Annotated in this window: 43 protein-coding genes, 1 pseudogene and 1 riboswitch; of the genes and pseudogenes, 21 read left to right on the top strand and 23 right to left on the bottom strand. The window is 63.1% G+C overall.

All coding sequences use genetic code 11. The features are described 5' to 3' along the window. The 3 genes from groEL to NKJ04_RS31050 form a co-directional block, all read right to left on the bottom strand. A partial coding sequence (gene groEL, locus NKJ04_RS31060) for a chaperonin GroEL (RefSeq protein ID WP_352679501.1) occupies nt 1-859 on the bottom strand: 859 nt, incomplete at its 3' end. 62 nt (nt 860-921) lie between these two features. After that, nucleotides 922-1218 carry a co-chaperone GroES gene (groES, locus tag NKJ04_RS31055; RefSeq protein WP_006203049.1) on the bottom strand — a complete coding sequence of 99 codons (297 nt, stop codon included), beginning with the start codon at nt 1216-1218 and terminating at the stop codon, nt 922-924. A 233-nt stretch (nt 1219-1451) separates the two neighbouring features. Beyond that, nucleotides 1452-2246, bottom strand: coding sequence for a class I SAM-dependent methyltransferase (locus tag NKJ04_RS31050; protein ID WP_128304812.1), 795 nt, complete (start codon nt 2244-2246; stop codon nt 1452-1454). 72 nt (nt 2247-2318) lie between these two features. On the opposite strand from NKJ04_RS31050, the gene NKJ04_RS31045 reads away from it, so the two are divergent. Further along, nucleotides 2319-3170, top strand: a complete 852-nt coding sequence (locus NKJ04_RS31045; RefSeq protein WP_128304811.1) for an ATP-grasp domain-containing protein — start codon at nt 2319-2321, stop codon at nt 3168-3170. A gap of 67 nt (nt 3171-3237) precedes the next feature. Here the strand turns inward: NKJ04_RS31045 and NKJ04_RS31040 are convergent, their stop codons facing one another. Then, on the bottom strand, nt 3238-3864 hold the full coding sequence (locus tag NKJ04_RS31040; RefSeq protein ID WP_352679497.1) for a TetR/AcrR family transcriptional regulator: 627 nt from the start codon (nt 3862-3864) through the stop codon (nt 3238-3240). A 123-nt stretch (nt 3865-3987) separates the two neighbouring features. Between NKJ04_RS31040 and NKJ04_RS31035 the strand changes: the two genes are divergently transcribed. Genes NKJ04_RS31035 through NKJ04_RS31025 form a run of 3 tightly spaced genes read left to right on the top strand, consistent with a single transcriptional unit; the run spans nt 3988 to nt 7605 of the window. Next, nucleotides 3988-5175: an MFS transporter gene (locus NKJ04_RS31035; protein ID WP_352679494.1), complete on the top strand. Its 1188-nt coding sequence runs from the start codon at nt 3988-3990 to the stop codon at nt 5173-5175. 13 nt (nt 5176-5188) lie between these two features. Continuing rightward, nucleotides 5189-6466, top strand: coding sequence for a D-arabinono-1,4-lactone oxidase (locus tag NKJ04_RS31030; RefSeq protein ID WP_352679491.1), 1278 nt, complete (start codon nt 5189-5191; stop codon nt 6464-6466). Next, entirely contained in the window at nt 6466-7605 is a 1140-nt protein-coding gene (locus NKJ04_RS31025; RefSeq protein WP_352679488.1) for a DSD1 family PLP-dependent enzyme, read from the top strand. Before NKJ04_RS31030 ends, NKJ04_RS31025 begins: the two co-directional genes overlap by 1 nt. 4 nt (nt 7606-7609) lie before the next feature. On the opposite strand, the gene NKJ04_RS31020 is transcribed toward NKJ04_RS31025, so the two are convergent. Next, nucleotides 7610-8443, bottom strand: a complete 834-nt coding sequence (locus tag NKJ04_RS31020) for an AraC family transcriptional regulator (RefSeq protein WP_352679485.1) — start codon at nt 8441-8443, stop codon at nt 7610-7612. Nucleotides 8444-8737: 294 nt separating this feature from the next. Further along, a riboswitch (cobalamin riboswitch) is annotated at nt 8738-8944 on the top strand. Nucleotides 8945-9106: 162 nt separating this feature from the next. On the opposite strand from NKJ04_RS31020, the gene NKJ04_RS31015 reads away from it, so the two are divergent. The 3 genes and pseudogenes from NKJ04_RS31015 to NKJ04_RS31005 all read left to right on the top strand — a co-directional run bounded on the left by NKJ04_RS31015 (nt 9107) and on the right by NKJ04_RS31005 (nt 12010). After that, a complete protein-coding gene (locus tag NKJ04_RS31015) occupies nt 9107-9895 on the top strand; it encodes an ABC transporter ATP-binding protein (protein ID WP_352679482.1) in 789 nt (262 codons plus the stop codon). A 46-nt stretch (nt 9896-9941) separates the two neighbouring features. Then, the gene (locus tag NKJ04_RS31010; RefSeq protein ID WP_352679480.1) at nt 9942-10889 is read left to right on the top strand and encodes an ABC transporter substrate-binding protein; all 948 of its coding nucleotides are present in this window, start codon (nt 9942-9944) and stop codon (nt 10887-10889) included. A gap of 135 nt (nt 10890-11024) precedes the next feature. Then, nucleotides 11025-12010: pseudogene (locus NKJ04_RS31005) on the top strand (FecCD family ABC transporter permease). Between the two features lie 24 nt (nt 12011-12034). On the opposite strand, the gene NKJ04_RS31000 reads toward NKJ04_RS31005, so the two are convergent. The 4 genes from NKJ04_RS31000 to NKJ04_RS30985 form a co-directional block, all read right to left on the bottom strand. Further along, a complete protein-coding gene (locus NKJ04_RS31000; RefSeq protein ID WP_502897996.1) occupies nt 12035-12883 on the bottom strand; it encodes a metal ABC transporter permease in 849 nt (282 codons plus the stop codon). Then, entirely contained in the window at nt 12883-13743 is an 861-nt protein-coding gene (locus tag NKJ04_RS30995; protein WP_352679474.1) for a metal ABC transporter permease, read from the bottom strand. Before NKJ04_RS30995 ends, NKJ04_RS31000 begins: the two co-directional genes overlap by 1 nt. A 28-nt stretch (nt 13744-13771) precedes the next feature. After that, complete coding sequence (locus NKJ04_RS30990; RefSeq protein ID WP_352679507.1) at nt 13772-14599, bottom strand: manganese/iron ABC transporter ATP-binding protein; 828 nt, start codon at nt 14597-14599, stop codon at nt 13772-13774. 77 nt (nt 14600-14676) lie between these two features. Then, nucleotides 14677-15591 carry a metal ABC transporter substrate-binding protein gene (locus tag NKJ04_RS30985; RefSeq protein ID WP_502897995.1) on the bottom strand — a complete coding sequence of 305 codons (915 nt, stop codon included), beginning with the start codon at nt 15589-15591 and terminating at the stop codon, nt 14677-14679. Nucleotides 15592-15768: 177 nt separating this feature from the next. Between NKJ04_RS30985 and NKJ04_RS30980 the strand changes: the two genes are divergently transcribed. Continuing rightward, nucleotides 15769-16197 carry a Fur family transcriptional regulator gene (locus NKJ04_RS30980; protein WP_023813521.1) on the top strand — a complete coding sequence of 143 codons (429 nt, stop codon included), beginning with the start codon at nt 15769-15771 and terminating at the stop codon, nt 16195-16197. Between the two features lie 64 nt (nt 16198-16261). Here NKJ04_RS30980 and NKJ04_RS30975 read toward each other — a convergent pair whose 3' ends face one another. The 6 genes from NKJ04_RS30975 to NKJ04_RS30950 are packed head-to-tail and all read right to left on the bottom strand — an operon-like array spanning nt 16262 to nt 22071. Continuing rightward, on the bottom strand, nt 16262-17197 hold the full coding sequence (locus NKJ04_RS30975; protein ID WP_352679470.1) for a phosphatidate cytidylyltransferase: 936 nt from the start codon (nt 17195-17197) through the stop codon (nt 16262-16264). Beyond that, nucleotides 17197-17859 (bottom strand): lysophospholipid acyltransferase family protein, encoded by a 663-nt coding sequence (locus NKJ04_RS30970; protein WP_031213680.1) that lies wholly within the window; start codon nt 17857-17859, stop codon nt 17197-17199. The genes NKJ04_RS30975 and NKJ04_RS30970 overlap by 1 nt, the downstream gene beginning before the upstream one ends. Next, the gene (locus tag NKJ04_RS30965) at nt 17856-18299 is read right to left on the bottom strand and encodes a hypothetical protein (protein ID WP_023813523.1); all 444 of its coding nucleotides are present in this window, start codon (nt 18297-18299) and stop codon (nt 17856-17858) included. The genes NKJ04_RS30970 and NKJ04_RS30965 overlap by 4 nt, the downstream gene beginning before the upstream one ends. Further along, nucleotides 18296-19621: a phosphatase PAP2/dual specificity phosphatase family protein gene (locus NKJ04_RS30960; protein WP_352679466.1), complete on the bottom strand. Its 1326-nt coding sequence runs from the start codon at nt 19619-19621 to the stop codon at nt 18296-18298. Before NKJ04_RS30960 ends, NKJ04_RS30965 begins: the two co-directional genes overlap by 4 nt. 5 nt (nt 19622-19626) lie before the next feature. Beyond that, nucleotides 19627-21411: a bifunctional alpha/beta hydrolase/class I SAM-dependent methyltransferase gene (locus tag NKJ04_RS30955; RefSeq protein WP_502897994.1), complete on the bottom strand. Its 1785-nt coding sequence runs from the start codon at nt 21409-21411 to the stop codon at nt 19627-19629. A gap of 51 nt (nt 21412-21462) precedes the next feature. Next, a complete protein-coding gene (locus NKJ04_RS30950; RefSeq protein ID WP_352629679.1) occupies nt 21463-22071 on the bottom strand; it encodes a CDP-alcohol phosphatidyltransferase family protein in 609 nt (202 codons plus the stop codon). 213 nt (nt 22072-22284) lie between these two features. Between NKJ04_RS30950 and NKJ04_RS30945 the strand changes: the two genes are divergently transcribed. The 3 genes from NKJ04_RS30945 to NKJ04_RS30935 all read left to right on the top strand — a co-directional run bounded on the left by NKJ04_RS30945 (nt 22285) and on the right by NKJ04_RS30935 (nt 25776). Beyond that, nucleotides 22285-22764, top strand: coding sequence for a MarR family winged helix-turn-helix transcriptional regulator (locus NKJ04_RS30945; protein WP_023813527.1), 480 nt, complete (start codon nt 22285-22287; stop codon nt 22762-22764). Next, the gene (locus NKJ04_RS30940; RefSeq protein WP_352553895.1) at nt 22761-23942 is read left to right on the top strand and encodes an HlyD family secretion protein; all 1182 of its coding nucleotides are present in this window, start codon (nt 22761-22763) and stop codon (nt 23940-23942) included. Before NKJ04_RS30945 ends, NKJ04_RS30940 begins: the two co-directional genes overlap by 4 nt. A gap of 301 nt (nt 23943-24243) precedes the next feature. Further along, nucleotides 24244-25776: a DHA2 family efflux MFS transporter permease subunit gene (locus tag NKJ04_RS30935; RefSeq protein ID WP_352679459.1), complete on the top strand. Its 1533-nt coding sequence runs from the start codon at nt 24244-24246 to the stop codon at nt 25774-25776. Nucleotides 25777-25785: 9 nt separating this feature from the next. Here NKJ04_RS30935 and NKJ04_RS30930 read toward each other — a convergent pair whose 3' ends face one another. Continuing rightward, nucleotides 25786-26295 (bottom strand): CAP domain-containing protein, encoded by a 510-nt coding sequence (locus tag NKJ04_RS30930; protein ID WP_023813529.1) that lies wholly within the window; start codon nt 26293-26295, stop codon nt 25786-25788. A gap of 59 nt (nt 26296-26354) precedes the next feature. Then, entirely contained in the window at nt 26355-26711 is a 357-nt protein-coding gene (locus NKJ04_RS30925) for a winged helix-turn-helix transcriptional regulator (RefSeq protein ID WP_352442472.1), read from the bottom strand. Nucleotides 26712-26817: 106 nt separating this feature from the next. Between NKJ04_RS30925 and NKJ04_RS30920 the strand changes: the two genes are divergently transcribed. Next, complete coding sequence (locus NKJ04_RS30920; protein WP_352442471.1) at nt 26818-27534, top strand: glutathione S-transferase family protein; 717 nt, start codon at nt 26818-26820, stop codon at nt 27532-27534. A gap of 134 nt (nt 27535-27668) precedes the next feature. Here NKJ04_RS30920 and NKJ04_RS30915 read toward each other — a convergent pair whose 3' ends face one another. After that, nucleotides 27669-28892, bottom strand: a complete 1224-nt coding sequence (locus tag NKJ04_RS30915) for a TadE/TadG family type IV pilus assembly protein (RefSeq protein ID WP_352679455.1) — start codon at nt 28890-28892, stop codon at nt 27669-27671. A gap of 300 nt (nt 28893-29192) precedes the next feature. Here NKJ04_RS30915 and NKJ04_RS30910 point away from each other — a divergent pair, with 300 nt between their 5' ends. Next, nucleotides 29193-30017: a DUF2189 domain-containing protein gene (locus NKJ04_RS30910; RefSeq protein WP_352679453.1), complete on the top strand. Its 825-nt coding sequence runs from the start codon at nt 29193-29195 to the stop codon at nt 30015-30017. Between the two features lie 48 nt (nt 30018-30065). Here the strand turns inward: NKJ04_RS30910 and NKJ04_RS30905 are convergent, their stop codons facing one another. Then, nucleotides 30066-30815, bottom strand: a complete 750-nt coding sequence (locus NKJ04_RS30905) for a CTP synthase C-terminal region-related (seleno)protein (RefSeq protein ID WP_352679450.1) — start codon at nt 30813-30815, stop codon at nt 30066-30068. A gap of 81 nt (nt 30816-30896) precedes the next feature. On the opposite strand from NKJ04_RS30905, the gene NKJ04_RS30900 reads away from it, so the two are divergent. Next, nucleotides 30897-31766 carry a LysR family transcriptional regulator gene (locus NKJ04_RS30900; protein WP_164892996.1) on the top strand — a complete coding sequence of 290 codons (870 nt, stop codon included), beginning with the start codon at nt 30897-30899 and terminating at the stop codon, nt 31764-31766. Nucleotides 31767-31805: 39 nt separating this feature from the next. Here the strand turns inward: NKJ04_RS30900 and NKJ04_RS30895 are convergent, their stop codons facing one another. Next, nucleotides 31806-32438: a LysE family translocator gene (locus NKJ04_RS30895; protein WP_023813536.1), complete on the bottom strand. Its 633-nt coding sequence runs from the start codon at nt 32436-32438 to the stop codon at nt 31806-31808. Between the two features lie 131 nt (nt 32439-32569). Then, nucleotides 32570-34555 (bottom strand): TadE/TadG family type IV pilus assembly protein, encoded by a 1986-nt coding sequence (locus tag NKJ04_RS30890; RefSeq protein WP_023813537.1) that lies wholly within the window; start codon nt 34553-34555, stop codon nt 32570-32572. Nucleotides 34556-34785: 230 nt separating this feature from the next. Between NKJ04_RS30890 and NKJ04_RS30885 the strand changes: the two genes are divergently transcribed. Further along, the gene (locus NKJ04_RS30885) at nt 34786-35646 is read left to right on the top strand and encodes a TIGR01459 family HAD-type hydrolase (RefSeq protein WP_352679447.1); all 861 of its coding nucleotides are present in this window, start codon (nt 34786-34788) and stop codon (nt 35644-35646) included. A gap of 6 nt (nt 35647-35652) precedes the next feature. After that, nucleotides 35653-36633 carry a bifunctional riboflavin kinase/FAD synthetase gene (locus tag NKJ04_RS30880; protein WP_023813539.1) on the top strand — a complete coding sequence of 327 codons (981 nt, stop codon included), beginning with the start codon at nt 35653-35655 and terminating at the stop codon, nt 36631-36633. 18 nt (nt 36634-36651) lie between these two features. On the opposite strand, the gene NKJ04_RS30875 is transcribed toward NKJ04_RS30880, so the two are convergent. Then, a complete protein-coding gene (locus NKJ04_RS30875; protein ID WP_023813540.1) occupies nt 36652-37206 on the bottom strand; it encodes an HdeD family acid-resistance protein in 555 nt (184 codons plus the stop codon). 194 nt (nt 37207-37400) lie between these two features. On the opposite strand from NKJ04_RS30875, the gene NKJ04_RS30870 reads away from it, so the two are divergent. From NKJ04_RS30870 to NKJ04_RS30860, 3 genes are all read left to right on the top strand, one after another. Further along, entirely contained in the window at nt 37401-38207 is an 807-nt protein-coding gene (locus NKJ04_RS30870; protein WP_023813541.1) for a MipA/OmpV family protein, read from the top strand. Nucleotides 38208-38497: 290 nt separating this feature from the next. Beyond that, a complete protein-coding gene (gene ileS / locus NKJ04_RS30865; protein WP_023813542.1) occupies nt 38498-41491 on the top strand; it encodes an isoleucine--tRNA ligase in 2994 nt (997 codons plus the stop codon). A 206-nt stretch (nt 41492-41697) separates the two neighbouring features. Beyond that, on the top strand, nt 41698-42378 hold the full coding sequence (locus NKJ04_RS30860) for a hypothetical protein (RefSeq protein ID WP_023813543.1): 681 nt from the start codon (nt 41698-41700) through the stop codon (nt 42376-42378). A gap of 40 nt (nt 42379-42418) precedes the next feature. Here NKJ04_RS30860 and NKJ04_RS30855 read toward each other — a convergent pair whose 3' ends face one another. Further along, nucleotides 42419-42868: a nucleoside deaminase gene (locus tag NKJ04_RS30855; RefSeq protein ID WP_023813544.1), complete on the bottom strand. Its 450-nt coding sequence runs from the start codon at nt 42866-42868 to the stop codon at nt 42419-42421. A 182-nt stretch (nt 42869-43050) separates the two neighbouring features. Here NKJ04_RS30855 and NKJ04_RS30850 point away from each other — a divergent pair, with 182 nt between their 5' ends. Further along, a complete protein-coding gene (locus NKJ04_RS30850; RefSeq protein ID WP_352679443.1) occupies nt 43051-45201 on the top strand; it encodes a pseudouridine synthase in 2151 nt (716 codons plus the stop codon). After that, nucleotides 45198-45752, top strand: a complete 555-nt coding sequence (gene rsmD, locus NKJ04_RS30845) for a 16S rRNA (guanine(966)-N(2))-methyltransferase RsmD (RefSeq protein WP_352679441.1) — start codon at nt 45198-45200, stop codon at nt 45750-45752. Before NKJ04_RS30850 ends, rsmD begins: the two co-directional genes overlap by 4 nt. The last annotated feature ends 128 nt before the right edge of the window (nt 45753-45880 follow it).

Here is a 45880-nt window from a genome sequence, read left to right as displayed (position 1 = left end):
CCTTGCGGCGATCACCGAAGCCCGGCGCCTTGACGGCGGCGATCTTCAGGCCGCCACGCAGCTTGTTGACGACCAGCGTGGCCAGAGCCTCGCCTTCGACGTCTTCCGAGATGATGAGCAGCGGCTTCGAGGTCTGCACGACGGCTTCGAGAACCGGCAGCATGGCCTGGAGGTTGGACAGCTTCTTCTCGTGCAGGAGGATGTAGACGTCCTCGAGCTCGGCAATCATTTTGTCGGCGTTGGTGACGAAGTAGGGCGAGAGGTAGCCGCGGTCGAACTGCATGCCTTCGACGACTTCGAGTTCGGTCTCGGCGGTCTTGGCTTCCTCAACCGTGATGACGCCTTCGTTGCCGACCTTCTGCATCGCTTCCGCGATCATCTTGCCGACCGACTCGTCGCCATTGGCCGAGATCGTGCCGACCTGGGCAACTTCCTCGGAGGTCTTGATCTTCTTGGCAGCCTTGCCGAGCGCCGCGACGACTTCGACGACGGCCAGATCGATGCCGCGCTTCAGGTCCATCGGGTTCATGCCGGCGGCTACCGCCTTGTGGCCTTCCTGGACGATCGACTGCGCCAGAACGGTCGCGGTCGTGGTGCCGTCGCCGGCGATGTCGTTGGTCTTCGAAGCAACTTCGCGGACCATCTGCGCGCCCATGTTCTCGAACTTGTCTTCAAGCTCGATTTCCTTGGCGACGGTGACGCCGTCCTTGGTGATGCGCGGGGCGCCGAACGACTTGTCGATGACGACGTTGCGGCCCTTGGGGCCGAGCGTGACCTTCACCGCGTCGGCGAGGATGTTGACGCCGCGCAGCATGCGCTCGCGGGCATCACGGGAGAATTTTACGTCTTTGGCAGCCATTTTTAGCTCCTGGCAGGGGCTTTGATCGAGCCCGGGAATTCAGTTGACGGAAAGGCCTGATATCAGCCGATGATGCCCATGATGTCGGATTCCTTCATGATCAGAAGGTCTTCGCCATTGAGCTTGACTTCGGTGCCCGACCACTTGCCGAACAGGATGCGGTCGCCGGCCTTGACGTCCAGCGGGACCAGCTTGCCAGCTTCGTCACGAGCGCCGGAGCCGACAGCGATGATCTCGCCTTCCTGCGGCTTTTCCTTTGCCGTGTCGGGGATGATGATCCCGCCAGCGGTCTTGGATTCGGATTCGACCCGGCGAACGACCACGCGGTCATGAAGCGGGCGGAACTTCGACTTTGCCATTTTTTCTTCCTCGATGAGAACGGTGAGAAACAGTTCCTCCATCCGGCGGCGCCGGACATATGAGTTAGCACTCACCAATGGAGAGTGCTAACGTGGCGCTGAAATAGGCTGACGGCTTTTGAGAGTCAAGGTGCGCGAAGGCCGCGATGCGAGCGAAATTTTTCTCATGCTGCCGCACGATTTAACAAAGCCTGGGTTGCGCCTGCCCCGGCTCGAGTGCCGTCCTGCTATCTTCAGTGTCTTGGCGCCCGCAGCACCAACAGCGGGCATCGCTCGGCGAGCCCATAGCTCCCGGTCAAAGCGATGCGAACATCACCAAAGAACGCTTCCGCCTCGCTCGCCAATGCAGTCGCCGGCGCGAAGGTGTAGATGGCCGGCGAGTTCCGATAGACATCGATGGTGCCGATGGTGGGCAGGTCCCAGCCCGTGCGAGCCGAAAGCTCTTTGCGGTCAGGAAACAGTGCATCGAACCTTTCCGCGATCATCCTGACCGGAATGGCATGGTCGGGCGCATCGCCCGTCGCGGTCATTGCGACGCGCCATTTGAGTTCGTGGAAGGTCGAGACACCGCCCGACAGTGCAAGCGCCCGCACCGCCGCCGGATCGTCCGGTGTTTCGGGACCGGCAAAGAGACGCAGTCCCGCTCGGCCGCCGGTGCGCAGTACGCCGGCGATCGCCGCAAACAGCGCCCGGCGCGCGGTTGAAAGGCCGAGCGCCGACAGGCAGCCATCGCCGATCACCGCATCTATGCTTGCGTCCGACACCGGCAAGTCGAGCCAGTCGCCGTTGATTGCCTTTCGCAACGCGGTGTCGCCTGGCCAGATACCGGCGATCATGTCGGAGGATTCGTCGACGGCCATCATCGTCGTCCCGAGCCCGGCGAGTTCCGGCGTCACGCCGAGCAGAATGACGTGCGCCTTCGAAAGGTCGAGCTCACGCTCATAGGCCTCAACCGCTTCCGCTGGCGGCCGCAACGGTGGCCCGAGCAACTGCCAGTGCCCTCGAATGGCATTCCAATGGTCGGTCATCCACACCCCCAAGCCGGCATTGTATTTGCAGGCATAATGGAGGACGCTAATGAAGCCAAGCTCGGGGGGCGCATGACACGCATCGCGGTTATTACGCATGAGTTCGACAGGTTCGAACGCCGGCGTGGCCTGCTGTTTCGCCGCCGGAGCTCCTATATGCTTTTCGGTTTGCTGGAGGAACTGAAGCGACGCGGTCATTCCGTCCGCATAATCCCCGGAACGTCGGCAAAGCCGGAGGCCGACATCGCGGTGCTGCACGTCGATGCGACTGTGACGCCCCCCGAATATGTCGAATACGCACGCGCTTTTCCCTTCTGCCTGAACATCGGAGCCGCCGACATCTCCAAGCGACGCGTCAGTGGCGCGGTGATCGGCAAGGAGGACGACTGGCAAGGACCGGTCATCGTCAAGAGCAATCTCAACAATCTCGGGATGCGGGAGCAAGCGCTCAACCGGCGATCGCTGCGAGCCGGGAAGCCGAAGCCGTTTCCCGGCGTCGAGCTCATCGAGGGTTATCGCGTCTATGCATCCCTTTCGGATGTTGCGCCGGAGGTCTTCGACCGCAGCGATCTCGTCGTCGAAAAATTCATTCCCGAGCCGGAGGCGGACGGCTTTGGAGCCCGCTTCTGGATATTCTGCGGCGAGCGCGAGCGCTGCACCCGCCATGTCTCGCCGCAGAGCCTCGTCAAGGGAGACGACACGATCCGCCGTGAGCCGGTTCCGGTTCCCGACGAGCTTCGCACGTTGCGGCGCCGGCTTGGCTTTGACTACGGAAAGTTCGATTTCGTCATGCATGAGGGCAGGGCGGTGCTGCTTGATGCCAACAAGACGCCCGGTGGCGCCCGCAATCTTTCTGCGTTTCTCGCTGCCGGCAATGCCAATCTTGCCGAAGGCTTCGAAGCCCTAGTCCGCCAGGTCGCATAGCGGGCGTTCTGATGCTTGCGATGCCCGACACCTCTCATTCGCGGCAGCTTGCTGACGATCGCCACGGCTACAAAAACAGCCGCAGCTGGGTGTGAATGATAGACCGGTAATCCTCGATGGTCTGGCGGCTTTCCGGTTCGCCCTCGGCGAGCGCCAGGCGCACCACGCCGCCGGCGAGCTGGAAGATCAGCAGAACCATGCGTTCGAACTGCTCGCGCCTCTCGGGCTCGAGCAAGGCGATGACGTGGTCGCAGAACATTTTGGCTTGGTACCGGGTTTCCGCGATGTCGAGGTTCTTGAGCGCCTTGTCGGCCTGGATGGCGTTCTGCAGATCCTGGATGGCCGGATCGCCGGCGACACGGTTGAGATAATCATCGAGCAGCCGGTCAGCGGCCACGATCACATCCTTCGCCTCGTGGATTTCGGCGATGATCGTCGTCAGCCGTGCCCGGCTGACCTCTGAAAACCGTTCATAGAGCATCGCCAGGATCGCCGATTTGTTGGGAAAATAGTGGTAGACGGTGGCGATCGGCCCGCCCGCCAGCATGCCGACCTCCTTCATGGTGACGGCGTCGATACCCTTTTCCCCGATCAGCCGCATGGTCGTCGACAGGATCGCGTCGATGCGCTCGCGGCTGCGTTCCTGCTTTGGCCTGCGCCTCGGCTCGGTCGCCATTCTATTCAATTCCGTCATGCACCGATCTTTCGCACGATTTTCAAATTCCGGTTGACAAGAAATATGATCAAGTATCAGTTTCTGAAATACTGACAGGTTGTCAGCTTTTTTGCCGCACGGCAAGGACGTTGGGAGGCGCCTTTGGCTTCGACAGATACCGGCCATGCAGGCAGCGGCGACTGGCTGGTCGGCAATCCGACCGGCCGGCAGCTGGCGTCTGCCCTGTGGATCGGTTCGGTCGGCCTGCTCATTCTAGGCCTGCAGCCGGTGCTGCTTGGCGCCCTTTACACCGAGGGTCATGTCAGCGGCGATGAACTGGCGCTGGTCGCCACCGCCGAGATGATCGCCATTGCCATCGGTTCGGCTGTCGTGGCGATGCTGCTCTCGGCGCACAACATGCGCTGGAAAAGTGCCGTCCTTCTGCTGCTGCTGGCGCTGGCCAATGTGTGGACGGCCTATGCCGCAACCGCCAACACGCTGATCGCGGCCCGCGCCCTGGCCGGGCTCGCCGAAGGCGGTCTGGTCGCGGTCGCCACCGAACTGATCGCCCGTTCGCGGCGCGCCGAGCGCATCGGCGGCTATTTCGTCACCATGCAGACGCTGGCGCAATGCGCGCTTGCCCTGCTGCTGGCGCTTTATGTCATTCCGGCCGCCGGGTCGGCGGGCGGCTTCATCGTTCTTGCCGTCGTCTGCGTCGTGTCGCTGGCGGTCGCCTTCACCGTACCCGGTGACTATGCCGACCTGCCCAAGGAAGAGAATTTGGCCAATGTGCTGACTGTTCCCTCGATGACCGCGCTGTTGTCGGTCTTCTGCTACTTCATGTTCTTCGGCGCGGTCTGGGCTTTTCTGGAGCCGCTAGGCGCGCAATACGGCATCGATGGCCGCACCGTCGGCCTGATCGTCTCGGCCAGCCTCGCCGTGCAGGTCCTGGGGGCGATGACGGCGACGGCGTTCGAGGCGCGCATCGATTATCGCCTTGCCATCGCGGCGATCGGCGTCGTCGCGCTTGTCAGTTCCCTGGTTCTTGCCAGTAGCCCCGGCCTGACGACGTTCTGGGTCGCTGCCCTGGCCATGGGCTTTATCCTGCTGTTCATCGTGCCCTACCAGATCCGTCTGGCGATTACCGCCGACGAGACACGCACCGCCGTGCTGCTGGTGCCGGCAGCCCAGCTTTTCGGCCTGGCGATCGGGCCGATCGCGGCGTCGCTGCTCATCGATGGCAAGGATTTCCGGCCGGTGCCGGAATTCGCCGCCGCCAGCGCGGTGGCCAGCGTGGCGCTGCTCGGTTTGTTCGTCCTTGTGTCGCGTCGCCGTCGTGCGGTTGCCTGAGCGGGGAGGTGGCATGTCAAACATTTGGAGCAACTGGTCGGGCTTTGTAAGCGCCGAGCCCAAGCTGATCGCCAGCCCCGGCGATGCCGGTGAGCTCGGTGATCTCGTCCGGACCGCGCCTGGCCCGGTGCGCGTCGCCGGCGCCGGTCATTCCTTCACGCCGCTGGTGAAATCGCAGGGCACGATCCTGTCCCTGGAGAGGCTGGAAGGGCTGGTCTCGCACGATGCGCAAAAACATCAGGCGCGGGTGCGGGCAGGAACCCGGCTCGGCGCGCTGATGGGCATCCTGCAAGGTATTGGCCAGGGCCTGCCCAACATGGGCGATATCGACCGCCAGGCGATCGGCGGCGCGCTGGGCACCGCCACGCACGGCTCGGGACCGACGCTCGGCGCCTATCACACGCAGCTGGAGACGGTGCAGATCGTCGACGGGCTTGGCAAGGTCCGCGACTTCAAGCAGGCAGGGGATCAGGACATGATCCATGCCATCGGTGTCGCGCTCGGCGCTTTCGGCGTGCTCACCGAAGTGACGCTGAACAACATCGCGACCTACCGGTTGCGCCGCCGCAAATGGGTGCTGCCGATCACCGAGATGCTGCGCGATTTCGAGGCAATGATGGCCGCGCATCGCTCGGCCGAATTCTACTACATTCCGTTTTCCGGCTATGCGCAGTTCATCGCCAGCGATTTCAGCGACGCCGCACTCACCGCACGGCCGCCGGAAGAGGACGAGTCGGGTTTGAGGACACTGCGCAGGCTGCGCACCTCACTTGCCTGGCTGCCATCGCTGCGTGGCCGTCTGATCCGTTCGGCGGCCGCCAGATTTCCCGCCGAGGACTATGTGCAGGACTGGCTCAACGTCTATGCCAGCGACCGGCAGACCAAGTTCAACGAGATGGAATATCATTTGCCGTTCGAGGAGGGGCCGAAGGCGCTGGCCGAGATCATCGAGCTGACCGAGAAGCGCTTTCCCGAGGTCTATTTCCCGATGGAGGTGCGCTCGGTCGCGCCGGACCAGTTCTGGCTTTCGCCATTCTACAACAGGCTGACCTGCTCCATCGCCATCCACCATGATGCAGCGAACGATCCTCTGCCGTTCATGCGGGCGGCAGAGCCGATCTTCCGCAGATATGGCGGCAGGCCGCATTGGGGCAAGATGCACAGCCTGAAAGCGGCGGATCTGAAAAAGCTCTATGCGCGCTGGGACGACGCCATGGCGGTGCGCCGCGACATCGATCCGCAAAACCGCTTCGTCTCGCCCTACATGGCCGGCCTGTTCGGCATCGAATGATGAGCACCTATTTTTCCACCCTCTCGGATGCGCTGAAGACCGCCGGCATCTTCCAGCCCTGCCTGTTGCTCGATCGCGACCGGCTGGACAGCAACATTGCCCTGGTGAAAGACAGGCTCGACCCCGGCCTTGCTGTGCGGTTGGTCGACAAATCGCTCGCCTGCCTGCCGCTGCTTGCGCATATCGGCAAGGCGCTCGGCACCAATCATGTCATGACCTTCCATCCGCCGATCAGCGAGGCGGTGCTGAAGGCGTTTCCGGATGCCGATCTGCTGTATGGCAAGCCGATGCCTGTCGATGCGGCAAGGGCTGCGCTGGTGAAGGGTAATGTTGACTGGTCGCGTGTCTGCTGGCTGATCGACAGCGAGGAGAGACTGGCGGAATATGGCGCCCTCGCTGGCGAACTCGGCATCGGCCTGCGCATCGCTTTCGAGATCGATGTCGGGCTGCATCGCGGCGGGTTCGCCAATCCTGAGGCCTTGTCGAAGGCGTTGAGCGCGTTGCCGGCCCGGCTGCATTGCGAAGGCGTCATGGCCTACGAGGCGCATGCGCCGCTCATTCCCGGCCTTTTCGGCGGACCGGCAAAGGCATTGGCCAAGGCGTCGGCGCAGGCCTCGGCGTTCGTCGCCTGTCTCGGCGCCGACCAGCGCCGTATCCTGAACATCGGCGGCAGCAAGACCGCACTGCTTCATCATGGCGGCATGGCCAACGAGGTTTCGATGGGCTCGGCCTTTGTGCTGCCCAGTGATTTCGATACGCCAGGCCTCGACGGCTTCCAGCCGGCGGCCTTCATCGCCACGCCGATCCTGAAAATGGTCGAGCCGATGCTGCCTGGCCCGCCGGCCGTCACCCGCCTGCTGCAGGCGCTCGGCCGCTTCCCGCGCAAGGGCTGCTATCTCTATGGCGGCAAGTGGATGGCCGAGCCGGTCTTCCCCGAAGGCATGAAGGCGAACGGGCTGCTCGGCCTGTCCTCCAACCAGCAATTCATGGGCTTGCCCGCCGACGCGACCGCAAAGCCCGGCGACTACGCCTTCCTGCGCCCGACGCAGAGCGAAGCCGTGCTGCAGCAGTTCGGGTCGATCGCTGTGTTTTCCGGCGGCGGGATAGTCGATCGCTGGCCGGCGCTGCCGATGGCCTGACCGACTACGCCCTCACCGGTATCCAGATCTCCAGCCCGCCATTGCCGCTGCGTGGATCGAACTCAGGGCCGTAGCGTTCGAATTCCGGCGCATCCGATATCTCGTGGCCGGAAGCCGGCAGCCATTTGTTCCAGATCGTGTTGACCGTCCGGCGAATGGTCGAGATGTGTTCGCGGTGGGCAAAGACCGCATATTTCTGCGCCGGCACCCGCACCCGGCTGAATTCCTTGGGCAGGTCGGAAAAATCAGACACTTCGACGCCGGCGATGTAGTCGAAATTGCCGGCATCGTCGCCGTTGACGCAGACGCCATAGGCGACATCGCCGGCCTCGCCCGGAATGTTGCCGATATAGGGGCCGAAGCGCTGCCATTGCATCGGGATGGCGGCGCTGGTTTCGCAGCTGTAGCGTTCGCCGAGGCCGGCGATCAGGAACGGCCGGCTGGTCTCGAAACGCGGTGGTTCGAGATTGGTGAGGAAGGACTGGTCCATCAGGATCGGCTCCACGAGGTCGAGCTTGTCGAGTGTGCCTTGCGCGCGCACCAGTTCCGGCGTGGTGCCGAACTGATCGCGGAAGGCACGGGTGAACGCCTCATGCGAGTTGTAGCCGGCGTCGAGCGCGACGGAGAGAATGTCGGGCGCCCCGCCGGCCAGCTTGCGCGCCGCCTCGGTGAGCCGGCGTGAGCGCATGTAGCCCATCACCGAGCGGCCCGTGGCAGCGCCGAAAGCCCGCGTCACATGAAAACGCGACACGCCGCTGCTTTGCGCGACATCGTCAAGCGAGATCGCCTCCGGCAGATGACTTTCGACGAACCACAGCGCTTTCTCGGTCGGGTTCATTTTGCTCCTCGCATTGGCCAGATCATCCTGCCGTTTCCTGGCGCGGCCAGTTTGATCGAAATTGCGCATCCCGCGCAATCGAACCGATCCCGTCACAGTCGCACACCGATATGGCACAGCGGTCGAGCGCCCCTTGCCGCCGACGAGCCAAATTCGGCAGGCTTCGCTTGACAGCGCCAGGCGGCATCCTCTAAAGCGTAATGTTATTACATATCGAAAGCGTGAAATGCATGTTTTCCCTAGCCGGCCCACCACTCCGTCCGAGAAATCCATTGCGAAGCGATTGGGGGAAATCTACGCTGAAGCGGTGATGGTCCCCGAGTCGAAAGGCGAGGGGTGAAAAGGGAACACGGTGAGATCCCCAGGGGTCGAGGCCGTGGCTGCCCCCGCAACTGTAAGCGGCGAGCAAAATCCGTGAATGCCACTGGCCGGCAAGGCTGGGAAGGCAGGATGGCGCAACGACCCGCGAGCCAGGAGACCTGCCATCACTGAGTTGACCGGACGGGGTGTGCCGGGAGGAAACGCGAATCCCGGTCTTGTCGGCCGCTTCGCCAGCTTCCTTCCGTCGCCAGTTTTGGAAAGTGACGGAAAGTTGGACGGCTCTATCGATCATCGCATCATCGTGTGCACGCTTTGCCATCCCGGCAATCTGGCGGGCAGCCGATGACCGTAGCGCTTCTCGAAGCACATGACCTCTGCGCCATGGCGAATGGCCGGGATCTGGTCCAGGCGGTCAGCTTCTCGGTGGCCGCTGGCGATCGCCTTGCCATCATCGGTCCCAACGGCGCGGGCAAGACGACGCTGCTGCGCATGCTGTCGGGCATGCTGCGGCCGAGTTCCGGCGAGGTGAACCTCGGCGGGCGCCGGCTGGACGGGATTTCCGCCGCCGAGCGGGCGCTGCATATCGCCGTTGTCGGCCAGACCGACCAGCCCGATCCGCGGCTGGCGGTGATCGACTATGTCGAGCTGGGCCGGGTCCCGCACGCTCGGCTACGGCGCAGGAGCGAGGAGCGTGACATTGTCGTCGATGCGCTGCGCCGGACCGGCCTGCTGCCGCTGCTTGGCCGCACCATCGGCTCGCTGTCGGGCGGCGAGCGCCAGCGCGCCCAACTGGCCCGCGCCATCGCCCAGCAGCCAAAGATCCTGTTTCTCGACGAGCCGACCAACCATCTCGACCCGCGCGCCCGCGGCGAACTGCTCGACCTCGTCGCAGGCTTCGAGATGACGGTGATCGCGGTGCTGCACGATCTGGCGCTGGTGGCACCGTTCGCCACCAGGGTGGCGGTGATGAACCATGCCCGTCTGCAAGCGCTCGCCGCACCGCGCGAAGCGCTGACCCAAAAGCTGATTCGCGAGATTTTCGGCATCGATGTGCTGCGTCTGCGCCATCCGACCGAAGACCGCGAACTGACGGTGTTCGAGATGCCGAACCGTGCCGCGCCGCCATTCTGATTGAAGCCGTCACATATCGATCAATCCCGTCCACAGGAGAAAACCCTTGAAACGCCTCGCTTTTTCGCTTGCCTTCTCGCTGCTGGCCTCGACAGCCCTGGCCTTCCCGGTGACCGTCGACAGCTGCGGCAAGCCGCTGACCTTCGACGCGCCGCCGAAGCGTGCCGTCATTCAGGATCTCAACATGGCCGAGATGGCCTTCGCGCTGAAACTGCAGCCGGCGATCGTCGGCCTGACCGGCATCTCCGGATGGTACAAGGTCGGTCCCGAATTCAAGGCCGAGCAGGGCTCGATCCCGGAACTGGCGCCGAAATACCCCACGCTCGAAAACCTCGTCGCGGTCGAGCCGGATTTCTTCTTCGCCGGCTGGTATTATGGCATGAAGCCGGGCGGCGAGGTGACACCCGATACGCTTGCCCCGCACGGCATCAAGACGCTGGTGCTGACGGAAAGCTGCGTCCATCTCGACAAGAGCCGCCCCGCCGCCTCGATGGACCTGCTCTATGGCGACGTCGAAAAGCTGGGCAAGATCTTCGGCAAGGAGGCCGAAGCTGAGAAGCTTGTCTCCGGCTGGAAGACGCGGCTCGCCGACATCACCGCCAAGGTCGGCGACGCCAAGGGAACGCGGGTCTTCCTCTATGATTCCGGCGAGGACAAGCCGTTCACCGCAGGCAAATTCGCCATCCCCAGCGCCATGATATCAGCCGCCGGCGGCGACAACATCATAGCCGACATGGACACCAGTTGGGGCAATACGGACTGGGAAACGGTGGCGTCGCGCAATCCGCAATTCCTCATCCTGCTCGATTACCAGGATGGCGGTGGCTACAGGAAACTGCTCGATTTCCTGAAGGCGCATCCGGCCATGAAGGAGACGGACGCGGTCAAGAACGAGCGCTTCGTCGCCCTGCGCTATGCCGAACTGACGCCGGGACCGGCCAACATCGAAGCCATCGACAAGATCGCCAAGGCCATGCATCCGGAAGCGTTTTGATGCCTGTCGCCCAAAAGTGCGCAGCGGTTTTGGGGCAACGACATGCATGAACAAAAGATCCTGGAAGTGCGTCGCACGCGTCCTGACAGACGCGACGCATTTCCAGGCTTGCGCCATCCGGCATTTGCACTGGCCATGCTGGTGGGAGCGGCGGCGATCGCCGCTCTCGCTCTGCTGTCGATCGCCTATGGTTCGACACTGATCCCGTTGACCGATGTTGTTGCCGCGCTTGGCCGTGCAATCGGCTTCAGCGGGCACGACGTGGCAGGACCGGTCGGCAAGATCGTCGTCGACCTGCGGCTGCCGCGCACGATCCTGGCCATCTGCGTCGGCGCCGGCCTCGGCGTCGTCGGTGCGCTGCTGCAGACGGTGACCCGCAACGACCTCGCCGATCCGTTCCTGTTCGGCCTGTCGTCGGGCGCCGCCGCGGGTGCGGTTTCCGTTATCACCGTCTTCGGCGACAGTTTCGGCATCTGGACATTGCCGGTCGCGGCCTTCACCGGCGGCATATTGGCTGCCGGCGTCGTGCTGCTGCTGGTTGCGCGGGTGAGGGGGCAAGGCCCGGAGCGGCTGATCCTTGCCGGCCTTGCCGTGTCCTTCATGTTCACCGCCTTGACCAACTATCTTGTCTTTGCCGGCGATCAGCGCGCCGCCCACTCCGTGCTGTTCTGGACCATGGGGGCCTTGGCCTGGCGCGCTGGGATAATATCTGGCTGGGCGCGCTGGGAGCAGGCACCATTCTGGCTTACGCGCTGTGGAACCATCGCAGGCTCGATGCCTTCCTGGCCGGCGAAAACGCCGCCGAAAGCCTGGGCGTGCCGGTGGCGCGGATGCGAAGGATGACCTTTCTCGTCGCCGCCTTCTCGACGGCGATCCTGGTCTCGGTCGCCGGCGTCATCGGCTTCGTCGGGCTGATGATCCCGCATCTGTCGCGGCCGCTGGCGGGCCCCTTGCACCTGCGCCTGGTTGCCAGCTGCGCCGTCTTCGGCGCGGTGCTGTTGCTGGCCAGCGACCTCCTGGCCCGAACGCTGCTGCCGCCGCAGGAACTGCCGATCGGCATCATCACCAGCTCGGTCGGCGCGTTCTTCGTCGTCACCATGCTGATCCGCAACCGGCTTTGAGTGCGGCTTGGGTCAGGGCCGCGATTACTCTCCCGAAATGCCCAGCTGCACCCGTTGCTTTGGGCGCTTCGACTGGAACAGGGCAAGCAAAAAAACGCCGGCCTGAACGACGATGATCGTCGGGCCCGTGGCTGCGTCGATGTGATAGCTGAGGATCGTTCCCACGACGCTCGACCCGATGGCGGCGGCTGCTGCAATGGCGAGCATGCGCTCAAAGCTCTTCGTCAAAAGAAAGCCGATCGCTCCCGGCGCGATCAGCATGGCGATGACAAGGATGATCCCGACAGCCTTCAGCGAGGCCACGATGGTCAACGCGAGCAGCGTCAGCAGCCCGAAATGCAGCAGGTTGACGGGCAGGCCGATCGCGCGCGCATGGGCCGGATCGAAACAATAAAGCAGCAGATCCTTGCGTTTTGCCAGAACGATGAGGATCGCCGGCACGACGATGACCGCCGCCTCGATCACGTCGCGCCACTGGACGCCGAGCATGTTGCCGAACAGGATATGATTGAGATGCTGGTCGGTCTCGACTTTGACGAACAGCACCAGGCCAAACGCGAACATGCCTGAGAAGACGATGCCCATGACTGCGTCCTCCTTGATCCGGCTGTGCTGCTTGAGGTAGCCCGTCGCCAGCGCGCAGCCAAGTCCTGCCACGAAGGCGCCGAAGGCAAGCGGGATCCCGGCGATATAGGCGAGCACGATACCCGGAAGCACGGCATGCGAAACGGCGTCGCCCATCAGCGACCAGCCCTTCAGGACGAGATAGCAGGACAACACCGCGCAAATGGCGCCGACCAGAACGGCGACGGCGAGACCGCGACGCATGAATTCGTGGCTGAGCGGTTCGGCGATCCAGGACCAGATCGTCATCATGACGCGACCTGCGATGCGGCACGTGCCGCCCGGCGTGCGGCGAGCCGCCCATGTTTGGGTGCGAAGACGAAGGCAATCAGAAAGACCACGGTCTGCAGCACCACGATCAGTCCGCCAGTCGCGCCATCGAGAAAGAAGCTGAGATAGGCGCCAACCGCGCTCGTCGCCGCGCCGATCGCCATCGCGAGCAGGATCATGACGCCGAACCGATCGGTAAGCAGATAGGCGGTGGCGCCAGGCGTTACCACCATCGCGATCACGAGGATCGCGCCGACGGTCTGGAGCGCGGCGACGATGCAGGCGCTGAGCAGCACGAAGAACAGGACCCGCAACCGCCACGGATTCAGGCCGACGCCGCGCGCATGGTTCTCATCGAAGAACACCAGCATCATATCCTTCCATCGAAGCCCCAATACAGCCAGCGAAACCGCTGCGATGAGGATGACCTGGGTTACATCCTCGTCGGAGATTGCGAGGATGTTGCCGAGTACGATGGACTGGATGTTTACGGAGGTCAGACTGATCGACGCAATCAGCAGCCCGCCAGCGAACAGCGTTGTAAAGACAAGGCCGATCACGGCGTCCTCGCGAAGTTGCGTCACGCGCCGCACCAAGGTGATGCCGAGTGCGGCGATGAGGCCGGAGGCGAATGCGCCGGCGGCATAGGGAAGGGCCAGCATGTAGGCGGCCGCAACGCCGGGCACCACCGAGTGGGCAAGCGCGTCGCCCATCAGGGCCCAGCCCTTTAGTATGAGATAACAGGACAGGAACGCGCAGACCATGCCGACCAGGGCGCTGACCCAGATGGCCTTGGCCATGTAGTTGTAGGTGAAGGGTTCCAGCAGGATGTCGATCACGGGGCTGGCGATCCGCTGTCGGGCTTCATCATCTTCTCTTGATCCCGCTCGCCGTAAGCACCAGAGGACGCTCGTCATCGGTCAGCACGGTCAGGTGGCGAGCGTCGGGGTCGTCATGAAGATCGGCGCCGCCGAGGCGCAGATGCCTCAGCACGCCGCCAAAAGCTTTCGCAAGATTGGCTTGCGTAAACGTTGTCTCTGTTGGTCCGAAGGCCAGCACCGTCTTGTTGAAGATGACGACATGGTCGCAGAAATTGACGATGCTGCCGAGATTGTGCGTCGACACCAACATCAGCTTGCCGTCGTCGCGCATCGACCGAAGGAGATCGATGATCGCTGCTTCGGTCTGCACGTCGACGCCGGTGAACGGCTCGTCGAGCAGGATGATTTCGCCGCCCTGCGCCAGAGCGCGCGCCAGGAACACACGCTTCTTCTGGCCGCCGCTCAGTTCGCCGATCTGGCGCTTGCGAAAATCGGTCATGCCGACCCGTTCCAGTGCCGCGTCGACCGCCATGCGATCGGCTCTGCCTGGGATACGCAGAAAATTCATGTGGCCGTAGCGGCCCATCATGACGACATCTTCCACCAGCACCGGAAAGTTCCAGTCGACATCCTCGCTCTGCGGCACATACGCGACTAGGCCGCGCTTCAGCGCTGCGTGGACGGGCAATCCGGCGATAAGCACTGTTCCTGTCGACGGCGTCAGGAAGCCCATCAGCGCCTTGAACAGCGTCGATTTGCCGGAGCCGTTGACGCCGACCAGCGCGCAGATGGTGGAGGCGCCGAGCCTGAAAGAGGCGGAGTGTACGGCCGTGACCCCGCTTGAATAGCTGACGGTGACGTCGTCCACGTCGATGGAGGCAACGACCCGGCCGCTACCGGTCGATGTTCGATCATGGCTGCTGTCCGGAGCGAGCGCGGTGCGAACCCCGGTCACCCGCCGAACCCCTGGACGATCGTCTCGACGGTGGTTTCGAGAAGCTTCAGATAGGTCGGAACCAGGCCGTCTTCCTCGCTCAGCGAATCGACGTAGAGAACGCCTCCATAGGTGGCTCCGGTTTCGCGCGCGACTTGCTTGGCCGCCTTGTCGGAAATGGTGCTTTCGCTGAACACCACCGGAATCTTGTTCTCGCGCACCAGGTCGATCAGCTTGCGCGCCTGTTGCGGGGTGCCTTGCTGGTCGGCGTTGATCGGCCACAGATAGGCTTCGCGCAGGTCGAAGTCGCGTGCCAGGTAGCTGAAAGCGCCTTCGCTTGTAACCAGCCAGCGTTGGTCCGTGGGGATCGCCGACAGGCGCTTGCGCATGGGCTCGTCGATTGCCTTGATCTTTTCCGAATAGGCGGCGGCATTGGCGGCATAGACCGGGGCGTTTGCCGGATCCGCCTTGGACAGCGCCTTGCGGATGTTCTCGACATAGATGAGGGCGTTCTTCGGCGACATCCACGCATGCGGATTGGGCTTGCCTTCGTAAGGTCCCTCCTTGATCCCCATCGGCTCTATGCCCTCCGTGACGACGGCACTCGGCACGTTCTTCACGTTGTCGAAGAATTTCTCGAACCAGCGTTCGAGGTTCATGCCGTTCCAGAGCACGAGGTCGGCCGATTGCGCCCTCACCACGTCGAGCGGCGTCGGCTGATAATCGTGGATTTCAGCGCCGGGCTTGGTCACCGACTCTACGATTGCCGCGTTCCCGGCCACGTTTTGCGCGATATCCTGGATGATCGTGAACGTCGTCACGACGCGCAGAACCTTCCCTGCCGAAGGCTGAGTCTCCTGTGCCATGACCGGAACGAGGCTCGCCATCGTCGCAAAACCGATGGCCACAAGGCCGCCAAGCGCCCGCAGCATCGTCCTGCGGGTTGGGGAAGCAGAAACAGTCATCGGATGCCTTTCGACTGGAGTTGATCGTCGCCCATGCGCTGCTCACGTCATGCTAATGCAAGTGATTTGCATCTGATATTGCAGTTGCAACTGATTTGCAAGTAGCTAATTGCAGTCGCGTGGCAACGCGGCTAAGTATGACGGATGAAAGCGGACAACGACCTTTTCGAGCGATTCCGGAGCAATTTGAAAGCCGCCGGTGTCCGGATGACTGAACAACGCAAGGTGATCTTGCGGCTGCTGGCGGATGCGCATGACCATCCGGACGCGAACGAATTGTATTCTCGTGCCCACCAGATCGACGGCAGCATTTCCTTGTCGACCGTCTACCGGACGTTGCGGCTCCTGGAGGAGAAAGGCGCCATCCAGCGTCATGCCTTCGACGAGGGCCGCGCCCGGTTCGAAAACGCGGACCGTGAACATCACGACCATCTCATCGACCTCGACACCGGTCAGGTGATCGAGTTCCGTTCCGACAAAATCGAGAAACTGCAGGCCGAGATAGCGTCGGAGCTTGGCTTCGAGATCGTCCGCCACAAGCTGGAACTGTATGTCAGGAAACGCGCTAAATAGCGTGGTTTCTGGTCGTCACCATGCTCATCCGCAACCGCTTTGGGCGCGGCAACAGATCGCCGGATCACACGGTCCAGAAATAGCGCACGATGTGGAAGAACACCGGGGCGGCGAAGACCAGGCTGTCGGTGCGGTCCATCATGCCGCCATGGCCTTCGATGAGATGGCCCCAGTCCTTGACGCCCTGATCGCGCTTGATGGCCGAGGCGACCAGCCCGCCGAGAAATCCCATCGAGCAGGCGACGAAGGCCACGGCTGCTGCCTGCAGCGGCGAGAAGGGTGTCACGAACGATAGCAGCGCGCCGAGCAGGCTCGCCGACACCAGTCCGCCGATCAGGCCTTCCCAGGTTTTCGACGGCGAGACGTTCGGCGAGAAACGGTGTTTTCCAAACAGCTTGCCGAAGATGTATTGCAGCACGTCGCTGCCTTGCACGACGATGATGAGAAAGGCGATCAGCAGCAGGGTGCGGCCTTCGAAGCCCGGCACGTCGAGTGTCAGCAGGGCAGGGACGTGGCTGACGCAATAGACCGAGATCATCACCGCCCATTGTTGCGCGGCGATCCGCTCGAGGAAGCGTTCCGTGTCGCCATGCAGCGCCGTGATGGCCGGCATCAGCAGGAAGCAATAGACCGGAATGAAGATGACGAAGAGCCCGTACCAGGCGGTCCACACCAGCCAGTACTGAAACGGGATGATGATGCCGAACATGCCGAGCAGCACCCAATGGTCGCTGCGGCGCGTATGCGTCAGCGTCACGAATTCGCGCAGCGCGGCGAAGGAGATCAGCGCGAACAGGATGGTCATCCCGTAACGGCCGAAGAAAAATGCGACCGTCATCAGCGCCACCATCACCCACCAGGCGTTGATGCGCTGGGTCAGATTGACCAGCGTCGAGCTAAGCGGCTTTGGCGCCCGCGCGCAAAGTATGGCGGCAACGATGCTGGCGGTGGTCAAAACCGCCAGCAGGCCAATGATCAGGATGGAGATCTCGTGGCGCATCAATCGTCTCGCTCGGGACGCGGGTTGAGCGCCAGAAGCGTGGCGTGGGCGCGTTCGAGGAAGGCGCGGCGTTCTTCGCCCGGACCGATCGCCACCGGCGGGCCGAAGACGACGCGGCACAGCAGCGGCACCGGCAGGAATTGGCCTTTGGGCAGCACGCGCGACATGTTCTCGATCCAGCACGGGATCAGCTCGACCTCAGGCCGCGCCGTCGACAGATTGTAGAGCCCGGAGCGGAATGCCAGCAGCGGCTCTTCGGTCATGTTGCGTGTGCCTTCGGGAAACAGGATCAGCGAGTGCCCCTGGTCGAGAACCGACAGCATGATCTCGATCGGATTTTCCTCAGGTCTCGTCCACTGCCGGTTGATCAGCACCGACGACAGCATGTCCTGCGCGATGAAGCGGCGCAGCCGCGACTTCCCCCAATATTCGCCTGCGGCAACAGCATGGGTGATCGCGCGCTCCCTTTCGCTGAGGCAGGCCGACAAAAGGATGAAGTCGCCATGGCTGGTGTGGTTGGCGAAATAGATGCGCTGGCGGTCGGAGGGCAGGCTGCCGTTCCAGATCGGCCGCACCCCGGTTACCATCCGGGCCAGCGCCGACAGGCCGACGGAGGTTACCGTCTGCAGCAAGGTGAAGGTCTTGAGCGAAAGCCTGTTCATCGCGGCGCCCAAAACCCTGCCGCCAGAAGTGCTGCGGCAAACAGAGCCAGGGCGGCACGCTGCTTGAGCAGCAGACGACGCGTGCCGGCCATGCGGTCATCAAGCGAACGTGTCGCGGACGGGGCCGTTTTCAGGCGCATGCGCGCCAGCATGTCGTCCACTGCGGCACCGCCGGAAGCTTCGTCATCATGGCTGGCCATGATCCGGAACAGCAGCGCGTCAAACGCCAGCAGTGTCGACAGCATCAGCACCGCCACCGCGCTCGCGGCGGTGATCGACAAAGCAACGGCCGCGGGCAAGTTTTCGAAAGCGCCGCGCGTCGAGGCAGCCAGCGGCGCAAGGATATTCGCGGCCACCACGATTGCGGCCGGCCACCCTGCCTGCCGCATCAGCATGCCGGCGAAGCGGTCGGTGCGGTCCTGATAGGCATTGCCGGTCATGACGCTACCGGATCCGTGGCTTCGGCAAGATGGACCGGCCGGCCGGCTCCCATCAGCATCTCGCGGGCAAGCGCCGGCGTCCTGGCTCTGTCGGTCGCCACAAGCCATTCGGCGACGACGCCGGCGCTGCGCTGGAAGCCGAGCGCGCAGCACACCAGCACGGTGCCATCCCGGCGCGCGCTTTCCAGCGCGCCGGCTGCCTGTTGCTGTACCGACACGGGCGGCGGCAACAGGTCGATCATCGGAAAGCTGATCCAGCGGCAATCGGGTGCCGCCGGTCTTTCAAGTTCGGCGGCAAGGTCGATGACCGTGCCGAAGCCGTTGGCCTCGCGTGTAGTGGGAAAGCGCCCGAGAAAGACGCCATCGGCAATCGCCACCTGGGGAGCAAGTTTGCGCGTCCAGGCCCATATGTTTGCCCTGGCGCCGAGACGGTAAGGCAAGAGCAGGACACGGCTTGCAAGCGTGATGCTGCCATCGGCGGATTTCTGGAACACTTTTTCGCCTGCCCCTGCATAGGCGAGGGCGACGATGGCCAGCGCCAAAGCCGGCCAAAGCAGGAAGAGGGCGACAGCGCAAACGAATGCACCGAGCGCGGCGCCCGCCAGCGCGAGCACGGCGCCCAGCGCATAGAACCGCGCCAGCCGCCGCGCTTGCACATCGCTGGTTAGCCGGAAGCCTGAAAACGGCAACGCGCCGCTGCGCGGAAACAGCCACAACGCAAAGAATCCGAGCAGCGCGCCGGTCGGGATGTCGATGAAATGATGCTGCCAGGTCGTCAGCACCGAGGCGCCGATCAGGAAGCACCAGCCGTGCCAGAGCGCCAGGAGAAAACCGCCGAGCCGACGGCGCCAATGATCCCAGATGATCACCAGAAGGGCGATGTGCAGCGAGGGCGCCTGGTTGAACGGCTTGTCGAAACCGCCGAGCACGGCAAACAGGAAGCCGGGCAGGCCGGTCGTCGCCGGCCGCACGAATGTCGCGGTCAGCGGGAACAGGATGAAGCAGGCAACGGCGACGACTTGCGCGGTGAGATAACGCCCGGCCAGGCGGTCGACCCCTTGCCTGTTGTCGTTGAGCAGCAGCGACAGGCCGTAGAACAGGTTGATCGACCAGTAGGGCACGATGGTCCAGGCGACGAACGGGATGCTGTGTTCCCAGGAGAACACGATGCTGCCGACATCGTCGCGCCGCGACGCCAGCCAGTTGGCGAAGCCGTAGCTGAGATAGAAGAACGGTGCCAGCAAGGCCAGCCACAGGGCTGCCCTGACGACCACCCGTCCATAAGGCTCGGCGCGCGCGGTGGATGCAGGCGATGAGACCATGCTGTTCAGCGGCGCCGCGCGACCGAGACGGTGAAGATGCCCCATTGGTCGATGCGCTGGTCGAGCTTTTCGAAACCGGCGGCTTCGACGAGCTGGTCCATCTCGCCTTGCGTGCGACGCCGCATGACCCAGGCCTCGCCGCCGCGATGCGAGGTCAGGCTGCGTGCGATCATCTCGAGCTGCGGGTGCCAGGGCTGGTTGGTGTAGAGCAAAAGGCTTCCCGGCTGCATGGCGCGGGCGAGCCCACCGAGCGAGCGGGCGATCATCGCATTGTCCGAGAACAGCTCGTAAAGGCCGGAAACGATGGCGAGGTCGGGCGCTGGATCGGCGCCGGCGAGCATGTCGGCATCGAAAGCGTCCGCACGCTGGAACGAGACATCAGCCGGCAATTGCCGCTCAGCGATCAGCTTGCGGCCAAGCTGGACGTTGAGGTCGGAATAATCCTGCAGGCGAACGCTCGCTGGCTGGTCGGGGCTCTTCGCGATGGCATCGAGAACATAGCGGCCATGGCCGGCGGCGATGTCGAGAATGTGCGCCGGCCGACCAGCGGCCTTGAGCGTCGCCAGGCAAGAGCCGATGAGCTCTTCGAGATGCAGCTTGCGCTGGCGGATGCCGCGCCAGCCGATGGCTTCCAGGAAAATGCGGTCGACGACGCGGCCAAGAGGTGTAAGACCCCGCGCGTCGTTCTCGTAGACGTAATCCAGCGTCGAGCCGGAATCGAAGCCGGTGGCGATGCCGGTCTTCATGCCCTGCGAGACCCAGGCGCCCATGCGGATGGAGGCACGGCTGAATGCCCAATAGAGACCTTTGGGCGACAACAGATCGAGCGGCGAGGCAAGCCTGTCGGCCTCGTCGCGGGTGTAGCCCGCAATATCCGCCTGCTTCAGGTCGACCGGCGCGTCCGGTGCCGCGAACTGCCTGGCCAGGAACGGCCGGATCAGCTCGAGGGCCTGCGCCCGGTCGCGTTCGCCCAGCGTGTCGTGAAAGAAGCCCGGCAGCACATGGCGTTCCTTGGCGCGGCTGCCGAGATTGACGAAGAACTCGTGCTGCGGGCCGTGGCGCACCACCCAGTCGCTGCCCGAGAGCAGAAGCTGGGTCGGCACGCTGATGGCGCGGGCGTCAGCGACGATGCGTGCGGCATGCTGGTAGAGTTCGACCAGGATGTTGGAAGCGATCGGCCGCGCGATCAGCGGATCGCTCTCGAAGGAGGCGATGCGCACAGGATCATGGGTCAGGAATTTCGCCTTGACGTAGGAATTGACGAAAAAGCGGCCCTTGATCTTCTGCCAGAGCGCGATGCCCTCCTTGGCGAAGGGTACGTAGAGTTTCACCGAGAAGGCCGGTGAAGCCAGCACCATGGCGCGCAGCTTCGGCGCATAGTCATGCACCCAGGCGGCGGCGAGCACGGCGCCGAAGGACTGCGCGATCAGCGCGATATCCCCAGTGGCGACGCCATCCCTGGCTGCAATCTCGCGCATGAAGCAGTCGATGTCGCGCACCAGCGCCGAGAAGTACGGGGCATAGCCGCGCTCGCCGGATGAGCGGCCATTGCCGCGGGCGTCCCAGGCATAGAAGGCGTGGTCCGGCATCCGCAATTCATCGACGAGATGGGCCATGCGGCCGCCATGCTCGTGGCCGCGATGGAAGAGCACCACCGCGCCTTTGGCATCGGCCGAAGCCGCAGGCCAGAATCGGTAGAAGATCTCCGCCCCGTCATGGCTGCGGAAGACCCGCTCCTGCGCTTGCCGCGCAAGGCTTTGCGTGGCCGCGGCGGCGATCGGTTCGTGCATCATGGTCTTTTCCCTCTGGCGGCCCAATGGCGGCATGGCGAGCCTCGATGCTCAGCTGGCGCTGCCAATAAGGCCAGCGCGTATCCGGTTTATGGCGGTCAGCAGCGAAAGCGTTGCCATGGCCGGAAACACAAATGGCGCGATGGATGCCGGCCACAGCCCGGCGGCGCACAGCACGGCGACCACACCCAGTGCCAGCGCCCTGTCGCTCTTGCCGAACGGCCCGGCATAGTTGCGTCCGACCTTGGCGGCGATGCCGAGCACGCCGGCGAACTCGGTCAGCACGGCCGATATCGCGAAGGCGATGACGCCCCATGCGCCAAACTCCGGAAAGACGGCAAAAGGAAGAATCAGCGCGAGGTCTGAAACGACGTCGCACAACTCGTTCAGATACATGCCGAGCGTCGACGCCTGCCCATGTTCCCGCGCCAGCATGCCATCCACGGCATTCAGCGCCATGCGCACGAACATCACCGCGGGGATCAGCAACAGCAGCCAGCGCCATTCGTGCCAGATCGCAATGGCCGCGCCGGCGGTTATCGACATCACGGCCGCCAGGATGGTTATGCTGTTTGCGGTGACCCCGATTGCCGCCAGCCGATTGACCAGCGGCCGCAGCCGTCCCTGGAAAGCCGGCTTGAGAGCGTAGAGCGTCGGCATTTTCGTGATCCCCCGATCCTGACCAACGGCTGTACATCAATATGTCACACCCGACCAGCATGACGTGGCGGAGCGGCGAAGCCGGCTGGCATGGCGACAGGCGATCACCAATCGGTAACCATGCCTGCATCGCATGACTGTCGTGCATATCTGCCGGCTTCTTATGCAACGCGGCATCTTGAATAGTGAGCACGCTTATTATATATCCCGCTCATGGTTTCCGATGGCATCGACAGATTGGGCTTCTTGATCCACGACGTGCAGCGCCTGATGCGCAAGCGCTTCGAGGCGAGGGCCAGTGGCTTGGGGCTTTCTTCGGCGCAATGGCGGCTTCTGGTCCGCGTTGCCAAGGAAGACGGCGTCGCGCAGGCACGGCTGGCCGAACTTCTCGAAATCGAGCCGATCAGCGTTTCGCGCCTGGTCGACCGCATGGAGGAGGGAGGCTGGATCGAGCGTCGTGCCGACGCCGCCGATCGTCGCGTCCGCATGATCTTCCTGACGCCCAAGGCAAGCGATGCCTACGCCGTGATCAAGAGCATTGCCGGAGAAGTCTATGAGGAATCGCTGGTCGGCGTGAAGCCGGAAGCCCGTCGCGTCCTCGTCGAAGGGCTCGAGGCGATGGTCCGCAACCTGACCGACGACGAGACGCCGTCCATTGAAAAAGTGAAGAATACAGAAGGCGCAGCAGCATGAACGCGGTGGCCAAGATAGACAAGAACACGACCGAACTGGAGATGGAAGCGCAGGCGCAGCCGGCCGCGGCCCCGTTGGCGGTTGCTCCCCCAGTGCAGCCGGCCTCGGCGCCGGTGAAGAAAAATCGCCGGCTGGGCCGCCTTCTGCTGATGGTTGCGCTGCCCGCGGCACTCGCTGTCGGCGGCGGCTACGTCTGGGTCACCGGCGGCCGCTACCAAGAGACCGAGAACGCCAACCTGCAGCAGGCCAAGGTGTCGATCGCTTCCGACACGGCAGGCCGCATCGTCAAGGTCGACATCTTCGATAACCAGCTGGTCAAGCAGGGTGACGAGCTCTTTGCCATCGACCCCGAGCCATACCGGATCGCGCTGGCGCAGGCCGACGCGGCGGTGGCGGGCGCGCGTCTCAATGTCGAGCAGCTGCGCGCGGCCTATGGCCAGTCGATGGCTCAGCAGAAGTCCGATGCCAGCCAGGTCGTCTTCGCCCAGTCGCAGTTCGACCGCGCCGCCGATCTTGCCCAGAAGGGCATCAACGCCAAATCGTCGCTGGACGAGGCCAAGAACGATCTCGACAAGGCCAAGCAGCAGCTGGCCGTTGCCGAGCAAGGCATCATCAGCGCCAAGGCAGCCCTTGGCGGCAATCCCGATATCGAGACCGACAAGCACCCGACCGTGATGGCCGCGCTCGCCGCGCGCGACAAGGCGGCCTACGACCTGGCGCAGACCACGGTCAAGGCGCCGGCGGACGGCATCGTCAGCCAGGCCTCGTCGTTCAAGGTCGGCCAGTATGTCGGTTCCGGCACGCCGCTGTTTTCACTGGTCGAGACCGGCGACACCTGGATCGATGCCAATTTCAAGGAAACGCAGCTCACCCACATGAAGCCCGGCCAGAAGGCCGAGATCGTGGTCGACACCTATCCAGGGCGCACCTTCGAGGCGACGGTCAAGGCGATCGGCGCCGGCACGGGAGCCGAGTTCTCACTGCTGCCAGCCCAGAATGCCACCGGCAACTGGGTCAAGGTCACGCAGCGCATCCCGGTTCGTCTCGAATTGACCGATGCGGACGCCAAGATGGCGTTGCGCACCGGCATGAGCGCCACCGTTACCGTCGACACCGGCGTGGCGCGTGGCCTGCCTTCGATCTTCGGTCACGCCACGGCTGGCGAGGCCGCGCAGTAACGTCAGAATGCCGCAGGACCAGCGGCGGAGGTGAATAGCAGGATTGGTCTGATGGGAGGAGCTGGAGGATCAGCGTTTGGGCGCGCCGCGTAGCGGCCTGGCCGAAATCTGAAATCTCCGACGCGGACCCGTCGGTCCTCATGTTTCCGGGCGGCAGGCATCCGCTCATCAGAGACTTTCAGTCGATGTAACCCCCACATCGACAATCGCGTCCCACGGCGACGAGGGTCTCTCAACGGAAGGCGTTGCCGCCCGGAAACCCCTTGTACACGTTTTTGTTACCTGCTGGAAGTTTCATGCCATGAGCACGCCCGAACCCTTCAAAGAAGTGCCGCATCGCGGCCTGATCACGGTCGCGCTCATGCTGGCGACGATCATGCAGGCGCTCGACACGACGATCGCCAACGTCGCGCTGCCGACCATGACCGGCGATCTCGGCGCCTCACCCGACAACATCAACTGGGTGCTGACCTCCTACATCGTTGCCGCCGCCATCATGACGCCGGTCACCGGCTGGCTGGCCGATCGCTTCGGCCGCAAGGAACTGTTCCTGGGGGCGGTTGTCGGTTTCACCGTGTTTTCGATGCTGTGCGGTATCGCCTGGAGCCTGGAGAGCATAGTGTTCTTCCGGCTGATGCAAGGCGTGTTCGGCGCCGCCATCGTGCCACTGTCGCAAACCTTCCTGCTCGACATCAACCCCAGGGAGCGCCACGGCCAGGCAATGGCCATCTGGGGCGCCGGCATCATGCTGGGGCCAATCCTGGGTCCGACGCTCGGCGGCTGGCTGACCGAAAATTTCAACTGGCGCTGGGTGTTCTTCATCAACCTGCCGGTCGGCATCATCGCCTTCCTCGGTATGGCCGCCTATCTGCCGGCGGTTGCCCGGCGAGTGCGCAGCTTCGATTTCTTCGGCTTCGCCATGTTATCGCTCGGTGTCGGTGCGCTGCAGTTGCTGCTCGACCGCGGCGGCGAGGTCGACTGGTTTTCCTCGGTCGAGATCTGGATCGAGCTTGCTCTTTCGATCACCGGATTCTGGGTGTTCATCATCCACACGCTGACGGGGGAACGTCCTTTCATCGATCCCAAGATCTTCCTCGACCGCAATTTCGTGACCGGGCTGGCATTCATCTTCGTCATGGGCGTGCTGATCCTGGCCTCGATGTCGCTGCTGCCGCCGATGCTGTCGACCATCTTCGGCTATCCGACCGTCACCATCGGTGTCGTGTTGGGGCCGCGCGGTGTCGGCACCATGATTTCGATGCTTGTCGTCGGGCGGCTCATGAGCAGGATCGACGCCAGGATTCTTGTCGTCATCGGCTTTCTGCTCACGGCGCAATCGCTCTACACCATGTCCAGCTTCACGCCACAGATGGACAATTGGCTGATCCTCAGCTCCGGCGTCATCCAGGGCCTGGGGATGGGAATGGTGTTCGTGCCGCTGTCGACCGTCGCCTTCGCCACGCTTGACGTGCGCTTCCGCACCGATGCCACGGCTTTGTTCAGCCTGGTGCGCAATCTTGGCTCATCCATCGGCGTGTCGGTCGTGACGGTTCTGATGGTGCGCAACACGCAGGTCAACCACACCGAGCTTTCGGCCTTCATCAACCCATTCAATCCGAATCTGTGGGCGGTCTCTCCAGCCGCCGCGAGCGGCGATCCCATGGCGCTCTCACAGGTCGATCGCATGGTCAATCTCCAGGCGATGATGATCTCCTACGTCAATGACTTCAAAATGCTCATGGTGATGACGCTGCTTGCCATTCCGTTTGTTTTCCTGCTGCGCAAGCCGAAGCAGGCGCCTGCCGGCGGCGCGCCGGCAGCGCATATGGACTAGCTTTCCATCCTATTTCCCGAGCACCAGGCTCCAGTAACGGAGCTTGCTGTCGCCGCCGTCGCGCACATAGGCAAGGCCGAAGCGGGTGAAGCGCGGGTCGAGCATGTTGCGGCGATGGCCGGGCGAATGCACCCAGATGTCGAACAGCTTCTCAAGATCGAAACGGCCCTCGGCGATGTTCTCCGCCGCGGCACCGGAAATTCGATTGTCCCTGACGCGCGAGGCGAAATCCTTGCCCCAGCCGGTGGTGTGGCTCATGCGGCGGCGCTGCGCCATGTAGCCGGCCTGCTGCAGGGCGGCCTGTTCGAGCTGCCGGTCGGGGACCATCGGCGCCAGCCCGGCCGAGGCGCGGATACTGGCCAGCGTGCCGGTGGCGGAGGAGGAGACCCCGGCGCCTTCGCCGGTTGGCAGTGAAACAGTGCTGCAGGCGGCGAGTCCCGCTAGGGCGGCGAGGCCGGTCAACACCATGCGCCTGTTCAGATTCGGCATCGGGTAGGTTTCGATTTTCGCTATGGTCATGCCCCTGAGATAACGTCGATCATGGCTTTTGCCGGGCAGGGCGGCGAAAATCGAAGATGTTAGGCGGCAGTATCGAGATCTGCGTCCGAGGAACCGCGCATCCGGTCGTCTTCCGTATGCACCCACCACGAGCCCAGCGCGTCGATGAGCGGTACAAGCTTGCGGCCAGGCGCCGTGAGGTCATAGTCGACCCGCAGCGGATAGCCCGAGCGGGCCGTTCGCCTCACGATACCGGCGTCCTCGAGCTTGCGCAGTTCCAGAGCCAGAATGCGGTGCGACACGGTGGGGTTGTCGCGTCTCAGGTCACTGAACCGCTTGGTCCCGTCCTTCAGATAATAGAGCAGCAGCGTGGGCCAGCGGCCGCTGAGCACGCGCATGGTCTCTTCGATCGGGCAGCGTGAGACGACGTCTTTCATGGGCGGATCCTGGTTACAGAATTGTGCGTAATTTACATGGGACGACCAGCGTTTAGGGTCAAGTTTCGCTGCGCGGCGTGATCTCCTCAATCACGGAAGAAAACAAATGGAACCTATCCTGCTTTATGGCTTCCCGGCGGGAAGCTCGATGGGGCTCGTCGCTGCCTTCGAACGCGTCGGGCAACCCTATCGCCTGTGCCGCGTCGACATGCTCACCGAGATGAAAAACGATGCCTATGCCAGCATCAACGACCGTCAGGAAACGCCGGTGCTGATCACCGACGAAGGCCGGGTGCTCACCGAGACAATGGCCATCGCCGCATGGCTCGAAGCCCGCGACACACAGCGTCGCATCAGCTTCGAACCGCGCACGCCGCAAGCCGACCGCATGCACCAGTTGATGGCCTTCGTGAACACCGGTTTCACCGCCGCCTTCAGCCCGCTCTGGGTGGCATTGGAAATGGCGGCGGATGAACCCGCGCTGAAGGCGACCTTGCGGGAGTTCGGCCGCAAGGCCGTTGCGGAACGTCATGATCGGCTCGAGGCGATGATCGCCGGTACGGATTTCCTGGTCGGCGACGGGCTGACTCTTGCCGATACCACGCTGATCGGCGTGGCACGCTGGGCGGAATTTCACCAGGCGATCGACGGCGCTGCCTATCCCAAGCTGGCCGGATTGCGCCTTCGCATCGAAGCCGATCCGGCCGTGCGTTATGCCCTGGCTGTCGAGGATGGCGAACAACCCGCCGGTTCTGGCGCCTGCCTTGGCCACGTCCCCCTGACTGAGGTGATCGATCGCTTCGCTGCACCGGCGCAATCGTAGCGATACCCCATTTTCAACCAGGATGTGCCTTTGTGAGAGGCACTGATCTGCCGGAGTGCGGTCGCCGCACTCCGGCATTGTTAAACGCGACCGCCATTTTTCTCAACGCGACCGCTTGGGCCGCCTGTCGTTTCTCATTTCACCAGAGTGATCATCCGATCGGCATACATTGTGCGATTTCCAAGCGCCGCCGCGCAGTCCGACTTGACGGACGAGTTTCCGGTCATCTGTATCGTATTGCCGACAAGCCTGAGACAGTTGCCCTGGGCGCTCATATCAGAGTTGCCGGCGTAGGAAATGGGCGCGTCCGGCGCGTAGATAAAACCGCTGATCACGGAATTTGCGCCGCCATTCAATGTCAGAGCAGACGTGTTGCCGTGATCCTGAAAAATGGTGATACCGGCATAAGGGCCGCTGGTGGGCGGGGAAAGGTTCACCTTCTCATTGGCATTTATGTAGATCTGAGCGCTTTCCATGAGGAATATGGTCACGCCCTGGCCAGTCAGGCTGCCGTTTCCCCCTGGCTTTATGGTGGTGCCGCGCATGATGTAGACGCCCGGATTAAGCGTGATGTTTCCCGACAATGTCTTGTCGCAATAAGTGCCTGGCGACAGCGTGTAGGTTTTGCCGTTCGGGACCGGCAAACACAATGTGTAAGGGGGAGGAACGACGTCGGCCAGCGGATCAAAGGATGCGTACCGATGTTCGTGCGGCGTTCCGCAGGCGAGACTGGCGCTGGGTGGCAACAGCCCGCTGGTGCCGCCGACAGTTGAGACACAGCCCGCTGAAACCAGGGCGGAGCCGCCCCTGTTCACGGAATCGGGGGCGTCCGAGTTCGCCGCGATCACACAATTGTCCATCGAGACGTTGGTCGAGCCCTGCAGGTTCACGGCGGCGGACGCATGCGGATCGAGCGCCAGCACGCAGGCCTGCGCGCCAGGTTTTATCTTGACCGAGGCCGAGCGGTAGGCCTGCCAGGGGGCCGAGGCGCTGATGAAGCTTGGGCGGCTTATGCTGGACGACAGCGAGATAAAGTAGGCGCTTGGGCTGCCGCTTGCCGTTGCCGCGAAAGCGGAGACGCTGCCCAGATATTCCTGCTGGTCGGCCGCGCTCATATTGGCGGCGAAGAATTGCAGCCCAAGCTGCTGGACATCGCCGGCCGCCATATCGGGAGAGAACTTCGTGCCGATGGCGAGCCCCGCCGCGTCAAGCGAGTTCTGTAGTTGCGAGGCGTCATGGCTCGTGCCGATCAGATCAACGGCGCCGGCCAAACCAATCATTATCGGCAGCATCCCGATGGCGGTCGTTATGGCAAAGTTGCCACGCTCCGAAGACCAGAAGCCTTTCAATGCGAACATAGTTCCTCGCCGAACTTCGTAAAGCTCAGGTGATACGCCAAAGATCCCTACGAGCAATTTAAGTAAATGCTAAAATGCGTAAATGCTAAAATGCAGCACAATGATTGGTCAAAATGAAGGACCGCCAAGGTACGCCATATGAGAGGCCATACGGAGAGTTGAACACTACGAGGAGTTGCTCCCCAGGCAATTGACGCGGCGACAATCGCCGCCAACTCTGCTATCATGCCTCTCGTTCTTGAAGTGGCAGCTCTGGCGGCCATCCTGGCGGTGACCGCCCCGACACACGGGAGGAAGGTTATGGCCGGCTTTCATGTCATGGCGGACGCACGTGGAATGCATGTGCAGCCAACGGTGCGCCGCATCACCACGTCGGACCTTTGGGATGCGCTGCGCCTCGGCGTCGAGGATTTCTGGGCAAAACCTTCGCACTATGTGTTCCTGTGCTTGATCTATCCCATCGTCGGCCTGATCCTGACGCAGTGGACGTCCGGGGCCAACGCCATCCAGCTCATCTATCCCCTGATGTCGGGTTTCGCGCTGGTCGGGCCCTTTGCGGCGCTCGGCCTTTACGAGATCAGCCGCCGGCGCGAACTCGGCATGAACACCTCCTGGCGGCACGCGTTTGATGTGCGGCGCTCGTCCGCGGTTCCGTCGATCGCCGTCATCGGGATCATGCTGGTGGCGCTGTTCCTGTTATGGCTCTACACCGCGCAATCGATCTACACCGGCCTGTTCGGCGACCAGCCGCCGGCCTCGATCGGTGGCTTCATCCGCGACGTGCTGACCACCAGCAAGGGCTGGACGCTGATCCTTGCCGGCAATGCCGCGGGCTTTATCTTTGCCGTAATCGTGCTGGCCACCACCGTGGTTGCCTTCCCGCTGCTGCTCGACCGTGACGTCGGCGCCGTTTCGGCGATCGAGACCTCGGCACGGGCGGTAATGGCCAACCCGCTGCAGATGGCGCTGTGGGGCTTGCTGGTCGCCGTGCTTCTGGTGATCGGTTCCATCCCGCTGTTTGCCGGGCTAGCCGTCGTCATGCCGGTGCTCGGCCATGCCACCTGGCATCTCTACCGCAAGGTGGTCGAGCCCGAGCGGGCGCAGCAGACAAGGCGGCCGATGTAGGGTGCGCTGTCGCTAACTTCTTGCAATCACTCAACGACGATAGGCCGTTCAGCGATTGAGCTGGGAAACATCACCGCCCCAAAACGCGGCGCGCGGTCTTGACCGGGCGCTTTCCAGGAAGGCGACAATGATTGGATGCGGGTGCTGCTTTGTCGACGTCAGCTGCGGCACGAAGAGCGTGGCAAGGTAGAATGGGTGGGATGGCAGCAGGAGGACGCGAGCCTCGCCATTCGATTCCCTGCCGACAATGTGAAAGCCGCCGGCGTCCAGTTCTTTCTGGTAGGCTGGATTGATGCCGAAGTTGCAATAGTAGCGCTCTTTCGTGTTCGTTTGTCCATAAATCCGCGCTGCCCGGCTCCCTCGCGTCAGAAATACGTCCATGGTTTGCCCAACGAGTGAACAGGTCAGCTGTGTGACGAACAGGGTGGAAGCATAGGGATCGTATTCCGCATGCTCGGCGTCCTGGAAACCCAGCACGTTGCGGGCATATTCGACGACCATATGCTGGCAACCGCCGCAGGTTCCCAAAGCAGGAATTTCGTTTTCCCTGGCATGCCGGATGGCATTCAGAGCGCCATTCATGCTCCTGTACGGGCTGCCTGGAGCGATCCAGATCGCATCAAAAGGTGCCAGCTTGTCGCTGACCCCGGTGATCAGTTCTTCGGTCGAAATCCACTGGTGTTCGTACTGGATACCGAGCGTGGACCCGGCATGATCCAGCGCTTCGTCCATCTTGGCGTGTGGTTCGAAAGATGGCGTGTATTCACCGATCAGCGCCAATGCGAGTCGTTGTGTCATGAGAGCTCCTATGAATTGAAGTGAGCTTCCAGATGCGTTATCGGAGATGCATAAGTAAAATGCATTCGGATGATATCTATCATGACTATCACTAATATCACTCTCGCTCAGCTGCGGGTCCTGACCATGATTGTCGAAGACGCGAGCTTTTCGACGGCCGCTACGCGGATCGGCATGACGCAGTCGGGCGCAAGCCAGGCGATGAGAAGCCTTGAAGGCGTTCTTGGAGTGAAGCTTCTGGTTCGCGGCAAGAACGGGGTGTTTCCGACGGAAATTGGACAAGCAGTGCTTCAGGATGCGCGAGAGGCCGTTCTGGCCATCGAGCGAATCCAGCAAAGGAGCGCCGCAGCTTCAGGCGCTCAGACCGGGCGGTTGCGCATTGGAAGCGTGGCAAGCGCGGTAGAGCGTTTGCTGCCGCAAATACTTGCCCGCTTCCAGCGGCTTTTCCCCGGCGTCGAACTGGTTTTGCTGGAAGGAACCGATCATGAGGTTCTGGAATGGGTTGAAACAGCAGTCGTTGACGTCGGCCTGACCTCCGAACAATCAGCCGAAACTGTCGGGGATGTAGTCCTGGAGGATGATTTCGTCTTTCTTGCTGCTTGCGACCACCCGCTAGCAGCGACGGCGCGCGTCAAATTGTGCGACCTGGCCGACGAGAATTTCATCATGTCGGGCTCTGGTTGCGAGCCGGTCATCCGTCAGCTCTTCGCATCCGTGAACATCTCGCCTAAGGTTGTCCTTACGGTTCGCGATACGGCTGCCCTGGTGGAAATGGTGTCGCAGGGGATCGGTGTGACACTGATGCCTGAGCTTTCCACTCCGGAAGGAGACGCTCGCGTGTGTCGAATTCCCATTGTTCCTTGTGTTCAGAGGCGGCTGCTCGTTGTCAGTCTTGCAAGGGCCAATCGTTCGCCAGCCGCGGAGAAATTCGTGCAGCTGCTGGCGCCCTGACGTTTCTAGCTCAGCTCGCGATCATCGTCCAAGGCGAATTCAGCGCTGCGCCTCTGTCGCCATCTTCAGCGCAAGTGCCGCCAGCACGGTGCCCATCATCCAGCGCTGGATGACCAGCCACAAAGGCCGTCCGGCGAGAAAGGTGGCGATCGAGCCGGCCGTCACCGCGATGACGGCATTGACGCTGAGACTGATCGAAATCTGCGTCGCGCCGAGCACCAGTAGCTGCGACAGGACGTGGCCTTTGCCGGGGCTGATGAACTGCGGCAACAGCGACAGATAGAGCACGGCCACCTTCGGATTGAGCAGATTCGTCATCAGGCCCATGGCGAAAAGCTTGCGCGGCCTGTCCCTCGGCAATTCGCGCACTTCGAACGGCGAGCGTCCGCCCGGCTTCACCGCCTGCCAGGCCAGCCACAGGAGATAGAGCACGCCGGCAAAGCGCAGCGCGTCATAGGCGTAGGGCACGGCGAGCAGCAGCGCGGTGATGCCGAACGCCGCCGCCAGCACATAGAAGACAAAGCCGAGTGCCACGCCGCCAAGCGAGATGAGCCCCGCCTTCGGCCCCTGCGACAGGGAACGCGAGATCAGATAGATCATGTTGGGGCCAGGCGTCAGCACCATGCCGAGGCAGACCAGCGCGAAGGCGAGATGATTGGCCGTTTCGGGCATCTGTTCTTCCCCAGCGCGCCGCGAATGGATGCACGATCCGGCAGGCGGCCAACATGTGCCTGTCCCGGCAGGCGCGCGCAAGTGCATGGCGGCGCCAGCCGTTGTTCCAGCTAGCCGCCGGTGCCTACGGATCAGCCGACGACGCGCAGGTTCGACAGTTCGTTGCCGATTTCCTTGAAATCGTTCGACAAGCTGGCGCCGGTGGCGTTCCAGAACAGTTTTGCCGGCTTGCTCGCGTCCGTTGGATCCTTGCGGAAGCGCGAGTTCGACGAGCAGGATTTCAGCGCCTCGATCGCCTGCTGGTCGGCGATTTTAGTCGTCGACAGATCGAGCGCCACAGTCATCACCATGATGTTGGCTGCCTTGGCGTTGTTGCAAAGCGTCGCCATCTGCTCGTTGAGCGCGTTGGTATAATTGCCGTTAGAATAATCGAATTGGCCAATGGTGCTCGATGTGCCCATGAACAGGCGGCCCACCGACGTGCCGTTGTAGCCGGGTTTGAGATAGCCGAAGGACGCATAGGTCGACTTCGAATCGGCGGGGTCGGAATAGCCGAGCGAGGAAGGCGTGTAGTAGGTGTTGGCGCCGTCGGTCAGCACGATCACGACCTTGTCGTTGCCCCTCTCGGTTTCCGGGCGTCCTTGCGTGAAGGGCTCGCCGCTCGAAACCACGCGCCATCCCCAGGCGATGCCTTCGGGAACATTGGTGCCGCCATCGGGCTTCATCAGGTCGATCGCGGCCTTGATCGCCGTGAGCCCAGTGGCAACGCTGACATCGGTCAGCGGCGTGATCGGGTTGGTGGAGCAGCTGTAGTTCGGCCCGTTGCCGGCGGCCAGCGCCGGCGCATTGATCGGCCGCGGCTGGAAATATTTGGCCATGTTGCGCAACCGGGATTGGCCGGTGCTGCTTGTCGGGTCGTCATTCCACCAGCTGTTGATAGCGCCATAGGCCGTCGGCGCGGCCTCATCCGGATCCTGAGTGATCTTCCAATGGTTGCCGGGTTCGTCAGGGGCGAACATCGGCACGAACATCGTCGCCGGATCGCCAATCCCTATGCCGGTGTTCGCAGAGCCGCCGGAAGGCGCCGCGTCGTTGACATTGTAGGGATAGGGCCTGGCCTCGACGCAACCCTGCCAACTGGCGAACGGGCCATAGGAATCGATGTAGTCGTATTCGTCGTGGTCGCGTTTGCAGGTGTTGTTCGAGTTGTATTCGTCGCAAACCACGCGCTTGCTGTTGGTGACACGCTCATGGTTGGTGACGACCTTCATGTCTCGGTAGAGCGAAAACCGGGTCAGCATCTGGCCTTCGCCGGTACCCCATCCGGTGCCGCGCTTGTACCAGATACCGTTGGTCTGCTGGGCGTATTTGTCGACCGCGTTCAGCGTCGACCAGTCGAAATTCTCGTTCGATACCGGCGACAGTCCTTCGGTGTCCATCCAGGACGCGTTACCGTTGCCGGGTCCGACATTGACCGAGGCGGCAAACGGCACGAGGCCGAACTGCACCGGCCTGTCGACCTGCTTGATCATCGCCGCCTGCTGGGCCAGCGTGTCGACCAGCTGTTTGGCCGCGGTCTTGAGAAGGTCGATCCGCGTTTGCCCCGAGCCCGTTCCGGTCTTGGTCATCGACCCGGAATTGTCGAGCACCAGGGCGACTTCAAGAGTGTTCTTCAGCCGCACTTCCGAGGAGACGTTGAAGCTGATCTTCTGGTTGGCGTCGGTTTCGGATTTGCCGACGAGCTGACCGAAGACCGGATAGAAATAGGGCTTGTAGTCAAGCCGCGCGCTCATCTTGAGCAAGCCCCCGCCGGCGGTGTTGCTTGGCAAGGTGACGCTGAGCGTCGTGTTGGCAGGGTTGATCTTGTTGAGGTTGGCATTGAAGAAATCGAGCGCATAGGCTCTCAACTGGTCGTCGGTAGCACCTTCCGTCAGCCGGCGCGCCGTGGCGAAGTTTGCGGCATCGAGCGCATTCGAAACCGCCTGTTTTTCGCGGCTCATCTCGGTGAAGTCGACGGCCATCGCCAGGGCGCCCATGAGCGGAACCATCGCGACGACGGTCATAAGAGCATAGTTGCCGCGTTGGTCGCGGCAGAACTGACGCCAAAGTCCATGCATGTCTTGCAGCGGCCCCCGCCGGCGGATTCTCGATCAATGCCAGCTTTCCACAAAACGCTGAAGGCCGTGTTTGGGAAATCGCTCGATTGCCGGGGCAGCGCTTCACCAACCGCTAACCAATCGTGCCTGGCGAAAGCTGATGACAGGCCGGGGCGGTTCGGCTAATCCGAACCGGCTGCGGCGAACCGTCGGTCGCGGCGATCGCAACGATCATGACTGAAGGAAACGGCATGGCGGATTCGCCTGAAATCATCAGCTCGCTCGAAGACGTGTCGAAGGCCTATTCGGCAATCCTGTGCGACGTCTGGGGCGTGGTGCACAATGGTGAAACGCATTTCCCGGCGGCGGCCTCGGCATTGGCAAGGGCTCGAGAGGCGAAAATCCCCGTCGTCCTCATCACCAATTCGCCGCGCAGAAGTGCCGATGTCGTGGCGCAGATGAACGCGATCGGTGTTCCACCGTCAGCCTACGACCGGGTGGTTACCTCAGGCGACGTGACGCGGGATCTGATCGCCGAAGGGCCGCGCAAGATTTTCCATATCGGCGCCGACCGGGACTTCACCCTCTATGAAGGTCTCGACGTCGAGCTTGTCGAGGAGTTCGAGGCGTCCGGCATCGTCTGCACCGGCCTGTTCGACGACGAGGTCGAAAACCCCGAGGATTACACGGAGCTCCTGCGGCGGCTGCGCGCCCGGAACCTGCCTTTCATCTGCGCAAATCCCGACATCGAGGTCGAGCGCGGCGAACGCATCATATGGTGTGCCGGCGCGCTGGCGCGTGACTACGCCCAGCTCGGCGGCCGCACATTGATCGCTGGAAAACCTTACGCGCCGATCTACAATCTCGCGATGAAAGAGGTCGCCGAGATTCTTGGCCAGCCGGTCGAGCGCGGCCAGGTGCTGGCCATCGGCGACGGCATGATGACCGATGTGAAGGGCGCCGCCGACAATGGCTTCGATGTTCTTTATGTCTCCGGCGGCATCCATGCCCGCGACTATGGCGATGCCCTGTACCCGGACCCGGCAAGACTGGCGGCGTTCCTGGAAAAGCATGGCTATGGTCCGGTGGCCGTCATTCCCAGACTTCGGTAGGTGACGATGGCAGCCTTCCAACGCATCCTGGCAACCGCGCCGCTTCCCGCCGACCTGCGCGGCGGCGTGGTGGCGATCGGCAATTTCGATGGCGTCCATCGCGGCCATCAGGCGGTGCTCGAGCGGGCCTCTGCCGAGGCCGGACGGCGTGGAGTGCCGGCCCTGGTGCTGACATTCGAACCGCATCCGCGCAAGATCTTCAGGCCTGATATCCCGTTGTTCGTGCTGACGCCGCCGCCGATGAAGGCGAGGCTCCTGTCGCTGCTGGGCTTTGCCGCGCTGGTCGAACAGCCGTTCACGCGCGACTTCGCCTCGCTGTCGGCGGAAGCGTTCGTGACGGATGTGCTGGAAACGAACCTTGGCATTACCCACGCCGTGACCGGGTTCGATTTCCACTTCGGCAAGGATCGTCAAGGCGGCCCGGCCTACCTGATGGCGGCCGGCGAACGTCATGGCTTCGGCGTCACGCTCGTCGACGCCTTCCGGGACGAGGGCGCCGAGGTGGTGTCGTCCAGCCGCATCCGCGGATTGCTGGGCGAGGGCGAGGTGGCTGAAGCCGCCGGTCTGCTCGGCTACCGCTTCACCGTCGAAAGCGAGGTGGTCGGCGGACAGCAGCTTGGCCGCACCCTTGGCTTTCCAACCGCGAATATGAGGCTGTCGGCTGAAGCCGCACTCAAGGAGGGCATCTATGCCGTCCGCTTCCGCCGCGCCGACGGCACGCTTCACGACGGCGTCGCCAGCTTCGGCCGTCGCCCGACGGTCGACGACAATGGCGCGCCGCTGCTTGAAACCTTCGTCTTCGACTTCTCCGAAGACCTCTATGGCGAGGTCTGTCAGGTTTCCTTCTTCGGTTTCCTGCGCCCGGAGGTGAAGTTCGAAGGGCTCGATGCGCTGGTCGCGCAGATGAAGCGCGATGAAGCCGAGGCACGCGCGCTGCTTGCCGGCGTCAAGCCGCTCTCCGATCTCGACGCGGCCATGGCTTTTTGAGTCCAGGCGTGATCCCGGCTATTTTTTCAGCGCGAGGCCGACGGCGATGAAGGTCCAGCCCTGGAAGATCAGATCGATCGCAAGGAACAGACCGAGCACCCACAGGCTGTTGACCGGCCAGCCCATGGCGATGATCAGACCCGCAAGGGCGCTGATGACACCGGCGGCGACGATCCAGCCCCAGCCGCGTTCCGGCCGATGGCTGTAGCCGACCCAGGCCCTGAGCACCCCTGACGCGACCAGCGCGATCGCCAGCAGGAACGTCAGCACCGCCGAGGCAAGCAACGGATTGCCGAAAGCGAAGAAGCCGGCAACGGCGTACAGCAGTCCGCTGAGCAGCCAGTAGAAGAAGCGGCTCCAGGTCTTGACGCCGAACGCATGCACGATCTCGATGATGCCCGCCATCAGCATCAGCCATCCCACGACGTAGACGGAAGCCACCGTGGCGACGAACAGATTGGCAAAGGCAATGCCGCCGAAGATGAGCAGCAGCACACCGAGCGCGACAAACCATCCCCATTTTGTCCGTGTCTGTTCGATCGCGATTTTCAAGGCGTCGCCATGCAGGGTCATTGTCGCGGTCTCCATCGAGGGCTGCGGAATACTGCGAATGGAAGGTAATCCGGGCGCGGGCCAACGTCCAGTCGATGACCGGCAGCCGGATCGCGGCAAAGCGCGAGCGTATGTCTCGGGTTTAAATCAAATTTTACCAAACGGCCGTCAAAGCTGTCGTCGGTAACCGTGTGTGTTGTGTTAGTGGAGTGGCCATGAGTCCGGTCGGAAGAATCTCTCTGGTGTTGGCCGCTGCGATGCTGGGTGGCGCGGGCGTTGCCAATGCGGGCGAGGGCAGCTGGCTGTCCGGCGACTGGTATCTGACCGTTGGCGCCACTGGCATGGTGGCGCCGAATTTCGAGGGCGGCAAGAAGTACCTGCTCAGCGCCTCGCCGATCATTTCGCTGGGCAAGGCCGGACCTGCCGCCCGCTTTGTCTCGCGCAACGACAACATCTCGCTGGCGCTGGTCGATGATGGCGGTGTCCGCGCCGGCCTGACCGGCAAGTTCCTGTTTTCCCGCGACGATGACAACGCCGATGAGCTGAAGGGCCTCGATCCGGTGCGCTGGGGCGGCGAAGTCGGCGGCTTCTTCGAATTCTATCCGACGGACTGGCTGCGCGCCCGCGCCGAGCTGCGCCACGGCATTCGCGCCCACAACGGCTTTGTCGCCGACATCGCCGCCGACGCCTTTTACGACGTGACGCCGACCGTCAGGATTTCGGGAGGACCGCGTGTTTCCTTCGCCTCAGGCAACTATTTCGACGCCTATTATGGCGTCAACGCGCAGGAAGCGGTGGCCTCGGGCTTGAGCGAATACCATCCCGGTGGCGGGTTGAAATCGACCGGCCTCGGCGGCGCTATCACCTGGAAGGTGACCGAGCCGATGACTGCCAGCCTGTTTGGCGAATATTCGCGCCTGATGGGACCGGCGGCCGATTCCAGCCTGGTCAAGGAGCGTGGCGACCGCAACCAGTTTATGATTGGCGTGTCGACCACCTACCGCTTCGATTTCACGATGTAGGTGAATCGAACGAGAGACGCTTTATTCCTGCGTCTATCTCCGCTAAAAGCCCACCAATGACGAGCTTTTCGCGCCTTCGCGTGCTGACGATACGAATTACCGGCCCGGTGTTCCGGGCGGCCTGAGGGTCGCCGGAACCGCCGGGAATTCTGCGCGCGGCCTCTCGCGCTTTTTCCAGATCATCAGGCATGTCGCCCAAAAGTGGCCCCGGTTTTGGGAAAACGACATGCGCAAAAGTATAGTTCAACGCCCGAGCTCTTTTGCCGCCGGGCAATGCACATGGCAGACCAATGACCGATACAACTGAAACGATCGACTATTCCAAGACGCTTTACCTGCCGCGGACGGATTTCCCGATGCGTGCCGGCTTGCCGGAGAAGGAGCCGCTGCTGGTCAAGCGCTGGCAGGACATGGACCTCTACCGCAAGCTGCGCGAGAGCGCTGCCGGCCGCACGAAATACGTGCTGCATGACGGCCCGCCCTACGCCAACGGCAACATCCATATCGGCCATGCGCTGAACAAGATCCTCAAGGACGTCATCACCCGCTCGTTCCAGATGCGCGGTTACGACTCGAACTATGTGCCCGGCTGGGACTGTCACGGCCTGCCGATCGAATGGAAGATCGAGGAGCAGTACCGCGCCAAGGGCAAGAACAAGGACGAGGTGCCGGTCAACGAATTCCGCAAGGAATGCCGTGAGTTCGCCGCAGGTTGGATCACGGTGCAGGGGGCCGAGTTCCAGCGCCTCGGCGTCATCGGCGACTTCGAGAATCCCTATACGACGATGGCTTTCCATGCCGAGTCGCGGATCGCCGGCGAGCTTTTGAAATTCGCCATGTCGGGCCAGCTCTACCGCGGCTCCAAGCCGGTGATGTGGAGCGTGGTCGAGCGTACGGCGCTGGCCGAGGCCGAGATCGAGTACCACGACTATGAGAGCGACACGATCTGGGTGAAGTTTCCGATCCAGTCTGCTGATGGGGATACGATTTTACACGTCGAGGACGAAGGTGGTGAGCGAACTGGCAGGAAAATTGTCGTAAAGCCGCCGCACAGTTTGTCCCATGCTTCAGTTGTCATCTGGACGACAACGCCTTGGACGATCCCGGGTAACCGGGCGGTAGCCTATTCGCCACGCATTGCCTACGGACTTTACGAGATCGTGGCAGCCGAAAATGACTTTGGCCCTCAGCCCGGTGAGAAGCTGGTCTTTGCCGACGCGCTTGCCGATGAAAGCGCAGCCAAAGCCAAGGTGAATTTTAAGCGACTTCGCACCGTGACAAGCGAGGAACTTGCCAACGTAACGTTAGATCATCCGTTTTTTGCGTTAAACGGAGGGTATCATTTCGATGTGCCCATGCTCGTCGGCGACCATGTCACCGACGATGCCGGCACCGGCTTCGTCCACACCGCGCCCGGTCACGGCCGCGAGGACTTTGACGCCTGGATGGACGCGGCGGTGGATCTGCGCGCACGCGGCATCGATCCCGCCATCCCGTTCACCGTCGACGATGGCGGCTTCTTCACCAAGGACGCGCCGGGGTTCGGCCCCGACCGCGAGGGTGGACCGGCACGCGTCATCGATGACAATGGCAAGAAGGGCAACGCCAACCAGGCCGTCATCGACGAGTTGATCAAACGCAACGCGCTGTTCGCGCGTGGCCGGCTGAAGCACAGCTACCCTCACTCCTGGCGGTCCAAGAAACCGATCATCTTCCGCAACACGCCGCAATGGTTCGTCTACATGGACAAGGACCTCGGCGATGGCTCGACGTTGCGCAGCCGGGCGCTCAAGGCCATCGACGACACCCGCTTCGTGCCCGCCGCAGGCCAGAACCGCATCCGCGCCATGATCGAGGAGCGCCCGGACTGGGTGCTGTCGCGCCAGCGCGCCTGGGGCGTGCCGATCGCCGTGTTCGCCGATGCCGACGGCAATGTGCTGAAGGACGAGGCGGTCAACCAGCGCATCATGGACGCCTTCGAGCAGGAAGGCGCCGACGCCTGGTTCGCGGCTGATGCCAAGGAGCGTTTCCTTGGCAATCACGACGCTTCGAAGTGGAAGCAGGTGATGGATATCCTCGACGTCTGGTTCGATTCGGGCTCGACGCATGCCTTCACGCTGGAGGATCGTCCTGACCTGAAATGGCCAGCCGACGTCTATCTCGAAGGCTCCGACCAGCATCGCGGCTGGTTCCATTCGTCGCTGCTGGAGAGCTGCGGCACCAGGGGCAGGGCGCCTTACGACACCGTCGTCACCCATGGCTTCACCATGGACGAGGATGGCCGCAAGATGTCGAAGTCGCTCGGCAACACCGTCGTGCCGCAGGACGTCATCAAGCAGTCGGGCGCCGACATACTGCGTCTGTGGGTGGTGACCACCGACTACTGGGAGGACCAGCGGCTCGGCAAGAACGTGCTGCAGACCAACATCGACGCCTACCGCAAGCTGCGCAACACCATCCGCTGGATGCTGGGTACGCTTGCCCATGACGATGGCGAAGAGGTGCCGATGGAGAAAATGCCGGAGCTGGAGCGGCTGATGCTGCACCGGCTGGCCGAGCTCGATGAGGTCGTGCGTTCGGGCTACGACGCCTTTGAATTCAAGCGCATCACCCGCATGCTGCTCGATTTCATGGTGGTCGAGCTGTCGGCGTTCTATTTCGACATCCGCAAGGATGCGCTCTACTGCGACGCGCCGTCGAGCCTGAAGCGCAAGGCTTCGGTGCAGGTGGTGCGCCATCTCTTCGATTGCCTGGTGAAATGGCTGGCGCCGATGCTGCCTTTCACCACGGAGGAGGCCTGGCTTGACCGTCATCCCGACGCCGTCTCGGTGCATCTCGACCAGTTCCCGCAAATCCCGGCGGACTGGAAGAACGAGGCGCTGGCGGAAAAGTGGCGCCAGGTGCGGCAAGTGCGGCGCGTCGTCACCGGCGCGCTGGAGATCGCGCGCGCCCAGAAGGTGATCGGATCGTCGCTGGAAGCGGTGCCGGTCGTCACAATCAACGACGCAGCGCTCGAAGCGGCGATTTCAGATGTCGACATGGCCGAGATGGCGATCACCAGCGATCTGGTCATCGCTCATGGCGAGGCACCGGCTGGTGCCTTCGCGATCGACGACGTCAAGGGTGTCGCCGTGGTGGTCGAGAAGGCCGAGGATCGTGGCCTGTTAAAATGTGCACGCTCCTGGCGCTACACCGCCGATGTCGGCCAGGATCCGGAATTCCCGGATGTTTCGGCTAGGGATGCGGCGGTGCTGCATGAATTGAAGACGCTTGGCCGACTTTAACGGTTAGTCGGCTGGATCGGTGCACAAATGCCACGCCGGGCGGGCGAAAACCGCCCGCGCGTTGCCCTTAACGAGTGGTTGAGGTAAACACGCGAAACTCCGGAAGACAAATTGTCGCCGGATTTCCGTCGCAAGTGCTTGGACGATGGGGACCGGCCACAAGGCCGGCGGCAATCGAGAGGCTGTCTAGAGTGGGACTTTTTGGCATGACCGAGAGATATAACGCGCGCTTGGCGCTGCTGGCGCCGCTTGTCGCGTCGGGCCTCGCTTTGTCCGGCTGCATGGGCTCTCCGACCTACGGCACCGACAAGACCGCCGGCGAACAGCTGGCCGGCGATATTTCAGGTGCCTTTTCATTCGCGCCGAAGCGCAAGGAACAGATCGACTACAAGCCGCGTCCGACGCTTGTGAAGCCGGCGCCAGGCCAGAAGGAAGCGCTGCCGGCCCCGCAGGACAGCATCGAGACGGCGAGCGCCGAATGGCCCGAATCGCCCGAGCAGCGCCGCGCCCGCCTGCGCGCCGACGCCACCGCCCATCAGAACGACCCGGCTTACCAGTCGGAGATCGTCGACGACGTGCAGACCGATCCGGCCTCGGTGAAGAGGGCAATGGCGGAATCAGGCTCGAGCCACCCGCCGGCATGGACACCGGCCGATTCCGACAAGGGTCGCGCCGCCGAGATCCAGCGCCGCCTTGCCGACAGCAAGCAGGGCGATCCGAACACCCGCAAATATCTGAGCGAGCCTCCAGTGCAGTATCGTGTCGCGGCCGGCACGGCGCCGCAGAACGAGCTTGGCGAGGACGAGTACAAGAAGGAACGCCGTCTCAAGAAAGAGGCGGAAGGCAAGAAGGGCAGCGGCTGGTTCGACTGGATGCCGTCCCTGTAAAAACCGCTTCTTTCTTATTTCTTGCCGAAGGGCGCCCGGCTCAGCCGCGCCGTTCCCGGAAAAATCCTTTGAGCAACAAGGCCGCCTCGGTCTCGCCCATGCCTGGATAGATGTCGGGCCTGTGGTGGCAGGTTGGCGATGCGAAGAAGCGCACGCCATTGACCACCGCGCCGCCCTTGTCGTCGGCGGCACCGAAATAAAGCCGGCGCAGCCGGGCGAAGGAAATTGCGCCGGCGCACATGGCGCAAGGTTCCAGCGTCACATAGAGATCATGGCCGGTCAGCCGCTCGGCCGACAGTTTGCGGCAAGCTTCGCGGATGACCAGCATCTCGGCATGCGCGGTCGGGTCGGCAAGTTCGCGTGTGCGGTTGCCGGCGCTGGCGACAACACCAGCGCCATTGGCGATGACGGCGCCGACCGGCACTTCGCCTCGCAAGGCGGCAGCCTCGGCCTCCTTCAGCGCCAGCGCCATGAAATCGGGCCGCTTCACGCGATTTCCACTCTGATTATCTCCTCGCCACCTGACGGTGATCCTGTTATGGAGCGCAGGACCTCGAAAATCGGGACTCGGTTTTCGAAAATGATCATGCGCCACATCAAAAGTGCTACAGCGTTCGTTGCGCGCCCGAAAGGATGCGCCACGCTGTAGCAGCGCAAACGGATAAAGGCCACATGGACGACAACGACAAGAAATTCCGACCCAGGAAGGGTCCGGCCAAGAGTGGGCCGAAAGCCGCGGGACCGCGCAGCCGTGATGGCGCCGCCGGCAAGGGCGGCAAGCCGTCCTTTGGCGCCAAGAAGCCTTACGCACCGCGTGGCGATCGGCCGATGGCCGCCGATGGCGAGCGGCCGAAGCGCGATTTCAAGGGCGGCGACAAGCCTTTCAGCAAAGGCCCGCGACCCGAAGGGAAGCCTTTTGAGAAGCGCGAAGGGCCGCGCAAGCCCTACGCACCGCGCGGCGACCGCCCGATGGCCGCCGAAGGCGAGCGCAAGCCCTATGAAAAGCGCGAGGGGCCGCGCAAGCCTTATGCGCCCCGTGGAGATCGCCCGGTGGCCGCCGAAGGCGAGCGCAAGCCCTATGAAAAGCGCGAGGGGCCGCGCAAGCCTTATGCCCCCCGTGGCGATCGCCCGGCTGCGGCCGAAGGCGAGCGCAGACCCTATGAAAAACGTGAGGGGCCACGCAAGCCCTATGCGCCACGTGGCGACCGTCCGGTGGCGGCCGAAGGCGAGCGCAAGCCGTATGAGAAGCATGAAGGCCCACGCAAGCCCTATGCACCGCGGGGCGACCGGCCGGCTGCGGCGGCAGCGGGCGGCGAAAAGCGTTTCGACCGTCCCAAGCGTGATTTCAGTGACCGCGCGCCGCGCGACGCCGGCGATCGACCGAAGCGTGACTTCGCCGACCGCCCCAAGCGGGATTTCAACGATCGGCCGCAAGGCGCGGCAGGCGGCAGCTTCAAGCCACGCCCGCGTCCCGCCGAGGGCGCGGAAGAGGCAGGCGAGCGCATCGCCAAGCGGTTGGCCCGCGCCGGCCTGGCCTCACGCCGCGATGCCGAGGAACTGATCGCCGCCGGCCGCGTCAAGGTCAATGGCCGCGCCCTGACCTCGCCGGCCTTCAACGTGATGCCTGATGACATCATCCATCTCGACGGCATGGAAATCCCGCCGATCGAGCGCACCCGGCTGTTTCTGTTCCACAAGCCGGCCGGCGTCGTCACCACCAACCGCGATCCCGAGGGCCGCAAGACCGTCTTCGACGTGCTGCCGGCTGAATTGCCGCGGCTGATGACCATCGGCCGGCTCGACATCAACACCGAAGGCCTGCTGCTGCTCACCAATGATGGCGGCCTGTCGCGCGTGCTCGAACTGCCGGCCACCGGCTGGCTGCGTCGCTACCGGGTGCGCGTCCACGGCAAGGTCGAGGAAAGCGCGCTTGCGGGCCTGCGTGAAGGCATTGCCGTCGACGGCGTGTTCTACGGTGCCATCGAAGCGACGCTCGACCGTGAGCAAGGCACCAATGCCTGGCTGACGATCGGTCTGCGCGAGGGCAAGAACCGCGAAGTCAGGAACATTCTCGGCTCGCTCGGCCTCGACGTTACGCGGCTGATCCGCATCTCCTACGGGCCATTCCAGCTCGATGACCTCGCCGAGGGCCATGTGCTGGAGATCAAGGGGCGCGTGCTGCGTGACCAGCTCGGCGAGCGCCTGGTCGAGGAATCCGGCGCCAATTTCGACGCCGATGTCACCAAGCCGTTTTCCAACAAGCCGGTGCGGCGCACCGAAGTTCGCGAGCCGGAGCCGGAGCGGCCGAAATTCACCCGCGACGGTGAGCGCCGCCCGATCGGCGAGGGCGGTTTGATCAAGAACCGCAAGCGCCGCGAAGGCAGCCGCGACGAGGCTCTGGGCAAGCTGTCGACAAGTCCCGACAGAAGCGCGGAGAAGAGTTTTGGCGAACGCGGCCCGCGTCCCGAACGCAGCTTTGGCGACAAGCCACGCGGCAGTTTTGGCGACAAACCGCGCGGCGGCTTCGGTGACAAGCCACGTGGTGGCAAAAAGTCCGAGCGCGAGCAGAAGCCGATCGAGCCGCCCGGCCAGCGCAAGGCCAATGTCTGGATGGCGCCGGGCGCGCGGCCGATCGGCAAGGGCAGGGCCGAGGCCGATGCCGCCAAGGCGGCTGAAGCCAAGGCGCGCAAGGCATCGTTCAAGCCGACCTATGGCAAACCGGCCGGTGCCAAGCCGTTCGGCAAGCCGCGCGGCGAACGTCCGGGCGGGGCCGGCGGCGGTGAGCGTCCGCGCAATGGTCCCCGAGGTCCCAAAGCGAGATGAGAATCGTCGGTGGTGAGTTTCGCGGGCGTCCGCTGGCGACGCCCCGTTCGAGCGCCATCCGTCCGACGACCGATCGCACCCGCGAGGCGGTCTTCAACGTGCTGGCGCATCGCTTTGCCGCGCAGTTGGACGGTGCGCGCGTGCTCGACCTGTTCGCCGGCACCGGTGCGCTGGGGCTTGAGGCGCTGTCGCGCGGTGCCTCCTATGGCGTCTTCATCGAGGAATCGGCCGAAGGCCGTGGCCTGATCCGCGACAATGTCGAGGCCTTCGGCCTGACCGGCCGCACCAAGATCTTCCGCCGCGATGCCACCGGCCTTGGCGAAGCGGGCACGCTGGCGCCGTTCGGCCTCGTCTTTGCCGACCCGCCCTATGGCAAGGGTCTTGGCGAGCGCGCCTTGCAGTCGGCGAAAGCCGGCGGCTGGCTTCGCTCTGGCGCGCTGTGCGTGGTCGAAGAGGCGGCAGTGGCGCCCTTCGAGCCGGGCCCCGGCTTTTCCGTGCTGGACGAGCGCAACTATGGCGAGACCGTCATCCGCTTTATCGAGGCGGCCTGATACGCCTTCGCGATTGGCGGTTCCTCTCCCCCAATCCTTCATTGGGGGAGAGCGACTATCTGGGGTGTCAAGTTGCAATTACGAACTCGTTGCGCGCATCGCGTGCTTTTGCATTGAGGATGACCAGG

The sequence above is a fragment of the Mesorhizobium sp. M0618 genome, from assembly GCF_040320765.1.
Classification (GTDB): Bacteria; Pseudomonadota; Alphaproteobacteria; order Rhizobiales; family Rhizobiaceae; genus Mesorhizobium.
The sequence above is the reverse complement of the archived record's forward strand: the minus strand, read 5'-3'. Positions and strand labels throughout refer to the sequence as shown.

Coding starts and splice junctions, on each gene's coding strand:
- NKJ04_RS30875 (WP_023813540.1), bottom strand. CDS start 37,206: ATGACCCTGCATGGCGACGCCTTGAAAATCGCGATCGAACAGACACGG.
- NKJ04_RS30945 (WP_023813527.1), top strand. CDS start 22,285: ATGGTTTCCGATGGCATCGACAGATTGGGCTTCTTGATCCACGACGTG.
- NKJ04_RS30940 (WP_352553895.1), top strand. CDS start 22,761: ATGAACGCGGTGGCCAAGATAGACAAGAACACGACCGAACTGGAGATG.
- NKJ04_RS30975 (WP_352679470.1), bottom strand. CDS start 17,197: ATGCGCCACGAGATCTCCATCCTGATCATTGGCCTGCTGGCGGTTTTG.
- NKJ04_RS31050 (WP_128304812.1), bottom strand. CDS start 2,246: ATGACCGACCATTGGAATGCCATTCGAGGGCACTGGCAGTTGCTCGGG.
- NKJ04_RS30920 (WP_352442471.1), top strand. CDS start 26,818: ATGGAACCTATCCTGCTTTATGGCTTCCCGGCGGGAAGCTCGATGGGG.
- NKJ04_RS30965 (WP_023813523.1), bottom strand. CDS start 18,299: ATGACCGGCAATGCCTATCAGGACCGCACCGACCGCTTCGCCGGCATG.
- NKJ04_RS30850 (WP_352679443.1), top strand. CDS start 43,051: ATGGACGACAACGACAAGAAATTCCGACCCAGGAAGGGTCCGGCCAAG.
- NKJ04_RS31045 (WP_128304811.1), top strand. CDS start 2,319: ATGACACGCATCGCGGTTATTACGCATGAGTTCGACAGGTTCGAACGC.
- NKJ04_RS30960 (WP_352679466.1), bottom strand. CDS start 19,621: ATGGTCTCATCGCCTGCATCCACCGCGCGCGCCGAGCCTTATGGACGG.
- NKJ04_RS30900 (WP_164892996.1), top strand. CDS start 30,897: ATGACTATCACTAATATCACTCTCGCTCAGCTGCGGGTCCTGACCATG.
- NKJ04_RS30870 (WP_023813541.1), top strand. CDS start 37,401: ATGAGTCCGGTCGGAAGAATCTCTCTGGTGTTGGCCGCTGCGATGCTG.
- NKJ04_RS31040 (WP_352679497.1), bottom strand. CDS start 3,864: ATGACGGAATTGAATAGAATGGCGACCGAGCCGAGGCGCAGGCCAAAG.
- NKJ04_RS31015 (WP_352679482.1), top strand. CDS start 9,107: ATGACCGTAGCGCTTCTCGAAGCACATGACCTCTGCGCCATGGCGAAT.
- NKJ04_RS30930 (WP_023813529.1), bottom strand. CDS start 26,295: ATGACCATAGCGAAAATCGAAACCTACCCGATGCCGAATCTGAACAGG.
- NKJ04_RS30890 (WP_023813537.1), bottom strand. CDS start 34,555: ATGCATGGACTTTGGCGTCAGTTCTGCCGCGACCAACGCGGCAACTAT.
- NKJ04_RS30955 (WP_502897994.1), bottom strand. CDS start 21,411: ATGCACGAACCGATCGCCGCCGCGGCCACGCAAAGCCTTGCGCGGCAA.
- NKJ04_RS31000 (WP_502897996.1), bottom strand. CDS start 12,883: ATGACGATCTGGTCCTGGATCGCCGAACCGCTCAGCCACGAATTCATG.
- NKJ04_RS30985 (WP_502897995.1), bottom strand. CDS start 15,591: ATGCTGCGGGCGCTTGGCGGCCTTGTGGCCATCGGTTTTGCGACGATG.
- NKJ04_RS30905 (WP_352679450.1), bottom strand. CDS start 30,815: ATGACACAACGACTCGCATTGGCGCTGATCGGTGAATACACGCCATCT.
- NKJ04_RS30935 (WP_352679459.1), top strand. CDS start 24,244: ATGAGCACGCCCGAACCCTTCAAAGAAGTGCCGCATCGCGGCCTGATC.
- NKJ04_RS30915 (WP_352679455.1), bottom strand. CDS start 28,892: ATGTTCGCATTGAAAGGCTTCTGGTCTTCGGAGCGTGGCAACTTTGCC.
- groES (WP_006203049.1), bottom strand. CDS start 1,218: ATGGCAAAGTCGAAGTTCCGCCCGCTTCATGACCGCGTGGTCGTTCGC.
- rsmD (WP_352679441.1), top strand. CDS start 45,198: ATGAGAATCGTCGGTGGTGAGTTTCGCGGGCGTCCGCTGGCGACGCCC.
- ileS (WP_023813542.1), top strand. CDS start 38,498: ATGACCGATACAACTGAAACGATCGACTATTCCAAGACGCTTTACCTG.
- NKJ04_RS31025 (WP_352679488.1), top strand. CDS start 6,466: ATGAGCACCTATTTTTCCACCCTCTCGGATGCGCTGAAGACCGCCGGC.
- NKJ04_RS30950 (WP_352629679.1), bottom strand. CDS start 22,071: ATGCCGACGCTCTACGCTCTCAAGCCGGCTTTCCAGGGACGGCTGCGG.
- NKJ04_RS30860 (WP_023813543.1), top strand. CDS start 41,698: ATGACCGAGAGATATAACGCGCGCTTGGCGCTGCTGGCGCCGCTTGTC.
- NKJ04_RS30885 (WP_352679447.1), top strand. CDS start 34,786: ATGGCGGATTCGCCTGAAATCATCAGCTCGCTCGAAGACGTGTCGAAG.
- NKJ04_RS30925 (WP_352442472.1), bottom strand. CDS start 26,711: ATGAAAGACGTCGTCTCACGCTGCCCGATCGAAGAGACCATGCGCGTG.
- NKJ04_RS31030 (WP_352679491.1), top strand. CDS start 5,189: ATGTCAAACATTTGGAGCAACTGGTCGGGCTTTGTAAGCGCCGAGCCC.
- NKJ04_RS30980 (WP_023813521.1), top strand. CDS start 15,769: ATGAAAGCGGACAACGACCTTTTCGAGCGATTCCGGAGCAATTTGAAA.
- NKJ04_RS30910 (WP_352679453.1), top strand. CDS start 29,193: ATGGCCGGCTTTCATGTCATGGCGGACGCACGTGGAATGCATGTGCAG.
- NKJ04_RS30880 (WP_023813539.1), top strand. CDS start 35,653: ATGGCAGCCTTCCAACGCATCCTGGCAACCGCGCCGCTTCCCGCCGAC.
- NKJ04_RS30895 (WP_023813536.1), bottom strand. CDS start 32,438: ATGCCCGAAACGGCCAATCATCTCGCCTTCGCGCTGGTCTGCCTCGGC.
- NKJ04_RS31020 (WP_352679485.1), bottom strand. CDS start 8,443: ATGAACCCGACCGAGAAAGCGCTGTGGTTCGTCGAAAGTCATCTGCCG.
- NKJ04_RS30970 (WP_031213680.1), bottom strand. CDS start 17,859: ATGAACAGGCTTTCGCTCAAGACCTTCACCTTGCTGCAGACGGTAACC.